Source organism: Stenotrophomonas sp. GW821-FHT09E08, from assembly GCF_059416125.1.
Window position 1 is genome coordinate 1 of sequence record NZ_JBWKOO010000009.1, and the last position, 56,800, is coordinate 56,800.

Genomic DNA, 56,800 nt, shown 5'->3' on the forward strand with positions numbered 1-56,800 from the left:
GACCTAGAGCCGAACGGTCGCCCGCGCCGGGCTCTCGGCACCTAAGGTGCCAGAGTCGCAAGAGATAAGAGCCGAGCGACGCATTGATGCCTGTCGGTCTAGGTAGTCGCCAACCTTGGTTGGCGTCGCTTTCACCGGTGCCCACCAAGGTGGGCATCTACCGATCCCGCCGCCCATGCGCCACCATCGCCACCACCACAACACCTGCGGCCACGCTGGTGTGCCCGGACAACGCGGCCAGACCGAAACCCACTCCCAGCCCGCGCATGGCGAACACGGCACTGAACACCAGCAGCGCCCAGCCGACCGCGCGCAGTTTCTCGGTCGCCTGCGCGCTCAACACACGGCGCAGCACATCGCGCTGATGGCGCTCCATCGCCAGCGCCAGACAACCGAACGCGGCCAGTGACAGCACGAACAGAATGACGTGGATCATGCGCTGGCCTCGGAAACCGCATTGCGTGACGCTGCAGACGGCCGTGTGCGCTTCACCTTCGGTGCATGCCGCCAGGTGCGCCAGGCCAGCAGCGTGTGCAGGGCGGCCAATGCCAGCAGGGTCAGGTCGGTCCCGGCAAAGGCCCAATCGCCTGCGGCCAGCGTGCGCCACAACGGATGTGCCGTAGTCATCGCCGTCAGCACCGGCAGCAGTGCAAGCAGCAACGCCGCCAGCAGGAACTGTTCGATCCACGCTCGCTTGGGTGTCCGCAGCGTGGCGTGCACGAACATGGCCGCCCAAGCCAGGAAGAACACATGCACCTCCCACGCCGCGCGACCGTCCATGGCAGTGGGCAACAGGCGGTTCGCCCACAGATAGGCCGCCATCGCCACCGACAGGCCGGCGACGGTGGCGATGTTGAGACGCTCGACCAGGCGGAAGCCGAAGTAGGGGCGCTGCGGATCGGGCAGCTGCGCACGGCGCTTGACCGTCCATAGCACCAGCCCGGTGCCGACCATGGCGGTGCCGGCCAGGCTGACGATGAAGTACAGCCAGCGCAGGGCGGCATCGGCGAAGCGGCCCAGGTGCAGACCATACAGCACGCCCTGTGTATCGGCGGCGACGCCCGAGTGCTCCTTGACCTGCAGCAACTGCCCGCCGCTGCCGTCGAACAGCAGATAGTTCGGTGTGGTGGAAACACGGCTGGACTGCGCACGCACCACGGCCACGAGCGCGTTCTGGTCGCCGGGGTTCTGCACCTGCACGCTGCCCACCGATCCGGTTCCCCAGCGCTGCTCGGCCTGTTGCACCAGTGCGCCGACGTCGGTGAGCGGGGCAGGCTGGCCCGCGGCTTTCTGCGGTGGCAGGAACAGGCGCATCTCGCTGACCACCTCGGCCTGCTGGCGCTTGTCCGGCAGCTTGGCCAGGCCCCACGGCATGTACAGCACCGCCAGCATCACCAACCCGCTCCAGGTGATCATGAAATGGAACGGCAGGCCGAGCACCGAGAGTGCCGCGTGACCATCCAGCCACGAGCGCTGGCCCTTGCCCCAGCGGAAGGTGAAGAAGTCAGCGAAGATCTTCTTGTGGGTGATCACGCCGCTGACGATGGCCACCAGCATGAACATCGCGCACAGGCCGACGATCCAGCGACCCCACATCGCAGGCATGTAATGCAGGTTGAAATGGAATGCATAGAAGAAGTCGCCGCCGCCGGTGTCGCGTGCCTGCAGCGGCGCGCCGGTGTTGGCATCGAACAGGCCCGAGTCGAAGCCATGCCGGCCACGCCCACCCGGGCTGGCCCACATCGCCGACACCCATGGCATGCGCGTGCTCGGCAGGCCGAGGTTGATCTGGCTGGCCGCTGGCGTGTCGGCCATGATCGTGGCGACGGTGCGCTTCGTGACGATAGCGGCATCCGGCAATATAGACGGCGTGGCGATTTCCGGGCGGGTATAGCGCGAGAGCTCGTCGCGGAAGTAGCTGGCGGTGCCGGTGAGGAACATCGCGTACAGGATCCAGCCGGCCAGCAGCCCGACCCAGATATGCAGGTCGGACATGGTCTGGCGGATGCCGCGTGGCTTCGGGATGCGATCGACCTTGCTCATGCAGTGCCTCCGTTGCCGACCGTCTGTGCAACCAGCCACAGTGGCAACGCGGCGACGATCAGGCCCAGCCATGCGCGCCAGGCCGAGCGCACCGCGAACACCCAGACTACGGCGCCCGCATACAACAGGAAGCTGGCCAGCATGCCGGTGAACACGGCCTGGCGGCCATCGATGGGCAGCGCCAGTGCGGCGATGCTGCACAGCGCGGCCAGCACATAGCCGCCGAACAACGCGGCGAGGATGCGTGAGGCCAGCGGCAGCCAGGCCAGCACGACGGTGGTACGGGAAACGCTCACATCACTTCTCCGGGGCGCCACGCGCGATGGCGTGGCGCCCGTGCATCAGGCATCAGAAATCGACGGTGGCCGACAGCACGGCGGTGCGCGGCGTGCCCAGCCCGGAGCCGAGGCTGCCTGCCCAGTACGCCTTGTTGGTGAGGTTCTGCACGGTGGCGCGCAGCACCAACGGGTGACCGGCGGCCTGCAGTGCATAGCGGGCACCGAGGTCCAACACGGTGCGGCCGGCCACCCATTGGCTGTTGTCGGCATTGATGTAGCCCTTGGACAGGCTGACTGCATTGCCGGTGAGGGTGAGGCCCGGCACGGCCTGCACATCCCATTCCAGGCCCAGCTTGCCCTGCCACTGCGGGGTGGCGGTGGCCAGGCGACCCTGGTTGATGCCGCCCTGGGTACGGGTCAGCTTCGGCTGCAGCCAGCCGATTCCGCCCAGCACGCGCAGCTGTCCGGTGGCCTGGCCGAACACGGTCCATTCCACGCCACGGTTGCGCTGCTGGCCGCCGAACGAGAACACGTTGGTGGCCGGGTCGGTGTAGGAGCCGGGCTTCTCGATCTCGTACACGCTCAGCGCACTGGCCAGGCGACCGAAGTCGAACTTGGCGCCGACCTCGCGCTGGCGGGTCTTGTACGGTGGGAACACTTCGCCGGCGTTGGCTGCGCTGACCGGTGCGGTGCTGCCCTGGCTGAGCCCTTCGATGTAGTTGGCGTACAGCGACAGGCGGTCACTGGCCTTGAACAGCAGCGCGCCGGCCGGAGTGTTGGCGCTGGTGTCGTAGCGCGACGTGCGCTTGCCAGTGCTGCCGTCGATGGTATCGCTGAGCACGGTCTGGCGGCGGATGCCAAGGGTCAGCTGCACGCGGTCATCGATGAAGGACAGCGTGTCGGCGATACCGAAACTGGTGGTGCGGACTTCGCCGATCTTCGGCAGCGACGCATTGCTGAAGCTGCGGTCGATGGCCGGGCCCCATTGCGGATTGTAGATATTGGTCACCCAGTCGCGGGCCAGCAGGTTGCGTTGGAAGCCGAACTTGTAATCGTGGTGGTACCAGGCGGCGCTGATGGCCAGTGCATGATCGACCGGGCCCGTGCGGAAGCGTGCCGACACCCCGGCTTCGGCGGTGTCCTTGCTGTAGATGAAACGCTGGTGGGCGAAGTTGTTGCGGAAGTCGCCGGCGGCATTGGTGATCAGCGTGGTGCCGCTGGCGACGGAATCGAAATCGGTATGGCCGTGGCCGTAGCTGGCGTGCGCCTGCAGGTGATCATTGATGTCGAACGACCAGCGCAGCGCGGCGGCCTGGTCTTTGACGGTGCTGAAGGTCCAGCCCGGTGCGAACAGCGTGCTGGCCTTCGGCGGGCGCGGCACGGCCAGGCCAGGTGCCAGCGAGACACCACGGTTGAGGCCATCCACGTGGTCGCGGCTGCTGAACAGGTCCAGCGATACCTGCGAGCGCTCGCCGCGCCAGTCCAGGCCGAGCGATGCCAGCTGCGCCTTGTGCTGCTGGTGGTCGGTGGCGGTGTCGCCATCGCGGTGCACGGCATTGAGGCGCATGCCGAACTGCTTGTCCGCGCCGAAGCGGCGGCCGATATCCAGATGGCCACCGAACTGTGCGTCGCTGCCGTAGCTGGCGGTGAAGCGGGTCAACGGCGTGTCGCCGGCACGCTTCGGTACAAGGTTGACGCTGCCGCCGACCGAGCCGCCCGGCGGCATGCCGTTGAGCAGCGCGGACGGACCCTTCAGCACCTCGATGTTCTCGGCCAGTTCCGGGGTGACCCGGTAGTAGGGAATCAGCCCGTACAGGCCGCCGAAGCCGATGTCCGAGGAGGCCACGCCGAAGCCACGGATGTTGAAGTAATCGGTGATGCCGCCACTGGAACCGCTGTTGTAGACGCTGGGGTCGGTCAGCGCGATCACCCGTACCAGATCCGGTGCCTGGATGTTCTCGATGAATTCGGCGATGTAGCGGGTGGTGTTGAACGGTGTGTCCATGAAATCGAGGTCGCCGAGCAGGCCGACACGGCTGCCGCGCGTCACCTGGCCACCGGCGTAGGCATCGGTAGGCGCGGTCTTGTCGGCGCGTACGTTCACCGTGGGCAGCTGGCGGGCGCCATCGGGCGCGTCGTTGGCGTGGGCGGCAGTGGCGATCAGCAGCGCAGGCAGCATTGCCGCGCGCGCGGCCAGGGACAGCGCGATACGGCGCGGGAGGGGCAGGGTTCGGGCGGGGAGGGACATGGCGGTTCTCGTCGTGGTGGGTCGTGCGATCGGCCAGCACGGCGCCGTCGATGACCTGCACGGGCAGGACGACGCGGGCTGTGGAGTGGCTGGCAGAGGGCACGGCGCTGCCGCTGGGGCAGTGCTGCACGCGAGGTGCGTGGGCGATCTGTGGCTGGGTGGAGCGAAGCGCGGAGCGCGGGTGCTGCGGGGTGGATCAGATATCGTCGGCGAGGTCGTCGAGGTCCTGCAGGCCACCGCCGCGGGCCAGCACGCGCTCGTAGTTGCGGCGGCGGCGCTGGTCGGTGTCGGTGGTGGTCTCGCCACGTTTCCAGTAGCCGGCAACGGCGACGTCGGTGCGTGCCAGGCCGACCGCTTCGATGAAGTGGCGGCGCAGGGCGCGCATTTCCTCGCGTTCGCCGGCCGCCCAGACGGTGTTGTTGGCGTCCGGGTGCAGTCTGCGTGCCTGCTGCAGCAAGGGCGCATCACCGGTGGCCAGGCGCTGCACGCAGACACCATTGATGCGGGGCAGCTCGTCTACCGGGAAGGGATCATTCGAGGCGATCCAGGCCTGCGCATGCAGACCGGCCGGCCATTGCTGCAGCAACGCAGACAGGGCTGGGATGGCGCTCTGATCAGCGAACAGGAGAGCGCTGGCACCTTCACGCTGCGGCACCTGCAGATGCGGGCGCGGGCCGGTCAGATCGAAGGCATCACCGGGGCGCAGCGCACGTACCCAGGCCAGCATCGGTCCTGGTGCTTCGTGCAGCACCACATCCAGCGTGAATCGGCGCGTGTGCGCGTCGACGCAGCGCACGGTGTAGATCCGTGACCCATCGCCGAAGGCGGCGCCGAGCTGGATGCGCACGGCAGTGTTTGCGCGCTGCCACGGCGCGAGGGCTGCCTGCTCCGGCAACTGGACCACGAGGCGCAGCAGGCTGGCGCATGGCTGTACAACCGCGACCACCTGGACCTGCAGCGCCTGCAGGCCGCGATCATGGTCGGCACTGCGTAGCGGACCGGGCGGGGTGATTGAAGTGGGGGACGCGGACATCGACAACGATCCTGGGCACTGCGAATGCGAATTAGTTACATCATAGTAAACTAAATTGATCAAGTCGCAACCCAGGCCTGTCCAGCGGCCACGGGATGCGTTGACCATCGCGTCGCTGCGGACCACCATGGCAGCCCTTGCCCGCGCATCGCGCAGGAGCCGTTACCGCATGGCTGCACCGAAAAAGACCGCCACCCGTGGGCGACCGCCCACCATCACCCGCGACCGCATCGCCGACGCCGGCATTGCAATGACGCTGCCGGGGCTGAGCTTCGTGGGCGTGGCGGCGGCGCTCGGGGTGAGCCACATCGCGCTGTACAAGCATGTGGCGAATCTGGCGGCGCTGCGCGAGCTGGTGGCCGAGGCGATCTTCGAGCGTTGGCAGGCGCCGGCGCTGGATGCCGCTGGCCGGCGCAGCATCGAGGAGGACCTGCGCGCATTCCAGCGTTCACTGCGGGCGCTGGTGGATGCCAATCCGGGCCTGGCGCCATTCCTGGTCAGCCACGGCGCGAAGACGCCGGAGATGCTGGCCCGCATCCAGCGCCATCATGCCGAGTTCAGTCGTGCACATGGCCTCCCGCTGGAGCAGGCAGCGTGGTTGCTGTCGACCGTGGCGTATCACGCCGTGGCGTTGGCCGACACCGTGTACTCGCGGAATGCGGTGGTCGATACGTCGCGGCGGCCACTGGATAGGAAGGCACAGCAGGCCGAGTTCGACCGCAGCATGGAGGCATTGATCATCGGAGCGTTGGCGATGTGCGGACGCACGGCAGCCTCTGGGTAACCCCCCAATCCTGGTTGGCACCGTTGCCCCGGTAGTCGCCAACCTTGGTTGGCGCCGCGATACATCGTTGCCCACCAAGGTGGGCATTTACCGGTCAAGCGGCATCTTTGCGCTCCGCATCGTTCATCCCCGGGCTGACGCGGCGGCCGATGTCCTTCAAGCGCGCCAGCTGATCCACCATCGACGGTGCATCGTCCAGGCTGCCGACGAACGTCCACAGGTAGGTCATCACCGCGTACACATGACCCGGCGTCACACCGTCGGTGGTGGCGAGTCGGCCGATGGTCACCGCGAACAACACCGCCGCCGCCGCGCCCACCACCACGAAGGCCCCAGCTTCGCGATCAGATAGCAGGATACGCAGCCGCGACAGCGTGGTGTAGTGGCGACGCAGCACCGAGGGGCTGACCCGGTCAACCAGTCGGATTTCATGTTCCAGCCGGTTGTTCAGGCGCCCATGCAGCTGCTCGTTGCGGCGTGCGAACGACGGCATCAGCAACACTGCGCCAAGCAGTGCGATCAGGCTCGCGGCGCCCACCAGCGGTTCGATCACCAGCAGCATCACCGCCGCACCGAACATCGATACCAGCGCGGTGGCGATGATCGGCACGTGCTTCTCGAAGAAGTCGACGAACTCGCGGGCCAGCACCACGCGTGCGGCCGAGGTGGAGGTGGCGTGGCCCAGCCTGCGCTGTGCCTGCACCACATTCACCGCCAGGTCGGCATAGATGCGGGTGAAGGTACGGGTATCGACCGCACGGCGGGCGGCACCGACCAGCCAGAACAACAGCACGACGCCGGCGTACGAGATGGCGTGGCCGATGTCGCCGCGGATGATCGCGTCCACCGCGAAGCCGGCAAACAGCGGATACGCCAGCAGCAGCGCGTTCTCCAGCGCCACCAGCGAGAACGTGCCGGTGAGCTGCCACGGGTAGGTGCGCAGGATGGCCTTGAGGGTGGCGGCCGCGTTCTGCTGGCCGATGCTACCGGCGGCCGCCGCCGGATCGTGAGGGTGTTTCATGGGGATGCCTGGGCAAGGTGGAGACAGGGCAGGGGGCTGGATACCTGCCGCCTCCCTGGTCACGCCCAGTATCGGCAGCCCTTTGGAGCGGGCATGGAGGGACGATGGAGATTGCGTGGAGAAATCGGCGCCGTTCAGCGATGCGAATGCCCACCAAGGTGGGCCGCTACCAGAGCAGCGTCTGCCGCAACGTTGCGCCCTCAACGACGTGCATGTACCGGCCAGCGGATCTCGAACGAACTGCCGCCACGTTCGGTAGCCCGGCACTGCGCGGTTCCGTGATGGGCCACGGCAATCGCACGTACTACCGCCAGGCCAAGCCCGGAGCCACCGCTCTGCCGCGAACGCGAGACATCGGTGCGCTGGAAGGCCTCGAAGATGCTGTCGCGCAGCTCGTCCGGCACGCCGGGGCCGCCATCCTCCACGGCCACGGTGCAATGGCCCTCGGCCAGGGTGACGGCCACCCGCAGCGGACACGGAATGGCATGCCGCCGCGCGTTCTCCAGCAGCGCCAGCACCGCCTGGCGGATGCGTGCGGGATCGCAGTCGGCCAGTGACGGGCGCGCATCCAGGGTTACCGAGAAGCCACTTTCGGTCAGCGCTTCGGACATCGCTTCCACCACTGCCGCCACCTGTACGCTGACATCGCTGCGCTGCAGACGAAGATCCAGATGACCACTCTCGGCCAGGCTGACCACGCGCAGGTCCTCAATGATCCGGGTCAGGCCTTCCAGCTGGGTGAGCATGCTGTTGAACTGTTCCGGGCCCGGCTCGAATACCCCTTCGGCAATGCCCTGCAGGCGGCCGCGCAGGATGGTCATCGGCGTGCGCAGTTCGTGCGCGATCGCGGCGTTCCAGAACACCCGGTTCTCGGACATCCGGCTGAGCCGCTCGGCCATGGAGTTGAAATCGCTGACCAGCGTGGCCGCTTCGGTCATCGAGGTGTCGCCGCCGCGTGCACGTGCCTCCAGATCACCGCTGGCGACCCGGCGCAGGCTTTCGGCCACCGAGTTCAATGGCGTGATGATGCGGCGGGTCAGGCGCGAGGCGACCAGCGTGGCGAAGATGACGACAACGGAGGCGGTCAAGCCGATCCACAGCCACTCCAGCCCCGATGGCATGATGGTTTCCGGCTCGTCGTACCAACGCGGATAGAACACTTCCATCAGGTAGTAGAACAGGTAGAAGCCGCTGATCGACAGCACCGTCGAGCACAGCGAGGCGACCGTGATGGACAGCGTGATCTGGCGGCCGATGCTCTTGCCTTTGGGGTTCATCATTCAGTCCAGGAAACGGTAGCCAACGCCACGGATGGTGGCCGGAATGCCGATGACGCCGACGTCTTCCAGCTTGCGGCGCAGTTTGCTGACGTGGCTGTCCACCGTCCGTTCCTGCGCATCGCCCTCGGGCAGGCAGTTGTGCAGCAGATCCAGCCGGCTGTGCACCTGGCGCGGTGCGCGCGCCAGGTGTACCAGCAGGCGGAACTCGGTGAGCGTGAAGGTCAGTGCGTGCAGTTGCTCATCTGTGCGCACGGTCACCTCATGGCTGCGCAGGTCGATCTCGAACGGTCCCTGGCGGATCACCCCGCTGGGCGCATCGCTGGGTTCTCTGGCACTCCGCCGCAGCACCGCCTGGATACGGGCGACGATCTCGGCCGGATTGAATGGCTTGGCTACATAGTCGTCGGCGCCGACGCGCAGGCCGGTCAACTTGTCCACGTCCTGGTCGAGTGCGGTGAGCATGATCACCGGCGTATTGCCACGCCTGCGCAGTTCGCTCAGCACCTGCCATCCATCCATTCTCGGCATCTGCACATCCAGCAGCACCAGATCCGGGCGTAGCTGGCGATGACTGGCCAGGGCTGCCTCGCCATCGACCGCGCGGACGCTGCGCAGGCCGGAACGCGCCAGGTACGCACCAAGGATGTCGGCGATCTCGCCTTCGTCTTCGGCAATCAGGACCAGGGGCGCCTGGCGCATGCGGGTATCGGGTTTCATTGCGTGATGCGGCTTTGGAAAGTGAGCAGGTGAGGGCGAGGGCGATGTCAGTGGAGAGGTCATCGTCGTCGTTCCATGGCCTGTGCTTCCTCGTTGGCGGCCCAGGCCAGCGTGGCCAGCACCAGCGTGCGACGCAGCGACGGCGCCAGCGGCCGCCCTTCGCGCAGATCCCGCGCAGCCAGGGCGGATACCGCTGCCGACAAACGGGCCCAGCGTGATGCCATGTCGGCCGCATCCACCCGTGCCTGCAGGCGGGTTGCCATGCGCAGGATGGCGCGCAGGCGGAGCGTCATCTGGGTGGCGACCAGCAGGGTGGCGAGGGCGAGCAGCAGATGCAGCGTGGCACCGGCGGCGGTTGGCTTCGGCTCCGACCAGATTGCCAGGCCGATCAGCGCCAGCGAAGCGGGCGATCCGAGGCGGCTCGCGTGGCCTGGCCCATCGCTGCGGAACCACAGCAGGGCGGTAGCACCGAAGCCTGCCAGCAGGGGCGCTAGCACATGGGGACTGGCCAGCATCCAGGCCGTGGTCGATGCCAGTACCAGGGCGAGCAGCCACGGCGAAGGTGCGCACCAGGCCAGGTAGGCGCGGCGCACATCGATCGACGGCAGGTCTGGATGGGGACGGAGCACGGTGGGCAGGCAGTCGGCAAGTTGCCGAGGCTAGCCGCCATTGATGGAGACTCGGTCGAGATTGTGTCGAGATTGCATGGACACGGATCGCCTGGTTCAGCCGCCGGCGGCGTGCCTGAACGGCTGCCGGATCTCCATGCAATCTCCACAGTGGCTCCAAGAAACGTCCACCCCTGGCTTGCAGACTGCGGCCTCAGCGGTCGCACTGGGTGGCCGCCCGTAGCCGGGCGTTTCGATGAACAACCGCAGGATCTGGACCATCGCCGCAGCCGTGGCTCTCATTGCGGGTGCCGCAGGCTGGTGGGCCTTCGCAGACAGCGATGATGCCGCGTTGATCACCGCGCCGGCAAGAGTGGCAGATCTGGAAAAGACCGTGCAGGCGGTGGGCCGGGTCAACCCGAAGGAGCTGGTGGCGGTGGGCGCGCAGGTGTCCGGCCAGGTCAAGCGCCTGCATGTGGTGCTGGGCCAGCGCGTACAGGCCGGCGACCTGATTGCCGAGGTCGACTCGCAGCCGCAGCGCATCGCCCTGCGCAGCGCTGAAGCGGCCACCAATACGTTGCGTGCCCAGCATGCGGCCAGCCAGGCCCGTTACGCCCAGTCCAGCCGTGTCTACGAGCGGCAGTCGCAGCTGGTGGCGTCGCGCCTGGTGTCACAGGAAGGTTTCGAGGCCGCGCGGGTGGTACGTGATACGGCGCGCTCGGAGATGGCCGCGCTGCAGGCGCAGATCGACCAGGCCGTGACCCAGGTCGAAACCGCACGTATCAACCTCGGCTATTCCCGCATCGTCTCGCCCAGCGACGGGTACATCGTCGCTATCGTGACCAAGGCCGGGCAGACGTTGAACTCGATGCAGACCACGCCGACCATCGTGATGCTGGCGCAGATGGATACGATGACCGTGCGCGCCGAGATCGCGGAGGCCGATGTGGAGCTGGTCGCGCCCGGCCAGCCGCTGTGGTTTTCGACACTGGGCCCGAGTGGCCGCCGCTACGAATCCCATCTGCAGCAGCTGGAGCCTGCGCCGTCGACGATTGCCGATATGGCCGGCAGCAGTGCGGGTGGCTCGGCGCAGACGCCCAAGGCGGTGTACTACGCCGGCCTGTTCGATGTGGCCAATCCGGGCCTGAAGCTGAAACCGTCGATGACGGTGAAGGTCACCCTGCAACTGGCACGCGCTGCCAACGCACTACAGGTGCCGTTGACCGCATTGACCGAATCCGAAGGCAAGGACAGCAACCGCGGCACGGTGCAGGTGGTCGATGCAAAGGGCCGCGTCACCGAGCGTGAGGTCAGCACGGGTTTGCGCACCGCGACGGCGGTGCAGATCCTGTCCGGGCTGAAGGCAGGCGAGAACGTGGTGGTCGGCCAGGCGCCAAGCGGCGCTGAGCCGGAAGCTGCCAGCCTGTTGGGGATCTGAGCATGGCCGATGCTCTGCTGGAACTGCATGGCGTATCGCGCGCCTATCGCTCGGCCGCCGGTGAAGTGGTGGTGCTGAAGGATGTATCGCTGCGTATCGACGCCGGTGAGTTCATCGCCATCATCGGCCCGTCCGGTTCGGGAAAATCAACGTTGATGAACATCCTCGGCTGCCTGGACCGGCCAACCGAAGGCAGCTATCGCGTGAACGGCGAGGCCACCGAGCAGATGGCGCCGGATGCGATGGCCCGGCTGCGCCGCGAGCACTTCGGCTTCATCTTCCAGCGCTACAACCTGATGGAGAACCTGAGTGCCACCGAGAACGTGGCATTGCCGGCGGTCTATGCGGGCGTGGATGCAGAGACGCGTACCGCGCGTGCCCGCGGGCTGCTGGAAACGCTGGGCCTGGGCGAACGCACCGCAAACCGGCCGAGCCAGCTGTCCGGCGGCCAGCAGCAGCGCGTGTCGATCGCGCGTTCGCTGATGAACGGCGGCGCCATCGTACTGGCCGACGAGCCGACCGGCGCGCTCGATCACGCCAGTGGCCAGCAGGTGATGGCCGAACTGAAGCGCCTGCATGGGCAAGGCCATACGGTGATCCTGGTGACCCATGACGCTGCAATTGCCGCGCATGCCGGCCGGGTGATCGAGATTGCCGACGGACGTGTGGTCGCCGATCGTGGTGACAGGGCGCCGGTGTTGACGCCCGCTGCGTCCATCGCCGAACGCGGTCCGTCCCTGACTGCCGAGCGCCGGGCGCGCCTGGACGCGGTACGCGAGGCCGCCCGGATGGCGGTGCGTTCGATGCTGGCCCATCGACTGCGGACCTTGTTGACGATGCTCGGCATCATCATCGGCGTGGCCGCCGTGGTGACCGTGGTCGCGCTAGGCAAGGGCGCGCAGGCGCAGGTGGAATCACAGATCAATGAACTGGGCGCCAGCACACTGGAGATATTCCCCGGCGCCGATTTCGGTGACCCGCGCTCGGCGGAGATCGAAACGCTGGTGGTGGGGGATGCCGACCATCTGGCCGCGCTCAGCTACGTGGACAGCGTCAGCCCCAATCTGACGGGTTCGGTGGCAGCACTGCAGGGCAGCCGTCGTGCCAACACCCAGGTGCAGGGCGTGGGCGCGGACTTGCCGCGCGTGCGCGGGCTGCAGCTGAAGGCTGGGCGCTTCTTCACCGATGCTGAAGTAGATGCGCATCGTGCCGTGGGCGTGGTCGATCAGAAGGCGGCCAAGGCGCTGTTCACCGGCAACCCGATCGGCAGTACGGTGCTGTTGGGCGGCATGCCGGTGGAGGTGATCGGTGTGGTCGGCGCCAGCGCCTTTGCCGGCGGTGCGACGCCCACGGTCTACGTGCCGTATACCTCGGCGGCCTCGCGGCTGCTGGGCAGCCAACGGCTGGAGAGCATCACCGTGCGGGTGCGCGATAACGTGCCGACCACCGCCGCCGAAGCCTCGCTGGCTGCCGAACTGCAACGGTTGCATGGGCGGCGGGATTTCTTCATCTACAACGCCGATCAGATCCGCAAGGCGGTGATGAAGTCCAGCCAGACCATGGCGGCCCTGGTCTCCGCCATTGCCGCGGTGGCGCTGGTGGTGGGTGGAGTTGGGGTGATGAACATCATGCTGGTGTCGGTGAAGGAGCGCGTGCGCGAGATCGGCGTGCGTCTGGCAGTGGGTGCGCGGCAGGGTGACATCCTGCGCCAGTTCCTGATCGAAGCGGTGCTGATCTGCCTGCTCGGTGGTGTGCTGGGCGTACTGTTCGCGTTCGGTGCGGGAGCGCTGTCCAGCCTGCTGTCGCTGGGCGTGCCGTTCCTGTTCACGCCGGGGCCGGTGCTGGCTGCATTGGCGTGTTCGTCGGCGATCGGGCTTGGCTTCGGCTACTTCCCGGCACGCAGCGCCGCGCAGCTGGACCCGATCCAGGCACTGGCAGCGGAGTAGGGCCGCACCCGCTGCAGGACATTGTAGAGCCGAGCCTACGCTCGGCTGTTCTCCGGCCAGACCAGGATGAACCCTGCGCTGCGCGCAGCAAGCCGAGCGTGGGCAGGAGCATTCCCGGCAGCAGAGTGGGTGTGTCAGCGCGGCGGAAAGGCAATGACGATGTCGTTCAGCGGCAACTGGTTGTCGCGCGGCACGGTCACGCCGGGTTTCCAGGCGTCACCTTGGCCGAACAGTTGTGCCTCGCTTTCAGGGCCGAAATCGTCGAAGGACTGGAAGACATAGGGAATGCCTTCGGACCCTTCGAACGTGGGCTTGTTGGAAAGCTGGAAATGCAGGTGTGGCGCAGCGGAATTGCCCGACTGTCCCAGCTGCGCCAGCACCTGTCCCCGTTGGATGCGTTGCCCGGGTCTGACCTTGACGCTGCCTGCGCGCAGGTGGGCGTAGCTGGCGAAGACATCCGGCGCGATTTCCACCACCACGTAGTTGCCGAACAAGCCGTCGGCGGTCAGTGACGATGGCTCCGGTTGTGCGGTCAATGGGGCATGCTCCGGCTGTCCGTCGCGGGTGGCGCGGACGATGCCATCGGCCACGGCCAGCACCGGTGCCGCATAGCCCACCCAGTCCGAGTGGCGGGTGTGCTGCAGATCCTTTGTACCGGGCCGCAACGCGCGGCCTTGTGCGTTCACGCCGACCAGATCGAGGGCGAAGCGCTGTGGAATGGTCAGCTCACCATTGACCGCAACCAGGCTGCCCCAATGGTGCGACTGCGCCGCGCCCGGTCCTTCATGCGCGAGCCAGCGGCCACCCTGCAGCGGCGGTCCCACGGCCAGCACTGGCGCGGGATTGACCTGCACGCTGGCGCCATCCAGCAGCACGTTGCCGTGGTGCTCGGTGCCCAGCAGCATGTGGTGACGGAGGGTGTGTGGAACGGGCGCGCCGGGTGGCAATGACAGCCACAGGAAAACCACCAGCCGCTTGCCGGGCGCAATGCTGAGGGCCACATCCTCGGCCGGCATCGGCCGAACCCAGCCGCGCAGGGCGTGGCCGTCCAGCGTCAGCAGCGATGTTGCAGCGTTGTCGGCGAACACCTGCAGCGACTGCGGCTGCAGCGCGCCGGTATCGCCGTAGAAATTGGTGATGTGCAGTTCATAGGCCAGATGGCGCAGGCCGTCGCTGCCGATGAAGGGCGCTGGCGCGAAGGGCACCCTCGCTTCGACCGGTGCAGGGGCTGGCGCCGCCAGTGCGTATGAAGGAAGCAGCAACAGCAGCAGGACGAAGCGGATGCTGCGGGTCATGCGGGTTCCCCAGGGGGCCGTTGGTGGCCGCTGCCGAGCATAGCGCTACACCGGGGCCACAGACATACGGGCAGGTTCGGCAAGCCGGCAGCTGCGGCCGATATCAGGCCGACGGCCGGGGATGCCTGCGCACACGTGCCCGCTCGCGGTACAGCCGGCTGTCGGCGCGCTGCAGGGTGTCGGCCACCGTCTCGCCAGGTGCATGGTGGGTCGCGCCCAGCGAGAAGGGTGTGGGTGACTGCCCGGCGTGCTCCGCATACCACTGTTCCAGTGCGGTCAGCCTCCCCGGTTCCGGGCCGGTCAGCACCACCATGAACTCGTCGCCCCCCATCCGCACCACGTTCTCCGCCGCACCCAGCGGAGAGCGCAGGAAGGCGGCGAACTCCACCAGCACCGTGTCACCCCGCGCATGGCCCTGGCTGTCGTTGATCTGCTTGAAATGATCAAGATCGAACATCAGGCAGGCCCATGGCCGTTCGCCCAGTTCGTCCAGACGGGGCAGGAAGCGGCGGTTGTAGCTCTGGGTGAGGGGATCCTTGAACGACATCTCGCGCAGCTGCTGCTCCTGCATCCGCAATGCGGTGACGTCCTGCGCATGGCCGAGCACATAGGGTGGATTGGCTTCGCTGTCGAGCACGTTGTGGTAGGCCCAATAGTGTCGGGTTCCATCGGCAGCGATCAGTTCGATGACGCCGGCATCGGTGTGGTTGATCGCGATGCGCTCGAGATAGGCCTTGAAGGCGGCGCGCTTCTCCGGCGGCATCAGGTCACACAGGCTGCGCCCGACCATCTGGCGCTCCTCGAAGCCCAACGACTGCACTGCCGCCGGGTTCACCGACGTCAGCGTGCCATCCAGCGTATGCGTGCAGATCAAGCCCAGGCTGTAGTGGAACAGGCGCCGGTAGCGGGTTTCGCTCGCTTCCAGCGCATCCAGTGCGGCACGCTCTTCGGTGATGTCCTGGATGGCGCCGACCAGCCGAGGGTGACCATCAACCTGCTGCCGGCCACCGACGACCCTCGTCCAGATGGCACGTCCATCGGCGGTCGTCATCGGCAGTTGAACCTCCCACGACGTGCCTTCCTCGATGCAGCGCTGTACCGCTGTGCGGATGATGCTGCGGCTGTCCTCGCGGTAGAACGAAAGCGCGGTGTCGAGCGTGGGCTCGAAGTTGCTGCGCACGCCATGGATCTGTTTGGTTTCGCGCGTCCAGCGCACTTCGTTATTGACCAGGTCCATCTCCCAGCCGCCTACCCGCGCTGCGCGGTTGGTGCGTTCCAGGAAATCCTCACTGCGTTTCAACTCGCGGTGCAGAGCCTTGGCCTGGCCGACCTGGGCCATCAAGGTGCTGCGCTGTTTCAGTACCTGGGTGGTGACCTGCGCCAGATGCACCATCAGTTCGCGCTGTGAGGGCGACAGTACGCCCGGCATCGGATCGAGCAGGCACAGTGTTCCAATGCGAGCGCCGTGCGCCGAGCCCAGCGAGATGCCGGCGTAGTGGCGGATGCGTGGGCCGCCGGTCACCAGCGGGTTGGTGGAGAATCGTGGATCCTGGCGCGCGTCCGGAACTTCGAACAGCTCATCCTGCCGGATCGCATGCGTGCAGAAAGAAATCTCGCGTGCGGTCTCGCTGACACCTTCCAGCCCAATGTTGGCCTTGAACCACTGGCGCTCGTCGGCTACCACCGAGATCAGTGCCATGGTCATGCCGGTGGCGGCACGCGCGGCGGCGACGATCGCATCGAAAACCGGCTCTGGCGGAGTGTCGAGCAGATGCAGACGGTCGAGTTCAAGCAGTCGTTCGGCTTCGTCCATGGCGCGTTTCAGGGCTGGGGTGGCGAGGGCGGCTTCGGCGGCTGTCAGGCACTACGCTAGTGCGTAGCGCGTTATGTATCGCCAGCGTCGGGTGATGCCGATGTGACGCGCCTCGGTCAGCGTTTGCGAAGCGCGCGCGAGGGGCGTACCGAAACGTGACGGTGGTCGCGAACGTGCCAGCGCCAGGGAAAGTCCACCGCACGTGTGATACCGATGCGGGGCCCGACGACCGGGTCGAGCGGCGGTGCGGTGCCGTCGCTGGCAATGATGGTCCCTTGGTTCCCGGTCACCAGATCCGCGCCATCGAAGCCGCGGTCCAGTCCGAAAGCCTGCGAGAGCTTGCCGGGGCCGCTGGCCAGATCGTGATCACGCCTGGCCGCCGGGCGCAGTTCGTGCATCCGCTCCAGCCCCGCCAATGGCTCGGCGGCGCGCAGCAGGACGGCGACACCTTCGCCGATTTCACCGCAGACAACGTTGCTGCCCCAGTGCATGCCGTAGGTGAAGTAGACATAGAGATGGCCGGCCTCACCAAACATGCTGGCCGTGCGTGGGGTCTGCCCACGATAGGAGTGCGCGGCTGGATCCACACTGCCGGCATAGGCCTCGACCTCGACGATGCGCGCCGCGCGGCCATCGTCGCGGACCAGCAGCTTGTTGAGCAGCTCAGGGGCAACGTCGGTGGACGGGCGCTGGTAGAAGCGGCGGGGAAGGATCTTCCAGTGATCGGGCAACCAGTCCAGCACGGCGGTGGCAAGCTCTGCAGGAGGAGTCTGCAGTGTGGCGGCGATCAGGTGAAGCCGTTGCGGACGCTGCGTCAATCCTGCCGGGGAGGTGCTGCCAACGCCGCACGACGGGCGGCATGGACCTCCGGTGTCTGCGGCTTGATGAACAGAGCTACCAGCTCCGGGTACTCGCGTTTCACGGCGGTCTCGATACGGGTGATGCAGGCCTCGATCTGCGGCGTACGGCGGTCATCCTCGAACTCTGCACTGAGCATGGCCACGACCTGCTCTGGTCCCATCTGCATGGTGGTCACGCCGTTGGCACGGCGCAGGTCCGGATCGGCTTCGGCCACGGCCATGATCCGCTCCGCGACCGCGGGATGGGCAGGCTCACCTACCAGCAGCCCTTTGGTTTCGCGTGCGAGTAGGAAGGCTGTAGCCGCCAGCACGCCAGCAATACACAGGGACGCCACACCATCGAGAACGGGCAGGTCCAGCAACTGGGCGGCGACCAGACCGATCAGCGCAAAGCCAAGGCCGAGCAGCGCGGCGCTGTCCTCCAGCAGCACGGTGAATGTGGAAGGATCCTTGCTGCGGCGGAAGGCTTCGAAGTACCCGAGCGTGCCCTTGGTCCGGCGGAACTCACGCAGCGCCACCCACCACGATGCACCTTCGAACAGCATGGAAATACCGAGAACGCTGTAGCTCAGCGCATGGTTGGTGGCGGGTTCCGGTCGGCGGATATGCTGGATGCCCTCGTAGGCGGAGACGCCAGCGCCGGCAGCGAACACCAGTAGGGCAACGATGAAGCTCCAGAAGTACAGTTCGCGCCCGTAGCCGAACGGGTGCACCGGGTCCGGCGACTTGCTGGCGCGATGCAGGCCGTAGAGCAGCAGCAGCTCATTGGCGGTGTCGACCAGCGAATGCACACCCTCGCTGAGCATGGCCGAGCTGCCGGAGATGCCCGCAGCGATGAACTTGGCTACAGCGATGGCCAGGTTGCCGGCCAGGGCGGCGTAGATGACGAGGCGGGAGCCGGTGGGAGCAGACATCGCGCGGGCGTGAAAAGACAGAGGGGATCATCTTCCGCGCGCGGCCGTGCCCACTGCGTGCAGGGCTGGCGCATCAGCGTCCTGTGGGGTGGAGATACAGCCGCGTGCCGTCCGATTTCAGCGCGCCCGACCAGCGGCCGCCACCTGTATGTGTGAAAGCGGCCGAACACAGTATTGCTGGAGTCGGTCAGCAGCAGCTCATCGCCGGACAGCACCCATCGATTGGCCGGGAAGAAGCCATCCGGACAGCCAGCCGGAACATAGGCGCTGTAGCCGCCGAACCATTCACTGTTCCGCAGTTCGATGGTACAGGTGCTGCCGTTTTCCTGGCCCAGGGTCCAGCGGCCGAACAGGTCGTCGTCGCGGACGTCGCGATTGCGATGGCGGCGGTTGTCGCGCCGCCACTGGTCGCTATCGTCGTGGGAACTGAACGAGACCTCGGTCTGCGAGCGTTGCCGACGAGGTGCGGGATCGTGTGAGGATCGGCGGTACGCCTCAGTCCGCCATCACCCGCCCGATGGCGTCGGCCAACAGGGTGCGAACCCGTGCCGCAGGCAAGTCCGGATCGCGCACGGCACGCATCGCCAGTCCTTCCACCAGAAGCCGCAGCAGCAGGGTTCGGCTGGCAATCCGCTCTTCGTCCACGACGCGGCCCAGGCTGACGTCGCGCTGCCGCAACCACGCGTGGATGGCAGCGCTGGTCTGCCTGTCATGGGTACGCAGTACCTCGGCCAGCATCGGGTCGCGATGCGCCTCGGCATTGATCTCCGCATACAGTGCCACGCTGGCGATGGCGTTGCCGTGGATCGGCAGCACTTCGCCGCGTGCCCATTGCTGGTAGCACTCCAGCAGGCCGTCCACCAGGTCCGATGCTGCCGGCATCTCGCTGATCGAGGCCTGGTCGTGGCGCAGCTGGCGCTCGATCAGCGCCAGGATCAAGGCCCGCTTGTTGGCGAAGTAGCGGTACATCAGCCCTTGGCTGATCTCAGCTTCGGCGGCGATGTCGCCGATCGAGCCGGCATGGAATCCGCGGGTGATGAAGCACTTCTGGGCGGCATCAAGGATGCGCCGGCGCTGGGCTTCGGCATGGGCGGCAGCAGGGTCGTTGGTGGATACGGCTACGGCGGTTTTCGGCGTCATTGCGAGAGGTAGGGGCGTCCAGAGGCGGGATAGTACGTCACAAAAGGGGTGAATGAACGGTCATTCATTTGTAATTCCCACCTCCCAGACTGCGCCGGCCTCCTCCTTCCGCGAATGAGTCCGATGCGCTACCTCCCGCTGCACCGCCCGTTGCTCACCCTCGCCATCGCCGCCGCTCTGCCGGCGCTGGCCCATGCAGAAGACAGTCCCAGCGCCGATGCTGCCGCCTCCGCCGAGGTCGCGCGCACTGTCGTCGCCCTCGACCAGGTGATGGTGACCGCGCAGAAACGCGCCACCAACCTGCAGGAGACGCCGATCTCGGTGTCGGTGGTCGATGCCGAAGCGCTGAAGGACCGCAGCGCGATCTCGCTGGGCAGCCTGTCTGATGGTTCCATTCCGTCGTTGCGGGTCACGCCGTTTGCCACCCGCAGTTCGGCGCTGAACATCGGTATCCGTGGCATTGGCGCCTCCGGTGACGCAAACCAGCCGGCCCGCGACGCCGGCGTCGGTATCTATGTCGATGGAGTGTTCATGGGCCGTGCGCAGGGCCTGGGCAGCATGCTCTACGACGTGGAGCGCATCGAAGTGCTGAAGGGGCCGCAGGGCACGCTGTTCGGCCGCAATACCGAAGGCGGCGCAGTGAGCATCGTGACCAAGCAACCGACCGGCGAATTCGGCGGCAGCGTCAGTGCCGGTGTGTCCAACTTCAGCGGCTACAACAGCGCGCTGCACCTGGACCTGCCCAAGGTGGGCGATGTCAGCTTCAAGATCGATGCAGTGCAGGCCAGGCGTGGCGGCACCACCGACAATCCGATGCGTGGCGAGCGTGACTTCAACAGCTACGACAAGCGTGGCGCGCGCTTGAGTGCGCTGTGGCAGCCGAGTGATGACTTCTCGCTGCTGTACGCGTTCGATCGTTCCTACGACGCGACCACGCCGTACCACACCCAGGTGCTGGTGCCGGGTGCCTACCTGAGCCCGCTGCAGAAGTCCGGCGCAAGCCAGGATCGCCGCGACAGCGCCATCCTCGGCGGCCCGCAGGAAGACAACATCGGGCGGACCAGTGGCCATCTGTTGAACCTGTCGTGGACGCTGAACGACAACCTGGAATTGAAGTCGATCAGTTCATACCGCGAACTCACCCAGGGCCAGTTCGACATGGGCCTGGTCGATGCGATCTCGGCCTATGGTGGCGCAGGCACACCCTTCGGGCGTTACAGCCTGGCGCAGGTCTACCAGCACCAGTACAGCCAGGAATTCCAGCTGATCGGCAATACCTCGCAGGTGCAGTTCCTCGGCGGTGCGTTCTACTACCACGAGACCGCCGGTGACAATGCGCAGACCCCGAACATGCTGGTCTGGGGCCCAGGTGGCAACAGCTACACGGTGAATCCGGCGACCAACCCGTTGGATCTCTCGCGGGTACGCATCGACCGCGCCAGCAAAGCGTGGACCGACAGTCTGGGTGTGTTCGGCCAAGCCACGTGGACCCCGGAGGCGCTGCAGCGCCTGCACCTGACCGCCGGTGGCCGCTATACCCGCGATGACAAGAAGGGCAGCCTGTACATCGTCAATGGTGCGGCGACCAACCTCGCGTTCAAGGACCGCTGGAGCCGCTTCGACCCGATGGTCAACATCGCCTACGACCTTGGCGAGCACGCGATGCTCTATGCCAAGTACAGCACGGGATTCAAGGCCGGCGGTGCCAACTCGCGCTCGACCAACTACAGCGCGTTCGGTCCTGAAGAAGTGACGGCCTATGAGCTGGGCTTCAAATCGCAGTTCTGGGACAACCGCGCCCGCCTGAACCTCGCCGTGTTCGATTCGACCATCGCCCACAAGCAGATGGACTTCTCGCTGCCGTTCGACCCGAACAGTGGCGAGACCCGCACCACCATGGTCACCACCAATGCACTGAGCGATGGCAAATCGCGCGGTGCGGAGCTGGAGTTCAATGTGATGCCGGTGGATAACCTCACGCTCGGCCTCAACTACGCCTATACGAAGATCGACGCGCAGACCGCGACGGACCCATTCGGTGCGGGGGTGCAGGTAACGGTCCAGCCGCTGCTGGCGCCGAAGAACGCCGGCAGCCTGTCGGTCGACTACCTGGTGCCGTTCGCCAATTTCTCGGCACTGAAGTTCCATGTGGACGGCAACTGGTCTGATGGCTACTACACCAGCGAGTACGACCAGATGCTCACCGACAGCTCGTTCGTGGTGAACGCTCGGGTGGCGCTGGTGGATGTACCGGTCAACAGCACCGGCACCACGATGTCGTTCTCGCTGTGGGCGCGCAATCTTCTGGATGAACAGCATCTGTTCTACAAGATCAACAGCGCAGCGCTGGGCCAGAGCGGCATCTTCAACGACCCGCGCACCTTCGGCCTGGATGTGGCCGTCAACTTCTGATTCGACTGGAGATTCCAATGAAGATCGCTCGTACCGAACTCGCTCTGGCCCTGATGCTGGCTCTACCGATGGCTGCCGCAGCGGTTGCCGCTGATACGCCGCAGGCCGTCGCTGCCAAACAGGTGGCTACCGCCAACACAAAGCCCGCCGCCGCCGATGCGCAGCGGGTGATCCCGCTGCAGGGTGCCTGGAATGTGCGTACCTTCGCTGGCCTGCAGGGCAGCAAAGGGCCGATTCCAGCCGATGCCTTCGTGCGCACCGCCGACCTTGGCCGCCTGACCGATGCCGACCGTGACGCCCTCGTTGCCGCCGGTGTGAAGCTCGACATCGATCTGCGCACCGCCGATGAGGAAGCACAGTCACCGGATCTGCTGGCCCGCGACGATCGCTTCGACTATCAGCGCATTTCGCTGATGGGCACGGAGAAGATGGACCTGCAGAAGATGATGACCAGCTTCCCGGATACGCTGGGCGAGGCCTATGTGCAGTGGTTGGGCCACAGCCAGCCGCAGTTCAAGCAGGTGTTCCAGCGTATCGCCGCGCAGCAGGATGGCGCGGTGCTGTTCCATTGCACCGCAGGCAAGGACCGCACCGGTATCATCGCCGGCCTGCTGCTGGACCTGGCGGGCGTGCCCAAGGCCGAGATCGTGCACAACTACGCGATCTCGGCGCACTACCTGGAAGGGCAGCCGAAGGACAGCGCGATGAACGCGCAGATCATGGCGTTGATCAAGCAGAATCCGGAGATCGGTCGCAGGATGGCCGGCATGTCCGGTACCGCGCCGGACAACATGGAGCAGTTCCTGGCGGCACTGCACAGCCAGTATGGTGGAGCAGAGGGTTACCTGAAGTCGATCGGGGTCAGCGAACAGGAGATCCAGCAGTTGAAGGTACGGCTGGGGCAGGCAGGCTGAAAACTGGATGCCCAAGGCAGGTGCCGGACAGTGCCGGCACCTGCAGTGCGTCATCACGGCTGCAGCGGCGCAACCAGAATGGCGGCGTCGAGCACCGGGAACGTCTGCGGTGCCTGGCCGGACGATGCAACCAGACGGATCTCCAGCGTGGTCGTTCCACCATCGGCTGCATTGAGTGCCTGCAGGGCCCCCAGTTTCTGAGGCAGCGGCACCGCGAACGTGGTGGGATGGCTGTGATCCATCCCGGCCATGGTGGGCCCGAAGAACGATACGGTGCCGGCGTAGTACGGGCTGTCGGCATCCACGGACGAGGTACCGGCGGGTGCGTTGATCAGCACGTCGAACTCGCGGGTGTTGTTCAAGCCGCGTGGTCGCTCCAGAGTCACTTCCGCAATCAACTGTCGTGGGCCCGATGCGGCCAGGTGCGCGCGCACCGCCTCATTGGGGACAGCCACGCGGACAGTGCCATCGGAACGTGTGCCGCGCACCACCCGCACCGCACCGGCAGCTGCGGGCAGTGCGGCCGCCGTCAGCAGGTCGTTGCGGCCCCCATAGACGTAGTCGTAGTCGAAGGCCGTGGTGGAGAAGAAGGCGCTGGCAGGACGCTCGCCAACGGGCTTGCCCTGTGAATTGACGAAGAACCGGAACGGTTCGTTCATGAACTGACGCCGCTGGTCGACGTTGATGGGCATGATCGGCTTGCCGCGGGATTGCTGCAGCTGGTTCCACACGTCCCACAGGCGGTCCATGTTGGCGTGGTGCAGGTAGAAGATCGGATCGAGCGGCGACAGGAAGTTGGTCATGTTGCCATAGGGGCCGGGATCGACCGCGCCGACGCCACCGATGCAGTTGTGCACCTTGTTGTGCGGGAAGCCTTCGAGTACCGAGAATTTCGTGGCGCCGTCGGGTTGCACCACGTGTGAGGCCGTACGCGAGCTGGTGAAGCTGCGACTCACATCATCGTTGTAGAACTCGACCGGCGAAAGCCCCGCGTGAATGGTATCGGGAGACACGGCCGAAGCGGTCTTTGCATCGAAGCCGGGATTCTCGCGCCAGAGATAACGGGCGCCGCAGGTGATCGCATAGGCCGCATTGCCCGAGATACCGGTCTTTTCCGCGGCGCTGTAGCCGGTCACATCGTTCCAAACATCGTCCGCGGTGAGATAGCCACGGAGCTTGAGCTGATCGCGTTGGCCTGCATCCAGCGTTTCCCAGTAACGCTGCAGGGCTGGCCGCATGAACCGGGTGAAGACCGCCAGGTTGCGTGTATACGGCGCATAGGCGCTGTCAGTGGGTGTCAGCACGCCGTCGAACATCGCCGGGGGAATCCGTGGCAGCTCGGTCCAGTCCCAGTAGGGCATGGCGAACTGCGGATCGCCGCTGAGCGTGCGGATGGTCTGCTCGAAGTAGCCGACATAGCCACGGTGCCAGACGTAGAACCACCAGTTGCCATGCGGGCAGTCCATCAGGTGCACGAAGGCGTTGCGGAACCAGTTGCGTGGATCATCCGCCGGCAATGCCAGCATGGCCTTGATGCCGCGTGCGTAGCTGGCCAGCATGCGCTGGCCTTCGGGGCTGGTGACGTTGTAGCGGTGGTAGCGTGCCTGCGCGGCCTTGTCGGCCGGTGCGGCGCCGCTGGCCCAGGCACCGGACGCGACCAGTGACGCCAATGAAGCGCTGGCGGTGGTGGCAAGAAAATCACGACGTGTGTAGCGCATAGCCTTCCCCCTGGTGATTGGTTGAACCGCATTGGGTTACAAATCACTGGCAGGACCGGCGGCAGCGTGGCGGCCGGTCCGACGGGGACATCCAGCCCCGCCGCTTCCACCGGCAGGTGCAACGATGGCCGGGGTGGAAGCGGCGGTAGTATAGGCATGGCAAACAGAGCTGATCTGCGAAGCAGGCCACAGTCGCAGGCGCGTACACATCTGCCCGGCTGAAGCTGTTCACCGTCGTCGTCGCTGCGTTGTCGATCAGCCAGGCATGGCCTGGCTCTACTGATCGGGCTTCACTCTTACCACCCGTTTCCGGTACTCGTACACGTTGTCACCGCGGATGCGCTTCTCCTCGGTGCCGGTGACCCGGCCCACCTGCTGGTCCGAGCCGGTCACCGGCTGGGCTTCGATCTCGGTTTCGTGTTCGAAGGAATGCGATTTGTCGGTGTTGCGGTAATAGCGGTACAGCGCCCAGTACAGCGCGGTTGCGCCGGCCGGGCCTGCCGCCAACAGCCAGAGACCACTGTCATCACTCATGTCGATGCCACCAGGAAGGCAATTGCGAGGGCTTCAATGACGGTGCCGGTGGCCAGTGCCGCCAACAGCATCTTCCACTGTTGCACGGGCACGCTGCCCATGGTTTCGCCGGTGCGGCCGTTCACTGCGATGTAGTGCAGCATGCCGCCGTTCTTGCCGGGCTGGTGGTACGAATACAGCCACACCGGCAGGTACATCGACACCCAGCGGGTGCCATGCACCTCCAGCTGCTCCTGCTCCCAGCGTACGCCGCGGTTGTAGCGCTTCACCGAGCCCTCCACCTGCGCGCGCGCGATCGACAGCAGCTGATCTTCCAGGCGTGGGCGTAGCTTCTCCACGTCCAGGTTGCGCTTCTCCGAGGTGAAGCCGGCCAGGTACGAGGCGTTCCACTTGACCGCGTTCTTGGTATCGAACGGCAGGATGGTGTTGATGATGTTGTTGGTGTTGGCGCGGGTGTCCAGGTTGCCGCGTTCGGCCGAGGATTCCAGCGGCAGGTCATCGACGGTGAAATCCACCTGGCGCTCGACCTGGTAGACGTCGGCGTCGTAGAGGGTGCGCTTGTTCTTCTCGCTGCCGACCGTGTATTCGCGGGTCTTGATCTCGCCCTTGCCGGTCACGGCAGCGCTGACATTGCTGTCGACGATCATGTACGGAAGGAACACGCCCACCACGTTCTCCGGGGTGAACTGATCCTTGAACGCCTTCAGCGCGAACATCCGGCGCTTGTCAACGAACTGGCGGATGCGTGCGACCGCATCGTCCTTCTTGATGTGGAAGGGCAGGACGGCATCGGGCACCGCGCCGTTGGCGATCTGCTCGTTGACACCGAACACATGGCGGCACCAGTGGCAGCGCGCCGTCATAGTACTCTCGGTGTTGACCGTGACTTCAGCGCCGCAGCCGGTGCACTTGAACGTCATCAACGCCGAGGTGTCGGCATCGATGTCACGGGCGCCTGAGGCGATGACGGTACCGCGCAGCTGGTCGATGGCTTCGCCCAGCCCGAATTCCTCCTCGACCCGCGCGCCATGCCATTCGTGACGGCAGTAGAGGCAGACCAGGATATCGGTACCGGCCTTGGGCCGGATGTCGGTGGCGCCGCACCTGGGGCAGCGGTTGAGGCCGTCCTTCAGCTCGCTGGCCGAGGTGTCGATGGCCACAGGATCGGGTGCTTCCACTTCATCACGGATGGCCTGCGGCAGTTTCGAGGTGTCCAGCGGGAAGCTGCCGGGCAGGGGAGGGACGTCCTGCGGCGAACCCGGCCCATCCAACGACGCCGCCGGCAAGGGCGGCGGCGTCGAGGGCGCGGATCCGGGCAGCGGCGGTGGGCCGTTTCGGGGATCGGACATGGTGGTTGTACGTCCTGCCGGTTACAGGCCCAGTGCCTTGGCCTTGAGCGCGTCGTAGTCGCTCTGGGTGATCAGGCCCAGGTCGAGCATTTCCTTGGCCTTCTTCAGCTTGGCCACCGGATCATCGGCGGCCGGGGTAACCGGCTGCTGCATGCCGCCGACACCGAACATGCCCGAGGCCATGCCGACGCCGACCAGGCCTGCCGCGCCGCCATTCTCGCCGGCGGACTGGATGCCCTGGGCAACGCTGGCCTGCAGGTTGGAATTGCCGCGCGAACCGGACAGCGCATCGGCGCGCTGCACGGTCTTCAGAAGCTCGCGGGTGTTGGCGTCGTACTCGATGGAGACGATGGCGGTCTTGACGATGGCCAGGCCGCGATCGGACTTCCACTGGTAACCCTGCTCAACTGCCGCCGACAGGCTCTGCGCGAAGCCCAGCGAATCCTGCTGCAGCTTGGTGATGCGGTTGCCCTTGCTCGGATCGTTCGTGTACAGGCTGAAGGCGGGAGCCAGCGAACCGACCACTTCATTGAACAGCTGGCTGGCGGCGGCGTTGTCCAGATCGGTGAAGTCGAACACCTGGCCCGGCTGCAGGTAGCTGGCCGGCACGAAGTTCTTCACGAACAGGATCGGATCGACGATCTTCAGCGTGTACGAACCACGCGTGACCGCACCCACCTGGGTGTTGAGGAAGCCGTCGTCCCAGTAGATTTCCGACTGGGTGCCGAAGCGGTTGTCCGGCAGTTCCTTCAGCGACACGAAGTAAGCCGCCTGCTGCGAGCCCGGCTGGCCGCCGAACTTGAAGCGCTCCCAGCTCTGCTTGATGAAGGTGCTGACCAGGCCGTCGCCGGCGAAGATCGACTGCGAGTTCAGATCGTCCGAGCGCCATTCGTAGCCACCCGGTTCGGCGACGAAGGCGGTGATCGCGCCGTCCTGGAACAGCAGCAGGCCGTAGCCTTCCGGCACGATGATCTTCGAGCCGTTGCTGATGATGTTGGACGAGCCGCTGGTGTTGGAGCCGCGGCCGGCATTGGTGCCCTGCGGCACCGCCGCGAACAGGGCCGCCGTGGACGGCAGGCCCGCCGGCACGGTGTAGAAGTCCTTCCACTGGTCGGCCAGCACACCGCCTACCGCACCCTTGACCGCCTGTATAAGACCCATGTCCAACTCCCTGTGATTCGAGGACAGGCACCATGCCTGCCGAGCTGGACTGAATATAGCAGCGGGCAGGGACTGCTGTGGTGCCGGAAGATGATTCCAGTTCAGGCTCCGCTGGTGGCCTGTGGGCCGCCCCGGATCGCCTGGAGTACCGCGGCCATGTCCAGCCCTCCCAGCCCCATCCGCTGCGCCCGCGCGAACAGTGCATCGCTGGCGTCGATCAGGGGCGCCTGCATGCCCGCCTCGTGCGCGGCACCGGCCACCAGGCCGCTGTTTTTCAGAACATCGGTGATCGAGGCCTGGACCGCGAAGTCCTCGCGGATCATCTTGTCCAGCTTGATCCTCGATACCTCGCTGGCCATCGGCCCGGCGTTGAGTACTTCGGCGAAGCGCTCCAGGGCAATGCCGTGGACCTCGGCGAAGTGGACGGCCTCGCCCAGTGCGGTGACCAGCGTGATCAGATACAGGTTCACTGCCAGCTTCATGCGTAACGCCGCTGGCACCTGACCGCACGCGACGCACTGCCGGCCGAGGGGCGCAAGCAGGTGCGAGGCTTCTGCCACGTCAGCTTCGTCGCCGGCCAGCATGATGACCAGTTGCGCGGCTTCCGCCTGCACCCGCGAGCCGGAGACCGGCGCTTCCACGTAGCGCCCGCCTGCCGCGCGGATCTGTTCGCCCAACGCTTGGGAATAGGCTGCCGAGCTGGTGCCCATGTTGATCACCAGGCGGCCTTTGACGCGGGCAGGGAAGGTCGGCGTGTTCCGATCCAGCACGCTGTCGATGGCCTCGTCGTTGGCCAGCATGAGCAGGATCGTCCCGCACGCGTCGTACACGTCCTGCCGTTGCGTGATGGGCTGCACGCCGGCGGTGCGTGCCGCCTCGTGGTTTCGGCCGGAGCGGGACCAGCCCAGCACGGCGTGCCCGGCCCGCGCGAGGTGGCCCGCCATCGGCGTGCCCATCACGCCCAGGCCGATGAATCCCAATGGCATGGAAGGCTCCCGATCATGGCAAGGCGTCGATCATGCCGCAGATCGGCAAAGGGCGCACAGGCCGTGCAGGTCGACATTCCCCCGCGTTGCATTGCTGGCAAAGATAATCACCGATATTCACGTGATTATCATCACGATTTTCTCGAAACTCACTTTCGATAATCCCGAGGCCGAATGCGCGTATCTGCGCTTGAGGCGCCGGGATCCGTCCGACGTCCGCATCGTCGACCTACCGACGGCAACCTCCTGGGGGCATGGGGGCGGACAGTGTGCAGGTTCACCTGCGTGTGCTGCGGCTGGCGCGAGGCGCGGCGGGGGCGTCGCAGCATCACGCAATGAAGCCGCACGGTACCCATTGCGCGATCACCCGCTGCAACGGCAGCGGGTTGCCATTCGAAAGGGGAGTTTCAATGCACAGGCAAGTCAGTGAGATGTTGCAGCGCGCCTATCGACCCCACCGGTCCTTGCCAGACCTGTTGGGCGCGTTCGTGAAGGAGTTCTCGCAACACCATGCATTGCGTGGCGGCAGCGTCCATCTGCGCGGTTCCAGTGCTGGCCATACGGACGTGACTGCGGTGGCGGTAACGGACGACAAGGCCGCTGCCCGCCAGCGCTTGCCGATCCGCTATGGCAGCGAGGTATTGGGTGAGCTGCATCTGGAAGGTGAAGAGGGCCGGCTGGACGGCAGTGCCCTGGCGCTGGGTGAACAGTTTGCCCAGCGCTGTGCACACCTGATCAAGCGTTACGAGGCCAAGGCCTGGGCCGAACAGGCGCTGAGCCGACCGCTGCTGCTGGTCGGCGCCGGTGAGGCGCTGAAGCAGATGGACGAGTTCGTCGAACGCGCGGCGGCCAGTCCGCTGCCGGTATTGCTGCGTGGCGAGTTCGGTACCGAGAAAATGGAACTGGCCGCAGCCCTGCACAGTGGTGGCCGATACCGGCAAGGCCCGTTTGTCGAGGTGAACTGTGTCCATCCACAGGGTGAAGCCTGCGACTGGTTCGCGCGCGCGCAGGGCGGAACGCTGTACTTCCATGAAGTCGACGAACTGCCGGTGTCGCTGCAGGGCCAGCTGTCACATCGCATGCGTGGGCTGCCCGCCGCGCATGCCGATACGCAGGCGACCGGTCCGACACGGGTGATCGCCTCGACCAGCGCGGACCTGGAACAACGGGTGAGGGAGAAGCAGTTCTCGCGCGCCCTGCTGGCCGGACTGGAGTTCCTGACCGTGGATATTCCGCCGCTGCGCGAACGGGTGGAGGACATCGCCGCGCTGGCGGCACGTTCACTGGAGCTGCATGGGTTCAATCCCCATGTGCTGGGTGACGATGTGCTGGAAGTACTGTGTGCGCATGACTGGCCCGGCAACCTGCTGGAGATGGAGCGGGTGGTGGTGCGGTTGGCGGTGATGACCGGTGGCCGCTGCATCCGTCGCGACGATCTGGCACGCCACGCGCCGGATCTGGCAGCGGGCAATGTCGCCATCGATGCCGGGCGCGCGCCGAAACTACCGCCCGGGATTGAGGAAGCTGCCGCTCCTGAGCCTGGGCAGCAGGATGCGCCGAGGGCTGCGCATGAAGGCCTGCACGATGGCCTGAAGCGTGCCCTGGCCTATCTGAAGGACCACGCCGCGGAGCCGCTCACACTGGGCGACCTCGCCCGCCAGGCCCATGTCAGCCAGTCTCACCTGGGATTCCTGTTTCGCAGCGAGCTGGGTACGACGTTCAAGCTGCTGCTGCAGCAACTGCGCATCGAGCATGCCAAGCAGCTGTTGCGGGATGGGCAACGCCTGCGCATTACCGATGTCGCACTGCAGGTTGGCTTCGGTGACCTGAGCCACTTCGAAAAGAGCTTCCGGCGCGCGGTGGGGGTCAGCCCGCGCAGCTACCGGCGAACGCCGGATCAGTAAAACAAACGCCCCGGTGCAGGCGCGGGCCTGCCCGGGGTGATGGGATGGCAAATCAGGCGTTACCGTGCGTTTGCTTCAGCAGCGCGCTGCACGGCCTGCTCGGCGGCTTCGTCCGCGCGGCGTGCCGCTTCGGCGGCGGCCTCGACCGCGCGTTGCGAAACCTCCATCGCGGCGCGGATGCCTTCTTCACTGGCAGCCATCGCGGCATCCGCCAGCTCCTGGGCGATTTCCATCGGGGTTTTGCCCGCCGGATGGGCGGGAGTAGGTTTACCGGGAAGCGGGGTCGGGAAGGTCATCGTCGGTGCTCCTGCTGGGGATGAGGGGGGAACACCGTCGCTGCGTTCCCCCAGGATGTGGCGCAATGCCGCCTGGGCATCGGCCAGGATCTTCTGCGCTTGTTGCCGGGCCGCCATGCGTCCGGCAGCAACGGCCGCGCCGGCCGCCGAAGCGAGGGCCTCCGTCGCTCCCTGCACGCCATCGCCACCCGGCGCCGGAGGCGGGTTCACACCGTATCCGCCTGATAGCCAACCTGTGCTTCATCGCCCAGGTAGCGGCGGGTTCGGCGGTAGTCCTGCAGGGTGATCACATTGTCCTCCACCTGCACCAGCGCCTGCGCCCTGGAGCCATCGATCGCGAACTGCACGCTGGCACCATCCTGGCCGAGCTGGCCACGGGAGACCGGATGCTCGTTGAGGAACTCCTGCGCATCGCGCAACTGCCAACGCGCGGCCTCGCGCAGCCGGCTGTCGTCCAGCAGCAAGTCGGGATCGTTGTCGAAGCATGCGGCCATCTGCTGGGCGGCCAGCGAGATGCGGGCGTAGCCGATCTGCCGGTTCGCGGCCAGGCTTGCGGCGATTGCCTCGCGCACCTGCTCCGGCGACGGCAGCTGTGGCAGCTGCGGCCCGTCCAGGAAGCCGAACAGGATCGGCAGCACCTGCTGCAACGCCCGGGTGGCACGCGTCAGCCGATGCTCGCGGCCGCCGCCACCTGCGCTCACCCGCTGGTAGAAGCGGAAGTAGTCGGCAAACTCGATGGGCCTGCGCGCGTGCAGCAGCGCGAAGCTGGCGGCGTCGGCCAGGTCCTCGCGCCCTGCGGCGGACATTCCCACTTCACCGGCGAGCTGGTGGAGCGCCACCGATTCACGAAAATCCAGTTGCTGCAGCAGCGGAGCATCGGCTGCGCCAAGCGAGGCCAGGAACGCACGCGAGGCGCCGAGTTCGGTATTGGTCAGCAGCCGATGTCTTGCCAGTACTCCCAGTGCCTCGCTGTGCGACAGGCGCGTCTCATCGCCAAACTCGATGTCGCGCAGGGCACCGAGTTCACTGGTACCCAGACTGAGCAGCTTGATCGGGCCGATCTGCAACCCGATGCGCGGCAACCATGTCATGCGCGAACCGTGCAGACCCTGCTGCACCCCATCGAGCATCGTACCCTCGTCGGAGAAGGCGTAACGGTGCTCATGCGATTCCATGGCCCACTTCAGCCAGTGCTCGCCGCCGTCGATGAACTGAAGGACATGCCTGCAGGATTGACTGATCTGGTTGGCCTGGGGGATGGAACGACCGGCAATGAAAACGCTCATGCGTGGCTCTCCTGGCGGCCTCACTGGGCCGGAAAATCCTTGAGGACGGTCGCAGCGGCACTGCCGACCCGGGTGAAGTCGTCGGTGGCCCCCTGCATCATGGTCTGCGCCTGCGTGAGCACCCTCGCATACTTTTCGTCCCCCGTCGCCAGGTACTGGGCCATTGCCACGCCGGCTGCGGTGGTCGCGATGGTTGAGACATTGCGCAGGGCGTCGGCGGCATCCTGCACGGCGATCGCCGCAGACTGGGCCACAGACTGGTAGGCCTTGCCGGCGCCACTGGTCTTCACCACGGTTGCGGACATGGTGGCCGTCTGCACCTGGTTGATCACATCGATGACCTGGGCGTTGACGTTGCTCGGGTCCATACGGGCTCCTTGGTGGGCGGGTGCGGCCGCAGGCGGCCTGTGTGATGTCAGGCCCCGGCGTCAGTGTTGCCTGTGGCCGGGGAAGAGGGGGAGTCTGGCGCGGAATCCTGGGCGGGACCTGCGTCCGGATCCGGACCGGACGAGGGGTCGGGCGCAGGACCGGGCGCGGGCGCTGCCGCATTGCCTGCGAGCGTTTCGAGTGCATGCAGGCTGCTGGTAGCGGCCGCAGCGTCGGCAGTGGCACCGTGGGTCTGTGCCTGCAGGACGCTGATGGCGGTCTTTCCTTCTGCGGTGGCCGCGGCGATCACTGCCGCAGGCGAAGGGGGCGCCGGCACCGGGCCGGGCAGGGGGATGACCTGCGGCGGTGGCGGCGGGGGAGGTTCCGGAGCGGGCGGTGGCACCGGCCAGGGGGCATTGATCATCTTCGCGCAGGTCGCGGTGACCGCTGCGTTGCTGACCATGCCCGCACCCTGCTGGCGCGCGACGGCGTTGTGCATGGCGGTGCCCAACGTCTCCAGCATCACCATGTCCAGCATGCTGAAGGACTGCGCCGGCCCCTGGGCCACCAGCAGGGTCGAGGCGGCGCTGACGCTGTCGACGATCTGGCTGTTGACGGTGTTCTCACTGCTCATGACGGAACGGCTCCCTTCTGGATGATCAGGGCCAGGACCTGGGCCAGGCTTGCCCCGGCGGTCACCTGGCCGCGTTGCTGGTTGGCCACCGCGTTCTGCATTGCCAGGCCAATACTGTCGGCCATCGCCAGGTACGTGGCGGACATCGCGAACGAGGGGGCGAGGGCGATCGCCATCCCGGAGCCAGTGCTGGTTGCAGCCAGCAGGTAGCCGGTGGCAGGCGATCCGGCCATCGATCAGGGGCCCGACGTGACGCCGCCCTGAGCGGGGGCGCGGCGGTTGGCGTCACGCCGGGCCGACACGTCAGCGCAGACCCAGGATTTCGCGGGTGGCCACGCCGTTGGAGGCGGTGTCGATCGCATACAGCGTGGACACCCCCTGGGTGGTCGACGCCTGCATGGTCACGTAGGACTGCTGCTGGTTGTTGGTGGCGTTGTGCGCCGCGTTGGACAGGGCCTGGCTGGTGGCCACGAACAGGTTGCCCATTGCGATGGCCGGCGCATCACCAAGCACCTTGGTGTTGACCTGCGAGACCGAATCGGTGATCTGGCTGTTGACGGCGGTGGGAAATGCCATGGTGGAAGCTCCTAGGGTGGACAGCACTACAGGAACGGAGATTGCCGGCACTCAATGGAATCAGCCGAGAATCTTCCGGGTGGCGGCGCCGGTGGCGCCGGTATCGACGGCGTAGAGCAGCGCGACGCCCATTGTGGTCGCGGCCTGTGCCGTGACATACATCTGCTGCTGGGCGAGCGTCGCGTTGTGGGCGGCATTGGCCAGCGCCTGCGCGGTGGCCTGGTACAGCGTGCCCATTGCCGTGGCAGGCGCCACGCCCAGCACCTGCAGGTTGGCCTGGCCGACCGAGTCGGTGATCTGGTCGTTGACGGCCGTGGGAAATGCCATGGCTCAGCTCCTTGCCTTTCGGCGCATCACGCGCCGAGGATCTGCTTGGTGGCCACGCCGGTGGTGGCAGTATCGATCGCGTACAGGGTGGCCACGCCCATGGTGGTGGCTGCCTGCGCCGTCACATAGGACTGCTGTTGGGCGTTGGTGGCGTTGTGGGCGGCGTTGGCCAGCGCCTGCGCGGTGGCCTGGTAGAGGTTGCCCATGGCCACGGCGGGGCCGTCGCCCAGCACTTTGGTATTGACCTGGGTGACTGAATCGGTGATCTGGTCGTTTACAGCGGTCGGGAATGCCATGTCTATCTCCTTGAGGTTGGCGGGTCAGCTACGGAACGACAGATCAGGAACCCAGGCCGCGGACGCGGGTGCTGAGGATTTCCTTGCTCGCTACCGCCGTGGTGGCGGTATCGATCGAGTACAGCGTGGCCACACCCATGGTGGTGGCCGACTGCGCGGTCACGTAGGACTGCTGCTGTGCGTTGGTGGCGTTGTGCGCGGCATTGGCCAGTGCCTGGGCGGTGGCCTGGTACAGATTGCCCACCGCCACGGCGGGCGCGTCGCCCAGCACCTTGGTGTTGGCCTGGGTGACCGAATCGGTGATCTGGTCGTTTACCGCGGTTGGAAATGCCATGTCCTGCTCCTGCGAAAAGGTGGAAGTGCGTGGTATCCAGTGTCACGGTGCGTTGCCTGCAGCGGCCTGGGCTTCACCGTGGGGCCAGAGTAGGAAATGGCGTCGCCGCCGGATTGGCGGAATCGACGGAGAATGCGGGCGGATCACCGTGAAGGTGCGGCGGGAATACGGCGGAATCGATGATCAACGCCGTCATCGCTAGCGCTGGCGCGTTGCCCGGGAGGACACACAGGGCAACGCACGCGGCTGCCGCGATTCGGCGGCGACGGGCAGCGGCCACGTCGTCGCCGAATCGGGCGGGTCAGAGCATGTACGGGATCTTGAACGCCAGGGTGAAGTCCGGCGCATCCGGGGTCAGGCCGATGCCGAGCAGGGTCACCAAGGTGGTGTGCTGGTTCAGCGCATAGGTCACGCCCAGATTCAGTGACGCTGCGTTGGCGTCACTGCCGATCACCTTCATCCACTTGCCGCCCTCGAAGCGGGTAGAGGCGCGGGCGCTGATGCGGTCACTGAAGGACAGGCTGAGGCTGGTGCGCTCGTTGAACGCGAACGCCACGCCCGCGCCGAAGTACACCGAGCCGCCCAGCTTCACGTCGCCGGGATTGACCGTGTCCGGATTGCTGTCGATGTCGTTGAACCCGCGCGGAATCGAGTGCACGTAGCCGATGTTGGCGAACAGGATCGCCGGATCGGCGGTCTTGACCATCGACAGGCCGACATTGGCCTGCCACACGCCATTGCCGGTGGGCTGCTCGCGTGGCACGGCGAAACGGATGTAGTCATCGTCGTCGCGCTCGATCACCTTCCAGTCCAGGCCGTAGGGCGCGCGCCCGGTCGGCGCGGTCACGCCGGCAGTGAGCACGGTTTCCGGGCGCCAGCCGCGCTCGCCGAACAGGCGGTAATTCGCACTCAGACCGATATCACCCAGGCCGTTGCCGTTGGTTTCCTCCTGCGCGATGGCCGCCGCTGCGCCACCGGCACCACCCTTCTGGTAGACCGTGCGTCGCGCCAGGTAAGGCACATCCAGATTCAGCGTCAGGTTGGGGCTGACGCCCCAGCGAGCCGCAACGTTGTAGGTCAACGAATCGGATTCGACGTTCTCGATGGCGATGTTGCCGAGGAAGATCGCGTCCAGGGCAAGGAAGCCGTTGAGGGTGAGCTGCTTGCGGTCGTAGCGGGCGTAGGTAAGGCTGTTCTCGATGGTGAAGCGCCGCGAGAACAGCGCGGATTGCTGCTGCTTGACATCATCCACGCTGCGCCTCGACTCCTGCTTGGCCTGCTGCGCCTCGGCGGCGGTGCTGGCGTAGCCTTCGCTGCTGGGTGGAACGGCTGCGGCGGCTGCCGCGGCCAGCGGCGCGGCGGGCGTCGCTGTGGCTGGGCCCACCCGGCCACTCAATCGTGCCTGCATCGCCTGCACCTGCATATCCAGTTCGCGCAGCCGCCGCACTTCCTCTGCGTAGTTGGCCTTCAGCTGTTCCAACTGGTTGGCCAGCGCCTGCACGTCGGCGCCGTCGTCCCCTGTGGGCGGGGCGGCGAGCGCGGTGCCCGCCAGCGCCGCCAGCGCCAGCGGGGTGATCCTCAGAAGGGTGTGCATGTTCGTGTCCTGCGTTGTGAAGCGCTTCCCCCGATGCCGCGCCGCGCTACTGGCCCGGCCCCATGCCGCGGTTCAACGCAATCGCCTGGGCCACGTTCTGGCTCAACGGCAGGTTGCCGCCCACGGTGTTGCGAACCAGCTCCAGCCGCAGTTGGTTGCTGGCGATCTGGCCATCACCGGCCAGGGCAATGCCCTGGCCGACGCTGCCATTGCGGATCCACTGTTGCACCAGGCCCTGGCCATCCACCTGCAGGAGCAGGCGGGCCTGGTTGCCATCGAGCACCGCGGTCGCGGTTGCGCCGGACTGCTGCGCGCTGACCGAACGCGCACCCTCGCTCGCTGCAGAAGGCACCTCGCCATCACGCACGCTCAGCGTGGTGACATTGCGGGCGACGTTGCCATCGCCGGCCACCTGTACGCTCTGCACCAGGCCGCTGGCGTTGGCCAGGCCGCTGCTGTCGATGCTGCGGCCGCGGGTGTCCGGCAGTGGCGCATCAGCAGCGGTCACATGCACGCTGGGCTGGAAGCTCAGCTTCGGCGCACCGCCGCCGCGGAAGTCCATGGCCAGGGTCAATGCGCCCTGCAGGGTGGCGCCGTTGCCGGCCTGCCACTGCGAAACCATGGTCACCCCGAACCAGGCCACGTTGTTGCCGCCCACGGTGTAGCGGCCTCGCATCAGGCTCAGTTCCGGGTCCGGAATTTCCTTCAGGCCGCGACCGGACGTGCCCTCTGCCGCCTGCAGGGGCAGGGCAGGGAAGGCCAGCAGCAGGGCCATCATCAGGGGTTGGCGGAACATGGTCGAACCTCCTTCAGAACAGGTCGGCATGGCTGAAGCCGAAGTCGACCAGTTCGGCATCGGTGATCGGCCCCTGCCGCGCATACAGCGCGCGCGCACTGGGCCGTTCGCTGGGTTGCAGCAGGGCGGTGTTGCGGTCGAAGTCGCTGCCGATCACCACGAACACTGCGCGTGATGGCCAGGCCGCAAGGAATTCAGGCAGCGCCAGGCTGCGGTTGCCAAGGATCGGGTCGGCCACCTCGACGATGCCGTTGCGGACCTGCTTGAGCACCACGAAATGGCGGAAGCCGCGCACGTCCATCAGCACCAGGCCGGGGACGCGCAGGGTGCGCAGACGGGATTCGTCGATACGGTAGCCGCGGCCGCGCATGCCCAGCGATTCCACGTAGCGCTTGATGTCGAGCAGCGAAAAACCGCGCTCGGCCACCAGTGCGGGATCGGAGACCCCCATCATCCCCTCGATCACCGTCGCCTCGTCGGTATCCAGGTGGTAGGCGTGGCGCAGGATGGTGGCCAGCGCGGCGGCCCCGCAGCTGTAGTCGGTGTGCTGGCGCACCACGTTGCGGTAGCGCCGCTCCTGCATGCTCTCCACCTTCTGCTGCAGCAACGCGCCATTGGGCAGTACGCCGCTGAAGCGCACCTCGCCCGCCCACGCGGAGGCGGTACCCAGCAGCAACAGCATCGCCAGCAGGCGCATCGAGAGGCGGCAACGGATCATCACGTTCTCCGGCAGCAAGGGGGAGCCCCTGTCCCAAGGGGGAGGAGGAACAGGGGCTCCCGGGAACCCGGCCATTGGCGGACGGCCGGGGTGTTGCGCTTACTCGCCGCTGCCACCACCGCCGCCGGTGCTGGGCTGGGCGACAGCCAGGGCCAGGCTGTTGGCCTGGAGGTTGCCGGTACCCGCCGCCACGTTCACGCCGATGTTGCCGGAGGCGCCAGAGAAAGCACTGCCGGACAACGCCGAGGTGTTGGTCGCGTTGACGTTCACCCAGCGCGTGGTGCTGACCGTGCCGCTGAGGCTGGCGTACAGATCGGCCACGCCCAGTTCGACGAACTGGCTGGTACCGCTCTCACGCGTATCGAAGCCCAGGCCGCCCACCCCCGGCCGGTTGGGGTTCATCGTGGCGTTCTGGATCTCGTTGTCCAGGTCGATGTGGCCGGTGCTGTTGCCACCCGGGTGCGGCAGCTCGCCATTCCACGTATCCAGGTAGTAGTTGGCCATCTGGTAGGCGTTGCCGGTGCCGCGGTAGGTGCCCGCGCCATAGGCCAGGGTCAGGCCGCTGACGCCGCCACGCATGCCGACCTGCACGGTGTCCGTGTAGGACTGCACGAAGCCGGCGTTGCTGACCGTGTTGCCGGTGGAGACCTGGTTGGAGCTGATGCTCGACTGCGCCACAGCGGTGGTCGCCACCGAGGCCGCGAGCGCGTTCTTCTGCTCGTTGTTGTTGCCCGAGGCGATGTTCACGCCGATGTTGCCCGAAGCACCACCGAAGGCGTTGCCGCCGAGGCCCGCGGCGCTGGTGACGCCGGAGTTCATGGTGGCGTTGCCGAAACCGGCCTGGTTCACGAAAACTTCGGCATCGGCCATGCCGAAGCTGAAGGATGCATCGGCCGCGGACAGCGACGCGGCGTTGTCCTGGGCGTTGTTGTCGCCGGACACCACGTTGAAGCCGAGGTTGCCCGAAGCGCCGGCACCGACACTGTCGCCGATGGAGGCACTATTGGTGACCAGGCTGTTGCTGGTGGCGTTGTTGCTGATCGACTGCCGGTTGTCGATCACCGCGATGGCGGCGGAGTCGAGATCGATGTCGCCGGTGATGTTCGGGTCACCGGAGAAGTTGATGTCGGTGCTCAGGCGCAGGTCCTTCTCCAGGTTCACGTCAACGCCGTGGTTGTTCTTTTCCTTGCGTTCGTCGGCCTGGATGTTGCTGTGCTTCTGCACATTGACGTTGACGGTGCGGTTGCGTACGTCGTTGTCGGTATGGTTGTGGGTGTCGTTGCGGGTTTCGCTGACGGTGTGGTTGTGGTTGATGTTCGCATTGGCGTTCTGGTTGTCCCAGCCATTGGCCGCAGCGGCGGTCGAGGCAGTGGCAATCGCCATGGCGAGCATGGTCTGTTTGACGGTCGCTTTCATGGTGCCCTCTCTCTCATCAGGTGGTGCATCGGTTGGGTGGTTGTCACGGGCGGTCCTGCACGACCAGGCCAAGCACGTTGGCTGTCTCGTTGCCGCTGCCCGCGATCTGATTGAGTTGCAGGACCCCGTCGAATCCCCGCAGTGCGGTGCTGGCTACACCGGCGCTGCGGGTCCCCGTCGCAACGCCGCGACCGGCGTCGTCCCGCCCCCCTGCCAACGCGGAACCTTCGGCGGCCAGGGCCGTGTCGTCGGATTCGCGTATGCCCTGTCGAGCCAGCGTCGCGCTGACGACGTTGAGCGTCGTGTTGGCGATGCCGCTGGCCTGGTTGATCGAAGCGATGCCGCTGGCACCGGCCAACGCGTTGCCGCCGATGAGCGCGGACGCCTCCATCGGCGCCGACAGCACCCGGTTGCCGCGCTGCAGCTGCTGGACGCTGATGGCTACGTCGGCGAGTCCGCCGTGGGCAATGCCGCGCAGATTGGCCTGCAGGTTGAGGTCGCCGGCGGCCTGGTTCACGGCGATGGCACCGCTGGCGCCGGCCAGTGCGTTGCCGTCGATGCGGGCGACGTTGAGGTAGGCGAGCATGCCGCTGTAGTCATCGGCCAGTGCGCCCAGCGGCGTCGCGCCGAGCAACAGCAGCAGCCAGCGCAGGCGTTTCATTTTCCACCTGCCGGGGCAGTGCCCTGCAGCGGGAACTGGGCCAGTGCGCCGCGCACGGTATCGGCGATACCGCGGGTACTGCTGCCGACCGCGCCGAGCGGCCCACTCATGGCCCCCCCCAGGTTGCTGCCGACCATGCCATCGCCGCCACGCCCCAGGGTGCCGCCCAGGGCCTGTTGGGTCACGCGCTCTACCGTTGTGCCGCCAGGCGCCGCGACCATGGCGGTGTGGCCTGCACCCATCCCGGCATAGTCGTCGTCGCTGAGCTCGTCCATGCCAGTCGAGGAGCCACCGCTGCCGAGCGCTGCGGCAATCTCGCGCTGCGGCTTCGGGTCGGCAATCAACGCCATCCCCGGTGGCGCCATGCGATAGGCCGGACGTGCCGATACGTCGCGCAACAGGACGATTTCGCCCGGTTGCGGCTTCACCCCTTGGCGGGCGCCCGATGCTGCCGCAACTCCCGGCAGCAGCAACAGCAGGACGGCCACTGAAGGGGCGAGTCTGCGAAGAACTGGGGTGACACCGTCCATGCCGATCTCCCTCGATGGGTGCGGCGGAACCACGCATCAACCGTGCCAACTGCAGAACGCCCACCAGGCAACACGGGGTGGACCCGGTGCCAGGCTTCGCTGCTGCCAGGGTGTTACAGGCACGTCGAAGAAATGTGGCGATCGCGCCGCGCCAAGCGCCGCAGGGCAAGGCGTCCGGTGGACTGTCGCATTGTTGTTACAGGTGTCGGTGCGGACTGCAACGGTGCGGCTTCAGCCGAGCATTCCTTGACGCGGCGCTCATTGCGCTGCCGTTTAGCGAAGCGCTAGGATCCGCCTAACAAAGGCCGCCGCGGTGGCCGTAGAGGTCTCGGCGGAGGGTGGCACGCCGGTGATTGGCTGACAGTCCGCCGACGGTGTCCGGATGCTGGGGGAAGCATGGCAGCGGTCCCGGAAGCTTCTACATCACGTTGCGTGCTGTGGTTTGGTGAGCCGTCGGCCAGCGAGCGCAGTGCGCTGGCTGCGGCAGGCTGGTATGTGCGCAGCATCCATCCTGATCCGGCCATGGCGATCGGCCTGCGTGGACGCGATCGTTTGCTCGCCGTGCTTGATCTACGGCACCTGGATGCAGCCGCGCTGCAACTGCTGCTGCCGTGGATCGAGCAACATCAGCACCTGCCGTGGCTGGCGGTAATGCCGCCGAGTCCAGGTGCCGTTCCGCCCGCGTGGTTGCCGTTGCTGCAGCGCTGCCTGGCACGTTTTACGTTGCCGTTCGGGTTGCAGGACATGGTCAGCGCAATGCGCCAGCAGTTCGATGCTGACGACCCGCCGCCAGATGAAGCGTGCAATGGCAGCACGCCACGTGCACTGATCGGCGAGAGCCCGGCACTGCACGCGGTGCGTACCGTCCTGCACAAGTTCGCACCGGTGGAGTTGCCGGTGCTGGTCACCGGCGAGACCGGCACCGGCAAGGAGCTGGCAGCGCATGCACTGCACGCGCTGTCAGGTCGCGCCGGCAAGCCGTTCATTGCGGTCAACTGCGGTGCGATCCCGGCCAACCTGGTGCAATCGGAACTGTTCGGGCACGAGCGCGGTTCCTTCACCGGTGCCGACAAGCGCCAGATTGGCGTGTTCGAGTCGGCCCATGGTGGCACCGTCTTCCTCGATGAGGTGGGCGACCTGCCCGCCGAAGCACAGACCAGCCTGCTGCGGGTGCTGCAGGAGGGCACCTTCGAGCGTGTCGGCAGCAGCCAGTCCCTGCGCGCCGATGTGCGGGTGCTTGCCGCGACCCATGTCGAGCTGGAGCAGGCGGTGGCGCAGGGGCGGTTCCGCAGTGATCTTTACTACCGGCTCAACGTGTTGCGGCTGCCGATGCCGCCGCTGCGCGAGCGCGGAGGCGACGTGCAGCTGTTGGCCGAGCACTTCCTGCGCTGCTTCCGCCTGCGCCATGCGGTGCGCGCACGTGGCTTCGCCCCGGCAGCGTTGCAGGCCCTGCGGCGCTTCGACTGGCCCGGCAACGTACGCGAACTGCTCAATCGCGTGCAGCGGGCGGCGATCATGGCCGAGGGCGAGCTGATCAGCGAGCGCGATCTGGAACTGGGCGCACCGGCCCCGAGCTTGCCGGGTGCAATGCTGCACGACGCACGCGGCCAGGCCGAGCGCGATGTGCTGCTGCAGACCCTGCGCCAGACCGGCTACAACGTCTCCGAGTGCGCGCGGCAGATGCAGATCTCGCGGGTCACGGTGTATCGGCTGTGCCGCAAGCACCGGCTGGAACTGCCTGCGCAGCGCTGAGCCGGTCGATTGACGTGGCGAGGGTGGCAGCACAGGCTGGGCACCCGGAACCCGCTTCGCAGGCGTGCGTGTGAAATGAACCAGAGCCCCGAACTACTGCGACGCCTGCTGCGTGCCAAGGACCGGATGGACCGCGCCAGCCACGAAGAGTGGTCGGTCGCGCGCCTGGCCGAGGTCAGTGCGGTATCGCCGGCGCACTTCGCGCGCTCGTTCAAGCAGGCCTTCGGGCTGCCGCCACACCGCTACCTGCTCAGCCGCCGGATCGAACGGGCGGTGGCCCTGCTGCGCGACACCAATCTGCCGGTGACCGAGATCGCCGCCCGGACCGGCTGGTCCAGCCTGGGTACGTTCGGCCGCATCTTCCGTGACATCACCGGCGATAGTCCGGGCAATGTGCGGGAGCGCGAGCGCGCCGGCCAATCGATACCCGCCACTGTGCCGGAATGCCACGCACGTGCCGCGCAGCGCCCGGACCTGAACATCGCGGTGCTGGAAAAGCGCCGTCGTGCCGAAGTTGCCGGCGAAGGGCCCGCGTGAGCGACCTCCCGCGATGCGCCTGCGGGAGTGCCCTCGCAGAGCATCAGGCTGGCACTGTGCCGGCCATCAGCAGGTCCGCCTTTGCCGCTGGCGTCTCCTCTGCCGGGTCCTCCAACCAGGAGACATCAGTATCCAGCAGGCAGCTGGCGAACAGGCAGAAGCGGTAGGCGTCGGCGAAATTGGATCCGAGCCCGAATGAAATCCTGACCGCACCGCAATCTCCCTTCTCGAGGATTTTCTCGTCGAAGGTCTTGCAGTCGAGGATCTTCCCGGTCTTGTCCAGTTCGCAGTGTTCGGCGCCTGCCGTCGCGTAGGTCGCCTGCTGCACGGCACCGAGGTTGCAGAAACAGCCGTTGCGCAGGGTTATGCCGAAACGCTCTGCGGCGCGCTTGATGCGTGCGTGCGGCATGATCGAGCCATAGCAGTCGAAGAAGTTCAGCATTAGTGTTGCGCCCTTGAGCGCGGGAGGCGGCCCATAGATCCGGCACAGCGGCAGGTCACCCTTGATGCGGTGGCGAAGTGATGACAATCGCGCGTCTGTCCACGCCGCCAGGGCGCTTGAGCGCTGGGCCAGCGCTTCTACGCCGCCCATCTCGGCGATGAACTCGAAGCCTCTGGCGATCGCCGGGAAGGCCGCATAGTTGGGCGTGCCCACTTCGAAACGCTGGCCGGCGTCGCGGTAGAGCAGGCGGTCAGTGGGCGACCACGGTCCCGAGTAGTAGCAGACGCCTCCGCCCGCGAAGGAGGGTGGCTTTAGCATGCCGAGGGCGGCCCGCCGGGCAAGCAGGCAACCTGCGCCGGTGGGGTAGCCGAAGATCTTGTAGAAGGAAGCTACGACAAAGTCGGGACGATGGATCGTGCAGTCCAGCCGTGATTGCGGAACCCAGGCAGCCGCATCACACAGCACCCACGCGCCCTGCTGCTGGGCCTTCCCGATCCACGCCAGATCGTGGCGGACGCCGGTCGCATTGGACTGCGCCGGGAATGCCAGCAGGTGCGGCGCACCGCGCTGGAGCCGTTGCAACGCACGCTCCATCAGCCCGTCATGCAGCAGCAGGTCATCGTCCAGGGGGATGTACTTCACCATCGCCCCCTTCGAGGTGGCGTACTCGCGCAAGCCATGCACCGATGTGTGGTTGTCCTTGGTCAGCAGTAGCTGCGAACCCTGCTGGAAGGGGAATGATTCGGCCACCAGCCGGATCGCACTGCTGGCATTGGCGGTAAAGATGATCTCGTACTCCTCCGACGTGCATCCGAAGAAGGCGTAGATCTCATCGCAGGCCTTCTGGTAGGCAGCATGGGACGCCTTCGATCCACTGTGCGGATTACCGAGAATGGTCTTCTTGAGCGCCTGGTAGTCCTGCTCAAGCAGGCTGTCAGGTGGCAGCGTTCCGCCCACATGATCCAGGTAGGTCACTTGTTGCTCATCTAGCCGCGCGTACTCCTGCTGGCGCATTGCCTCGACCTGGTGCTCGGGATAAGCGGGATGGTCGGCGAGGAACTGCACCTTGGCATCGTGGAAGGCCGCCGCGGCCTGCGCGCAGGATGGAGCTTGCGAGCCCGTGGGGCACGGCGACGTCGTCAGGCGCGAGAGGTTGCGGAACTCGAGCAAGGGCCGGAAATCAACGGGCGGAATGACCGTTGGCAGGGCCACGCCCCTCGGATCCACCCTGCCGCGTATCAGCCAGGCCTCCACCCGATAGCACTGGTCGGGGACCTGTACATGGATCGCCTCCATCATCGCATCGAGGTAGCGTTCCCGGCTGGGGGTATCGCACTGATTGAACTCCTCCAGCAGGATGCACGCGTTGAAGAGGAACTCGCGGGCATCAGCTTCGCCAAGCGAGAACGCGAGCGGGCGGAGAGCGGCGCATTCGCCGTCGCTGCGGTCCAGCCCCTCGATCGCGAAGGCGCGCGTGATGGGGGACGGATCGGTCAGGCTCAGGGCCGCATCCATCAGTCGCGATGGCATGCCGAAGTGCCTCTGCGACTGCTGGCGTGCCAGTTCAAACAACTGGTTGTAGTGGAACGCCGTAGCGTAGACCCTGCCTCCTGGGCGAAGTACGCGCCTGAACTCGCGGGCAACCCGGGCCTTGTCGGGAGGGAACATCAAGCCGAAACCACACACGATGATGTCGAAGCTGTTGTCCGCGAAGGGCAGCTCGGCCATGTCGACGTCGGAAAGTAGTGGGACGTCATGTTGAAGTTCGGCGCTCAATACATTCCGGGCCACGTCCACCGCGATCGCCGACAGGTCCGTGGCGACCAGGTTGAGGCCCAGCGGCTTGGCCAGGTTCTGGTACAGGTTGGCCGTTATTACCCCTGTTCCGCAGGCGACCTCCAGGATGTCGGTAGCACCCGGTGCGGCACGGATGTCCGCAGCGATCTCCTGCGCCAGCAGTTTTCCGTAAGGACGGAATATTCGTGGGCTCAGCACGCGCTCATAGAATTCCATGAAGGTGCTGAGCGACCAGTTTCGTTCGGATACCACCTTGCATTGGTGCGGCGAGACATCCTGCATGGCGCGCTCCAGGGAGGTGCAGACGTGCAGCGGGGTGGGGAGTCGCGGCCCTTATCGCACGTCTGCTGAAACGCTTTGAGTGATTGATATCACATAATGCGCACTTAATAATTCTGGAAAAAGAGCACTATCACGAATTCCCGCATTCATGGGGACGGTCGCCGGCCAATACCGCAGTTTTGGAGAAGCGCCGCCGGCAACGGGTTGCTAACGTGGACCGCACCTGAGGGAGGTCCCATGACAAACACTGTGAACACGGTCGGCCTGTATGTGCGCGACCAGGACGAAGCGCTTGCGTTCTACGTCGACACGCTTGGCTTTGAGGTGCACACCGACGTACGCAATGGCAGCTATCGCTGGCTTACCATACGCAGCCCCGGCCAGGACGGTTTCCAGCTGGGTCTGTTCGTGCCGGGTCCGCCCACCCATGACGCGGCCACGGCTCTGGCGCTGCAGCAGCTGGTGGCCAAGGGCGCGATGCCGCCGCTGGTGCTGGCGGTTGAGGACTGCCGGGCACGCCATGTGGAATGGCAGGCGAAGGGTGTCGAGTTCACCCAGGAGCCTATTGAACGCTATGGTGCGGTGGATGCGGGATTCCGTGATCCATCCGGCAATGGCTGGAAAATGATCGAAGCGCACTCCGAGGCGAGGCGCCAGCAATGAGCCGCGGCCACTGGGCACGGCCTGTGCACCGCTGGACATCGATCGTTTTCACGCTGGCGGTGATCGCCAATTTCGTGGCGCGCGCGATGGGGCAGGGCGAGCCACCGGCGTGGATTACCTATGCGCCGCTGCCACCCTTGTTCCTGCAGCTGTTGACCGGCCTGTATCTGTTTGCCCTGCATTACGCAGGCAAGAGCCGCAGCGCCTCGCTGGGCGCTGCGGGCTGAGAACGGATCAGGCGACTGCGTCGACCGCGTGGGTGGCAAGCAGGGCGGGCAGGTCTTCCATGCGTTGGAAGATCACCTGCGCACCCGCGGCACGCAGGGCCTCCGGCGTACTGTGGTGCGGACCGCCTTCGCTGAAGCCGAACACGGTGGCGCCGGCGGCCACACCGGCGGTTGCACCGGTAACGGTGTCCTCGATCACCGCGCAGCGTTTCGGGTCCACGCCCAGCGCAGCGGCGGCGGCCAGATAGACATCCGGATGGGGTTTGGTGTGCGGCATGTCCTGGCCGCTGAACACGTGGGCACCGAAGGCGTCGAGGATGCCAACCTTGCCCAGTTGCAGCTTCACCTTGTGCAGGTCCGCACCGGACGCACAGGCAATCCTTCCGCCGGTGGCGACGGCGATCGCACGCACCGCCTCGGGTGCACCCTGGATTGCAACCAGGTCGCGTTCCAGTGCCCGGTTGCGCTGCTGGCGGAATGCTTCCAGCCATTCTTCGGTGAATGGCTTGCCGGTGCGTTCTTCGATCAGTCCGGCCAGGTGGGCCACGGACTGGCCCAGGAACACCTCACCGGCCTGCGCCGGGGTCAGCGGCCAGCCGCGCTCGGTCAGCATCTCCGAGAGCACGCGGGCTACCAGCGGCTCGGAATCAACCAGTACGCCATCGCAGTCGAACAGCACGGCATCGAAGGGGAAACGGGACATCTACAACTCCTGGGGCAATGCAGCGGGGCAATCACCCGTCATTTTCCCACAGCCGCGCAAGCGGGGCACCCGTGGCCATGCCGAGCACCCCGCGTCCTTCCAACAGGATGATCAGCCCAGATCACAGCCCGTCGGCTGCGGCCAGGTGGTGGCCGGCAGCATGTTCTTGAGCGAAGCCGGCGCATTGATGGCCACGTAGCTGGCACCGAGCAGCTCTTCCAGGTCGGCGATGGTCACCAGATAGTTGTCCAGGCTGCCGAGGTTGGCCTCATTGGGGATGATCCAGCTGATCGCCTTGGCGGTACCGGTGTTCGGGTCACGGGTGATGACGGTCTTCCAGAAGAACTCCGGCGTGGGAATACCGTGGCTGGCCAGGAAGTAGTCATTGGAGGCATCGCCATAGACCACGCCGCCATAGACATCCACCGGCGCGATGTCGCGGTAGCATTCGGCCACGTTCTCGGCCTTCACCCAGATGCCCTGGTTGAAGCTGGACACCTGCGGAACGATGTTGGTCATGTAGTTGGCGCGACGGATGTAGGTCGCGTTGTAGTCCATGTGGTTGGAGGTCACCAGGTGACCGCGGTCATAGCCGCTGCGGATGCTGGCATACGACGCGGTGCTGTTCTGGCCGAGGCAACCGGCCGGCAGGTCCGGGTCCTTGTAGAAGCTGGACGGGCGAGCGGCGGAGCCGGTGTCGGCGGTGAGCGTGTACTCGTAGCGGGTTGCGCTGTGGATGCTGCAGTCGTACGTCAGCACGAAGCCGCCCTTGTTGAGAGTAACGACCTGGGCCTGGGCAGCGCCGGCGAAGGCGCTGAGGATGAACACGAAGAAGAAGCTTGCAAGGCGCATTGCGGTTCTCCAGCAGAAGTTCAGGGCGCAGCCGTCCGCCACGACCGTGCGGGGGCGAGGTCATGTGAGGACACTGCGGAGTCGGGTAGTGCGGAATGCGTGGGGCGTAACCGCGATGACAGGGCCGCGGAGGCCGTGCGGTGTCGTAAGCGTCACAAGCTGTCGCCTTTCGGTCAACGACGAAAGGGCGAAGCTGTGACCGCGCGCAACCACCGGACCTGTGTCAGATTTCGTGGCACGTGGATGAAACGCGCGCGTGCTAGGGCATTTCAGCGGTGCAGCGCCGCACTGCTGCTCATGGCATCACCCATACCAGTGCGTATCGAAGGGGCGTCATCGCCGTGTCATCAAAAACTGTGCACCACGTCAAATTTTAAGGTAGTGTCGATTCCGCTACCGGGGGGTAGCGGGGTGCACGGCGTCGGGGACTACGCGTCGCACCTGCAATTGAAGCACCAGACATCACAGCGCCGGCGCTGACGCCGGCGTGCATCTCGGGCTTTCAATGGAAGGGGTATTTGATGCGCAATGCATGGATCAAACGAAACAAGTGGATCGCACTAGGCCTGGTCGCAGGTGCGGCATTGGCTGCGGCGGCGGTGAGTGTAGGCGGAATGGCCCCGTCGACGCCGTCAAAGACGGGTAATCCCTCGCTGGATGCGCGCGCCGGTGGTCCTGCTGCGCCCGCTGCCGCCGGGCCAGGAAGCGGACTGGGCGAGCTCTCGCACCGCTACATCGTGGTGTACCGCGAAGAGCCATTGGCCACCTACAAGGGTGACATCCAGGGTCTTCCCGCACCGGAACGCAAACGTCCCTCCGCCAGTGCCGCGCGCGCAGCGGCAGCCACCGGCAGCGTTGCCACCGACCGTATCGCGGTGCAGGGTGCCCGCTCACGTGACTACGTACGGTTTCTGGCTGACCGCCAGAGCCAGCACGAAGCGCGCATCAACTCGGCACTCGGTCGCAGCGTGAAGGTGGAGCGCCGCATGCAGCACGCGATCAATGCATCGGTGCTGCAGATGAATCCGCAGGAAGCCGAGCGCGTACGTGCATTGCCGGACGTGCAGCTGGTGGAAGAGTACCGCGAGTATGAGCAGGACACCGACGTCGGACCGGGCCTGATCGGCGCGTCGGCACTGTGGAGCGCCTCACCCACACCATTCCGTGGCGAGGGCATCGTCATCGGCGTCATCGATTCGGGTATCAATTTCGGTAGTCCTGCGTTCACTGCCCGCGCCGAAGACGGCTACGAGCACATCAACCCGCTGGGCGCGGGCAATTACCTGGGCACCTGTGCGCCTGGTGGCGCCGATGAGGGCCGCTGCAACAGCAAGCTGATCGGCGGCTACGACTTTGTCTGCGCCGCACCGGGTAACCAGTGCGGCGTGGCCGATGTCCGCGAGGAACCCGGTTTCGGCGATACCAATGGTCATGGCAGCCACACCGCATCGACTGCGGCTGGCAATCCGCACATGGCGTCGTATCGCGGCAACCAGATCCATATTTCCGGTGTTGCGCCGCGCGCCAACATCATCGCCTACGACACCTGCTACACCGAGATCTCCACAGGCCGCGGCCTGTGCCCGAACACGTCGACACTGGCGGCGGTGAACCAGGCGCTGGCCGATGGCGTGGTCGATGTCATCAACTACTCCATTGCCGGCGGCACTGCACCGTGGGGTGAAGCGGTGTCGCTGGCGTTCCTCAACGCGTCGGACGCAGGGATCTACGTCGCGACCTCGGCCGGCAACTCCGGTCCGGGCCCGAACACGATGGGCCATCTGGAACCGTGGACCGGCAGCACGGCCGCCGCCACCCATGGCCGTGGTGACATCGAACTGTATGCGGCGGTCAGTGGCCCGGGCAGCGTACCGCCCGCACTGGGCGTCATTCTGCTGACCGAAGGTTCGGGTGGCGTGCCGTTCAGTACGCCGATTGCAGCGACCACGCCGCTACGCGTCAGTGCCGGCATCGACAGCGCCAACGATGGTTGTACGGCCTTCCCGGCCAGCACCTTCCAGGGTGCGATTGCGGTGATCCGTCGTGGCTCGTGCAACTTCAGCGACAAGGTCAACAATGCCGCCGCCGCGGGTGCGATCGCGGTACTGATCGGCAACAACCAGCCGACGCCGATCCTGCCGAACGTTGCCGGGGCCTCGATTCCGGCCTTCGCCATCGATCAGGCCGACGCCGACGCGCTGCGGGCCTTTGCCAGCAGCGTCGGCAACACCGCCACCGCTGGCATCGCCTATCCGGCGACCAAGGTCAGCAACACGCCGGACGTACTGGGCGATTTCAGCTCGCGTGGTCCCGCCGGCATCTTCGATCTGGTGAAGCCAGACGTCACTGCGCCGGGTGTGCGCGTGCTCGCCGTGGTCGCTGGCAATGAAGTGACCGGTTCGGAAAATGCCGTTGGCCTGATGGACGGAACCTCGATGGCCTCGCCGCACCATGCCGGCGCCGCTGCCCTGTTGCGCCAGGCCCGTCCGGACTGGACCGTGCAGGAAGTACGTTCGGCATTGATGATGACCGCACGCCAGGACGTGCTGAAGGAGGACGGCGTGACACCGGCCGATGCGTTTGCGATGGGTGCCGGTCGTATCCAGGTCGACCAGGCGCTGCGCGCGGGGTTGGTGCTGAATGAAACCAAGGCCAACTTCTTCGCTGCCGATCCAGGCAACGGTGGCAACGTGGCTTCGCTCAACATCGCCAGCATGGGCAAGCGCACCTGCACCGACAGTTGCACCTTCACCCGCGTGTTCCGCAACGTGCTGCCGACCCGGCAGACCTGGACGGCGAAGGTGCAGGGCTTGACCGCCGTTGTCTCGCCGTCGGTCTTCACCCTTGCGCCGGGCGAGAGCAAGGCGGTGCGGGTGATCGTCACCACCGGATCGGTACCCAACGATGGCAGCTGGCGTTTCGCCAGGCTGACTCTGGCACCGCAGGGCGGCGATACCAGCCAGCCGCTGCTGCGCTTGCCGATTGCGGTTTCGGTACCGCCGCCGCAGATCGCAGCCACGCCGCCGTCGAACACGCTGAGCCTGCCGGCCGGTGGCAACGGCCTGTTGAACCTGCAGATCGCCAACACGGGTGGCTCGCCGCTGGAATGGCAGATCGACAACACCGGCGTGGGTACGCGCACCCTGGTCGCACAGGCACCGAACAATGCCAATGGCCGCCGCTCCACGCGTTTCACCGACGCTGCCACGGTCGGCGCACGCGCGCAGCTGTCCGCAGATGACTTCACCCTCGGCGAGGCAACCGGCATCAGGCGCATCGTCGCCGATGGTTTCGTCAACGGTGGCAGCCTGGCCACTTCGACCAACATCAACTGGTCGATCTACCGCGATGTCGCCGGCAATCCGGAAGGCAATCCGGAATCCAGCCCGCAACTGGCGGTGTGGTCATACACCTCATCGGCAACCGGTGTTGGTGTAAGCACGTCCGGCTTTGCCAGCATCAACCTGGACCTGGCGGCAGCGGGACAGAACGTGAACCTGGCGGCAGGGCGCTACTGGTTGGTGGTTTCGGTGCGTGCGCCGCTGGCAACCAGCTGGTTCTGGTTCAATGCCACCAGCGGCGACAACGTCTACCGAAGCGCGATCATCAACCCTGATGGCAGCGGTGCGTGGTCGGCCACCAGTGGTGCACCTGGCCTGGCGTTCGGCCTCGGCGGCAGCAATTCCTGCGGTGCCACCTGGATCGGCGCACCGACCCGTGCCCTGGGCCGCATCGTGGCCGGTGGCAACCAGGCCACGCAGGTATCGATCAGCGCCGCCGGGCTTGCACTCGGCAGCTACTCCGGCTTCGTCTGCGTGGGCAGCAACGACCCGATCACGCCGAAGACCGCCGTACGCGTGGCGTTGACCGTGACGCCGTAGGGCGACGCGGGCACCCGGACCGGCCCTGCGCAGGGGCCGGCCCGGATCCAACTGTTTCCGGCGCTGGCCGGGAACCTTCCTTGATGGACCTTGGGGGTACCGTGAAGACGATGCACAAGCACATCCTTGCCGTGGCGCTGGCCATGGCAACCGCGCCGGCGTGGGCCGGCGATACCTGCCAGCTGGACGATGGTTTCGGCGGCGTGTCCAACGGCGGCGCCAGTGCCGGCGGTGCCGCCTCGATGGCCTGCGGCAATGGTGCCGATGCCAGCGGCGATCTCTCGGCCGCTGTGGGTACCGGTGCCAGTGCCAGCGGCACCGGAAGCACCGCCATCGGCGCTGCCAGCAGTGCCTCGGGCAACCAGAGCGCTGCCGTGGGCGTAGGCGCATCGGCCACGGGTGCCAACAGCAGTGCGATCGGCGACAGTTCGACCGCCAGCGGCGACTTCAGCAGCGCCAGCGGCTCGGGCAGCTCCGCCAGCGGCTCGTTCGCCACGGCATCGGGTGCCGGCAGCAATGCCACCGGCGAGAACAGCACGGCCGTGGGCAGCCTGTCCGAAGCCAGCGGCGCCAACAGCAGCGCCGTTGGCAACGGCGCGGTGGCCACCGCCAACGACAGCGTCGCACTCGGTAATGGATCAGTGGCTGACCGTGCCAATTCCGTATCCGTTGGCAGTGCCGGCAACGAACGCCAGTTGACCAACGTTGCTGCCGCCACCCAGGGCACCGATGCGGTCAACCTCAACCAGATGAACACCGCCAACGCCAGTACGCTGTCGTCGGCCAACAGCTATGCCGATGCGCGCGCCACAGCCACGGTCAATTCGGTCAACGCGTATACCGATGCGAGCAGCGCGGCAACGCTCTCTTCAGCCAATGGCTACGCAGATACGAAGGCTGCAGCCGCGGTGACCACCTCCAAGGCCTACACGGACGCCAGCAGCGCCAGCACGCTTTCATCGGCCAACACCTACACCGATACCAAGTCCGCGCAGGCGGTAACCACTGCCAATGCCTACACCGATCAGCGCCTGGCCCAGTTCTCGCTGGACAACAACGGCCTGCGGCAGGAGATGGAGCGTCGCCTGCGCCACCAGGACCAGCGCATCGATCGCATGGGTGCGATGAGTTCGGCGATGTTGAACATGGCCATCAACGCCGCTGGTTCGCAGAGTCCGCGCGGCCGCATCGCCGTCGGCGCCGGCTTCCAGGGCGGTGAGCAGGCGCTGTCGGTCGGTTACGGCAAGCGCATCGGCGAGCGCGCCTCGTTCTCCCTGGGCGGTGCCTTCAGCAACGGCGAGAAGTCGGCCGGCATGGGCTTCGGCGTGGATCTGTAAGCGCACGGTCGGGCAGGGGGCAGGTATCGCCCCCTGTTCAGCCAGCAACCGCGCGCAACATGCCGCGAACGTCATGCTGCGTCGCAAGTTGTCAGCCACCATTCGCACTGGTACGGTCCGACCCGTTGCACCACCAACGACGGGGACAGACGACGATGCGCAAGATATTGCTGCTGTTGATCCTGCTGACAGGGCTGGCGCCCACCGCCTGGGCGGCCACGGTCAAGACTACCCACCGCACCATTCCCAGCTGGGATGGAACGCCTCTCGGAGCCTTCGTCATCGAACCGCAGGACGCGGGCAGCGGCCGCTATCCGCTGCTGGTGATGCCCAGCAGCTGGGCAGTTCCGAGCGTGGAATATGTGGGCGTGGCACAGTCATTGGCGCGACGTGGCTACGTGGTCATCAGCTACAGTTCGCGCGGCTTCTGGGAATCGGGCGGCGCCATCGACATTGCCGGACCGGCCACGGTCGAAGATGTCAGCGCCCTGATCGACTGGGCGCTGGACAACACCCAGGCTGATCCGGCGCGGATCGGCGTCTCCGGCATCTCCTACGGCGCCGGCACCAGCCTGCTGGCGGCGGCGCGCGACCCGCGGATCAAGGCGGTAGCGGCCCTGAGCGGTTGGGCTGACCTGCAGGCGTCGCTGTACAGCAACGACACCCCCAGCGCACAGGGCATCGCCCTGCTGGTGGCGGCCGGGCTGGCTACGGGGCGCCCAGGTGCGGAGCTGGCCACCATCAACCGCAGCGTGCTGCTCGGCAACTACCAGGGCGCGGTGGATTCGCTGTTGCCGGTTGCGGCTCAGCGCAGCCCCGGCGCCAGCATCGACGAGATCAACGCCAACCAGCCAGCCATTTTCCTGGCCAACGCGTTCAACGACAGCCTGTTCCCGCCGGGCCAGCTGGTGGATTTCTTCAATCGCCTGAAGGGCCCCAAGCAGCTGCAGCTGCGCCACGGCGACCACGCACTCAACGAGGCCTTCGGTGCGCTGGGTGTTCCCAATGAGGTCTATGACCAGGTGGGGGCGTGGTTCGATCACTACCTGAAAGGCACGGCCAATGGGATCGAGCGCCAGGCGGCGGTGCAGCTGAAGTCGCAGAAGGGCAGCTGGAGCCGCTATCCGGACTGGCAGGCTACCAACAGTGGCGCCGTCAGCTACGGACTGACCGCACCGGGCGGGCTGCTGCTGCCCACCGGTGGCCTGGCAGAGAACGGGCGTACCACGGGCTGGAACTATCGCATCGGCAGTGGCCTGCTGACGGCCGCCAACTCCGGCATCGTGATGGCGTCTGGCGCGCTGCAGATGATCAATCTGCCACCGGGGGCCTACGTGCCGTTCGTGGGACGCAATGCCGCCGGTGTCTGGCAGGGGCCGATCTACTGGAGCGCACGGCGCCTGGATGGTGCCCCCGAAGTGCGCGTGACCGTCACCCCCAGCCGCGCCAACACCACACTGTATGCGTACCTGTACGCGGAAGATGTGCTGGGCAATGGCCAGCTGATCAGCCACAAGCCCTACACGCTACGCGGTGCCACGCCGGGCCAGCCGAAGACGCTCGACCTGCGCCTGGAGGCGAGCAGCTGGAACATTCCGGCCGGCAGCCGCCTGACCCTGGTGGTCGATACGGTGGATCTGCGCTATGCGGGCATCAGCCAGCTCGGTGGTGCGGTGACCTTCAGTTCGCCGGCCAATGCACCTTCGGTGCTGAAGGTGCCGTTGCATTGATGGGGTGCCGCGCCCGTTGCGGCGGGCTCGGCATCGCAGGCCGGAAAGCTGCCAGACTGCAGATTGATCCAGGGCAGGGTTGAATCGATGACGATCACGGGGCTGCTGATGGGTGCGCTGCTTGCCGCTCCGGGCGCGCAGGATGCACCGACCGACTGGTCGGCCACACTGATGAAGGATCTGGATGCCGCCGACGCGGCCATGCGCGGCAGTCATCCAGGCATGGTTGACCGGCAGAATCCCGGTTTCGTTGCACAGCTGGACGATGCGTTGGCGCTTGCACGCTCACGTACGGGCCGTGTCGGCAGTTTCGCCGGGTACTGGTGGGCGATGAAGGGCTATGCGGCGGCGTTCAATGATGGCCATGTCAGCCTCAATGCACTTGCCGGTGCACCCGAGCTGCCGACACGTTGGCCCGGCTTCCTGACCGGCTTCGACGGCGACAGGCAGGTGGTCATGACCGTGGAGGGTGGCCCGGGCCATCCGCCACTGGGCGCGCGATTGCTGTCGTGTGATGGCATTGATGCACAGACACTGGCTGCACGCCGGGTGGGTGACTTCAGCGGGCGCTGGAATCTGCAGGCCAGCCGCATCCTGACCGGCGGCGAAGTGATGCTGGACCAGGGCAATCCGTTCGTGACTACGCTGCACTCCTGCATTTTCGGAGCGGGTGGGCATGAGAAGGCCTATGCGCTGCAGTGGAAGCCGCTTGACCTGGAAACCCGCAAGCAGCGCCTGGCCGACACCCGCCGCAGTTTCCGCCCGGCCAATGATTGGCACACGATGCCCGATGACGGTTACTGGATCACTACCAGCAGCTTCAACGCCGACCCGACCGAGCAGAACTTCAGGGAACTGACCGGCCTGCTTGAGCAGCTTTCGCTGAAAACCGAAGCGCTTCAGCAGGCGCCGCTGGTGGTGCTCGACGTACGTGGCAACAGTGGCGGTGCTTCGCAATGGAGCATTGAACTGGCGCGATTGATCTGGGGGCGTACCGCCGTGGATGCGCTGCCTGACCACAGCTGGGTCGAATGGCGGACGTCCGATGCCAACATCGCCCAGCTCCGCGGGTTCCTGCAGAAGTTGAAGCAGGCGCCCGACGCATCGCCCGAGCTGCTGCGCATGCTGGAAACCGTGACGGCGGGAATGACACAGGCGGCTGAGAGAGGGGAGGCGCTGTGGCATGACCCTTCCAGCATCCCGGCGGGTGAGGCATCGAAGCCGGTCCGTGCCGGATCAGCGCGCAGCGGCAGGGTGGTGGTGCTGGCCGACGCCTCCTGTGGCTCGGCCTGCCTGGATGCACTGGACCTGTGGAAGCAGCTGGGTGCAGAGCAGGTAGGCGTGGAGACCTCGGCCGACAGCCTTTACATGGATGTACGGCCGGAACGGTTGCCCAGCGGGCTGGCCAGGATCTCGGTGCCGATGAAGGTTTTTCGGGGACGGGTGCGTGGTTCGAATCAACCGCATGTTCCCCATCGCCGGTATGAGGGCGATATGAGAGACACTGCGGCACTGGAAGCATGGATATCGGGCAAATGATCCGGGCCTGGCGGCTCGGTAATCAATTGCACCAGAGCGTTAAACCTTTTCATCGGCATCTGCATCCAAGTCGCGATGAGCACAGCGCCCGCTGCGCCACGCTTTGGGAAGGAGCCTTTCAATGCATGCAATTCCTCGCGCAGCATTCCGATGCATGGTGATGATCCTGCTGGGGCCGCTCACGGCCAGCGCTGCGGTCACCGAGATCCCCTTCGAGCTGGGCAAAGACCATCGGATCTACGTCGAAGGCGCAATCAACGGTTCGCGCCCGCTTCGCCTCCTCGTCGATACCGGCGCATCGGCGCTGGCGGTTGCCAGGCACGTTCAACAGGATGCAAAGCTGGTCATTGACGACCAGAGCGAGAATACCGGCTCCGACGGAGTGACTTTTCTCGACTACAGCACGCATAACTCCGTCCAGATCGGCGCCATGCGGCGACCGATGGGAGCCGTAGTGATCGACTACCAGGGGAGACCCTTCGATGCGGTGCTGGGCTGGACCTTCTTCCTGGGAAGGGTTCTGGAGATCGACTACGACCGCAGCGTGCTGCGCGTGCATGACGATCTACCCGAACTCGTCGGGTATGTCAGGGCCAACGTGCGCTGGATCGACAATACCCCGGCCATCCAGGTCGCGCTCAGCAACGGCAGTAGTACCTTCATGCCCTGGCTTGCACTGGACACGGGCAGCAATGGCAGCATCGATCTGGCCTATGCATTCGGTGCTACCCATGATCTGCAGGCGGCGTTCCCGGAGCGGTTGGGAACATCACAGTTCAGCGGCAGCGCGGGCCGCAAGATCAGGGCGGTGGACGTGCGCGTGCCTGTGGCG

Annotated in this window: 52 protein-coding genes and 2 pseudogenes (1 of these 54 cut by a window edge); 16 read left to right on the top strand and 38 right to left on the bottom strand. The window is 66.1% G+C overall.

The window, feature by feature from the left end:
- Positions 1-157 precede the first annotated feature (157 nt).
- The 5 genes from AC07M7_RS12700 to AC07M7_RS12720 all read right to left on the bottom strand — a co-directional run bounded on the left by AC07M7_RS12700 (position 158) and on the right by AC07M7_RS12720 (position 5,602).
- Positions 158-436 carry a DUF3325 domain-containing protein gene (locus tag AC07M7_RS12700; protein WP_046986480.1) on the bottom strand — a complete coding sequence of 93 codons (279 nt, stop codon included), beginning with the start codon at positions 434-436 and terminating at the stop codon, positions 158-160.
- Complete coding sequence (locus tag AC07M7_RS12705) at positions 433-2,043, bottom strand: PepSY-associated TM helix domain-containing protein (RefSeq protein WP_495207520.1); 1,611 nt, start codon at positions 2,041-2,043, stop codon at positions 433-435. Before AC07M7_RS12705 ends, AC07M7_RS12700 begins: the two co-directional genes overlap by 4 nt.
- Complete coding sequence (locus AC07M7_RS12710; RefSeq protein WP_208043484.1) at positions 2,040-2,339, bottom strand: DUF3649 domain-containing protein; 300 nt, start codon at positions 2,337-2,339, stop codon at positions 2,040-2,042. Before AC07M7_RS12710 ends, AC07M7_RS12705 begins: the two co-directional genes overlap by 4 nt.
- A gap of 52 nt (positions 2,340-2,391) precedes the next feature.
- Positions 2,392-4,569: a TonB-dependent receptor gene (locus AC07M7_RS12715; RefSeq protein WP_495207521.1), complete on the bottom strand. Its 2,178-nt coding sequence runs from the start codon at positions 4,567-4,569 to the stop codon at positions 2,392-2,394.
- Between the two features lie 196 nt (positions 4,570-4,765).
- The gene (locus AC07M7_RS12720) at positions 4,766-5,602 is read right to left on the bottom strand and encodes a siderophore-interacting protein (protein WP_495207522.1); all 837 of its coding nucleotides are present in this window, start codon (positions 5,600-5,602) and stop codon (positions 4,766-4,768) included.
- A 169-nt stretch (positions 5,603-5,771) separates the two neighbouring features.
- Between AC07M7_RS12720 and AC07M7_RS12725 the strand changes: the two genes are divergently transcribed.
- Positions 5,772-6,386, top strand: coding sequence for a TetR/AcrR family transcriptional regulator (locus tag AC07M7_RS12725; RefSeq protein ID WP_253078041.1), 615 nt, complete (start codon positions 5,772-5,774; stop codon positions 6,384-6,386).
- A 94-nt stretch (positions 6,387-6,480) separates the two neighbouring features.
- Here the strand turns inward: AC07M7_RS12725 and AC07M7_RS12730 are convergent, their stop codons facing one another.
- The 4 genes from AC07M7_RS12730 to AC07M7_RS12745 form a co-directional block, all read right to left on the bottom strand.
- A complete protein-coding gene (locus AC07M7_RS12730) occupies positions 6,481-7,407 on the bottom strand; it encodes an ABC transporter six-transmembrane domain-containing protein (protein WP_046983356.1) in 927 nt (308 codons plus the stop codon).
- Between the two features lie 200 nt (positions 7,408-7,607).
- The gene (locus tag AC07M7_RS12735; RefSeq protein ID WP_337302408.1) at positions 7,608-8,684 is read right to left on the bottom strand and encodes an ATP-binding protein; all 1,077 of its coding nucleotides are present in this window, start codon (positions 8,682-8,684) and stop codon (positions 7,608-7,610) included.
- A 3-nt stretch (positions 8,685-8,687) separates the two neighbouring features.
- Positions 8,688-9,404 (bottom strand): response regulator, encoded by a 717-nt coding sequence (locus tag AC07M7_RS12740; RefSeq protein WP_495207523.1) that lies wholly within the window; start codon positions 9,402-9,404, stop codon positions 8,688-8,690.
- A 59-nt stretch (positions 9,405-9,463) separates the two neighbouring features.
- Complete coding sequence (locus AC07M7_RS12745; protein WP_253078039.1) at positions 9,464-10,033, bottom strand: hypothetical protein; 570 nt, start codon at positions 10,031-10,033, stop codon at positions 9,464-9,466.
- A gap of 235 nt (positions 10,034-10,268) precedes the next feature.
- On the opposite strand from AC07M7_RS12745, the gene AC07M7_RS12750 reads away from it, so the two are divergent.
- Complete coding sequence (locus tag AC07M7_RS12750) at positions 10,269-11,450, top strand: efflux RND transporter periplasmic adaptor subunit (protein ID WP_495207524.1); 1,182 nt, start codon at positions 10,269-10,271, stop codon at positions 11,448-11,450.
- A gap of 2 nt (positions 11,451-11,452) precedes the next feature.
- Entirely contained in the window at positions 11,453-13,396 is a 1,944-nt protein-coding gene (locus tag AC07M7_RS12755; RefSeq protein ID WP_337302410.1) for a MacB family efflux pump subunit, read from the top strand.
- A gap of 134 nt (positions 13,397-13,530) precedes the next feature.
- On the opposite strand, the gene AC07M7_RS12760 is transcribed toward AC07M7_RS12755, so the two are convergent.
- The 6 genes from AC07M7_RS12760 to AC07M7_RS12785 form a co-directional block, all read right to left on the bottom strand.
- On the bottom strand, positions 13,531-14,691 hold the full coding sequence (locus tag AC07M7_RS12760) for a M23 family metallopeptidase (protein WP_495207525.1): 1,161 nt from the start codon (positions 14,689-14,691) through the stop codon (positions 13,531-13,533).
- A 103-nt stretch (positions 14,692-14,794) separates the two neighbouring features.
- Positions 14,795-16,504: a sensor domain-containing diguanylate cyclase gene (locus AC07M7_RS12765; protein WP_495207526.1), complete on the bottom strand. Its 1,710-nt coding sequence runs from the start codon at positions 16,502-16,504 to the stop codon at positions 14,795-14,797.
- A gap of 116 nt (positions 16,505-16,620) precedes the next feature.
- A complete protein-coding gene (locus AC07M7_RS12770; protein ID WP_495207604.1) occupies positions 16,621-17,247 on the bottom strand; it encodes a DNA-3-methyladenine glycosylase in 627 nt (208 codons plus the stop codon).
- Between the two features lie 71 nt (positions 17,248-17,318).
- Positions 17,319-18,278 (bottom strand): cation diffusion facilitator family transporter, encoded by a 960-nt coding sequence (locus AC07M7_RS12775; RefSeq protein WP_253078034.1) that lies wholly within the window; start codon positions 18,276-18,278, stop codon positions 17,319-17,321.
- Positions 18,209-18,631 (bottom strand): AprI/Inh family metalloprotease inhibitor, encoded by a 423-nt coding sequence (locus AC07M7_RS12780; protein ID WP_495207605.1) that lies wholly within the window; start codon positions 18,629-18,631, stop codon positions 18,209-18,211. Before AC07M7_RS12780 ends, AC07M7_RS12775 begins: the two co-directional genes overlap by 70 nt.
- Positions 18,632-18,773: 142 nt before the next feature.
- The gene (locus AC07M7_RS12785; protein ID WP_430766110.1) at positions 18,774-19,418 is read right to left on the bottom strand and encodes a TetR/AcrR family transcriptional regulator; all 645 of its coding nucleotides are present in this window, start codon (positions 19,416-19,418) and stop codon (positions 18,774-18,776) included.
- A gap of 123 nt (positions 19,419-19,541) precedes the next feature.
- Here AC07M7_RS12785 and AC07M7_RS12790 point away from each other — a divergent pair, with 123 nt between their 5' ends.
- Both AC07M7_RS12790 and AC07M7_RS12795 read left to right on the top strand, forming a co-directional pair.
- Positions 19,542-21,830: a TonB-dependent receptor gene (locus AC07M7_RS12790; RefSeq protein WP_430766111.1), complete on the top strand. Its 2,289-nt coding sequence runs from the start codon at positions 19,542-19,544 to the stop codon at positions 21,828-21,830.
- Between the two features lie 17 nt (positions 21,831-21,847).
- The gene (locus AC07M7_RS12795) at positions 21,848-22,744 is read left to right on the top strand and encodes a tyrosine-protein phosphatase (protein ID WP_495207527.1); all 897 of its coding nucleotides are present in this window, start codon (positions 21,848-21,850) and stop codon (positions 22,742-22,744) included.
- A gap of 53 nt (positions 22,745-22,797) precedes the next feature.
- On the opposite strand, the gene AC07M7_RS12800 is transcribed toward AC07M7_RS12795, so the two are convergent.
- The 5 genes from AC07M7_RS12800 to AC07M7_RS12820 form a co-directional block, all read right to left on the bottom strand.
- Positions 22,798-24,462 carry a tyrosinase family protein gene (locus AC07M7_RS12800; RefSeq protein WP_495207528.1) on the bottom strand — a complete coding sequence of 555 codons (1,665 nt, stop codon included), beginning with the start codon at positions 24,460-24,462 and terminating at the stop codon, positions 22,798-22,800.
- 276 nt (positions 24,463-24,738) lie between these two features.
- Positions 24,739-24,996, bottom strand: a complete 258-nt coding sequence (locus tag AC07M7_RS12805) for a hypothetical protein (RefSeq protein WP_046983345.1) — start codon at positions 24,994-24,996, stop codon at positions 24,739-24,741.
- Positions 24,993-26,345 carry a membrane protein gene (locus tag AC07M7_RS12810; RefSeq protein WP_046983344.1) on the bottom strand — a complete coding sequence of 451 codons (1,353 nt, stop codon included), beginning with the start codon at positions 26,343-26,345 and terminating at the stop codon, positions 24,993-24,995. The genes AC07M7_RS12805 and AC07M7_RS12810 overlap by 4 nt, the downstream gene beginning before the upstream one ends.
- Before the next feature lie 21 nt (positions 26,346-26,366).
- Positions 26,367-27,506 carry an SPFH domain-containing protein gene (locus tag AC07M7_RS12815; RefSeq protein WP_495207529.1) on the bottom strand — a complete coding sequence of 380 codons (1,140 nt, stop codon included), beginning with the start codon at positions 27,504-27,506 and terminating at the stop codon, positions 26,367-26,369.
- A gap of 101 nt (positions 27,507-27,607) precedes the next feature.
- The gene (locus AC07M7_RS12820; RefSeq protein WP_495207530.1) at positions 27,608-28,492 is read right to left on the bottom strand and encodes an NAD(P)-dependent oxidoreductase; all 885 of its coding nucleotides are present in this window, start codon (positions 28,490-28,492) and stop codon (positions 27,608-27,610) included.
- Positions 28,493-28,902: 410 nt separating this feature from the next.
- Here AC07M7_RS12820 and AC07M7_RS12825 point away from each other — a divergent pair, with 410 nt between their 5' ends.
- Positions 28,903-30,396, top strand: a complete 1,494-nt coding sequence (locus tag AC07M7_RS12825; RefSeq protein ID WP_495207531.1) for a helix-turn-helix domain-containing protein — start codon at positions 28,903-28,905, stop codon at positions 30,394-30,396.
- Between the two features lie 59 nt (positions 30,397-30,455).
- Here AC07M7_RS12825 and AC07M7_RS12830 read toward each other — a convergent pair whose 3' ends face one another.
- The 15 genes from AC07M7_RS12830 to AC07M7_RS12900 all read right to left on the bottom strand — a co-directional run bounded on the left by AC07M7_RS12830 (position 30,456) and on the right by AC07M7_RS12900 (position 40,226).
- Entirely contained in the window at positions 30,456-30,902 is a 447-nt protein-coding gene (locus tag AC07M7_RS12830; protein ID WP_253078026.1) for a hypothetical protein, read from the bottom strand.
- A complete protein-coding gene (locus AC07M7_RS12835) occupies positions 30,899-31,978 on the bottom strand; it encodes a hypothetical protein (RefSeq protein WP_253078025.1) in 1,080 nt (359 codons plus the stop codon). Before AC07M7_RS12835 ends, AC07M7_RS12830 begins: the two co-directional genes overlap by 4 nt.
- Positions 31,979-31,998: 20 nt before the next feature.
- On the bottom strand, positions 31,999-32,346 hold the full coding sequence (locus AC07M7_RS12840; RefSeq protein WP_014037265.1) for a hypothetical protein: 348 nt from the start codon (positions 32,344-32,346) through the stop codon (positions 31,999-32,001).
- Positions 32,347-32,393: 47 nt separating this feature from the next.
- A complete protein-coding gene (locus AC07M7_RS12845; protein ID WP_430766118.1) occupies positions 32,394-32,978 on the bottom strand; it encodes a RebB family R body protein in 585 nt (194 codons plus the stop codon).
- Positions 32,975-33,211, bottom strand: a complete 237-nt coding sequence (locus AC07M7_RS12850; protein WP_495207532.1) for a RebB family R body protein — start codon at positions 33,209-33,211, stop codon at positions 32,975-32,977. Before AC07M7_RS12850 ends, AC07M7_RS12845 begins: the two co-directional genes overlap by 4 nt.
- 70 nt (positions 33,212-33,281) lie before the next feature.
- Positions 33,282-33,554, bottom strand: coding sequence for a RebB family R body protein (locus AC07M7_RS12855; RefSeq protein WP_005416651.1), 273 nt, complete (start codon positions 33,552-33,554; stop codon positions 33,282-33,284).
- Positions 33,555-33,614: 60 nt separating this feature from the next.
- Positions 33,615-33,881 (bottom strand): RebB family R body protein, encoded by a 267-nt coding sequence (locus tag AC07M7_RS12860; RefSeq protein WP_495207533.1) that lies wholly within the window; start codon positions 33,879-33,881, stop codon positions 33,615-33,617.
- Between the two features lie 26 nt (positions 33,882-33,907).
- Entirely contained in the window at positions 33,908-34,177 is a 270-nt protein-coding gene (locus AC07M7_RS12865; RefSeq protein WP_046985582.1) for a RebB family R body protein, read from the bottom strand.
- 43 nt (positions 34,178-34,220) lie between these two features.
- Positions 34,221-34,511, bottom strand: coding sequence for a RebB family R body protein (locus AC07M7_RS12870; RefSeq protein ID WP_005416648.1), 291 nt, complete (start codon positions 34,509-34,511; stop codon positions 34,221-34,223).
- Positions 34,512-34,812: 301 nt separating this feature from the next.
- Entirely contained in the window at positions 34,813-36,105 is a 1,293-nt protein-coding gene (locus AC07M7_RS12875) for a transporter (RefSeq protein WP_495207534.1), read from the bottom strand.
- Between the two features lie 46 nt (positions 36,106-36,151).
- Positions 36,152-36,901 carry a hypothetical protein gene (locus AC07M7_RS12880; protein ID WP_495207535.1) on the bottom strand — a complete coding sequence of 250 codons (750 nt, stop codon included), beginning with the start codon at positions 36,899-36,901 and terminating at the stop codon, positions 36,152-36,154.
- 13 nt (positions 36,902-36,914) lie between these two features.
- Positions 36,915-37,619 carry a C39 family peptidase gene (locus tag AC07M7_RS12885; RefSeq protein WP_046985579.1) on the bottom strand — a complete coding sequence of 235 codons (705 nt, stop codon included), beginning with the start codon at positions 37,617-37,619 and terminating at the stop codon, positions 36,915-36,917.
- 99 nt (positions 37,620-37,718) lie between these two features.
- Positions 37,719-39,035 carry a FapB/FapC family functional amyloid domain-containing protein gene (locus AC07M7_RS12890; protein ID WP_495207536.1) on the bottom strand — a complete coding sequence of 439 codons (1,317 nt, stop codon included), beginning with the start codon at positions 39,033-39,035 and terminating at the stop codon, positions 37,719-37,721.
- 43 nt (positions 39,036-39,078) lie between these two features.
- Positions 39,079-39,696 (bottom strand): FapB/FapC family functional amyloid domain-containing protein, encoded by a 618-nt coding sequence (locus AC07M7_RS12895; RefSeq protein WP_495207537.1) that lies wholly within the window; start codon positions 39,694-39,696, stop codon positions 39,079-39,081.
- On the bottom strand, positions 39,693-40,226 hold the full coding sequence (locus AC07M7_RS12900) for a FapA family amyloid fibril periplasmic chaperone (protein ID WP_495207538.1): 534 nt from the start codon (positions 40,224-40,226) through the stop codon (positions 39,693-39,695). Before AC07M7_RS12900 ends, AC07M7_RS12895 begins: the two co-directional genes overlap by 4 nt.
- Positions 40,227-40,622: 396 nt before the next feature.
- Between AC07M7_RS12900 and AC07M7_RS12905 the strand changes: the two genes are divergently transcribed.
- Positions 40,623-41,978: a sigma-54 interaction domain-containing protein gene (locus AC07M7_RS12905; RefSeq protein WP_495207539.1), complete on the top strand. Its 1,356-nt coding sequence runs from the start codon at positions 40,623-40,625 to the stop codon at positions 41,976-41,978.
- A gap of 75 nt (positions 41,979-42,053) precedes the next feature.
- Entirely contained in the window at positions 42,054-42,515 is a 462-nt protein-coding gene (locus AC07M7_RS12910; RefSeq protein ID WP_046985575.1) for a helix-turn-helix domain-containing protein, read from the top strand.
- Positions 42,516-42,558: 43 nt separating this feature from the next.
- Here AC07M7_RS12910 and AC07M7_RS12915 read toward each other — a convergent pair whose 3' ends face one another.
- Positions 42,559-45,036, bottom strand: a complete 2,478-nt coding sequence (locus AC07M7_RS12915) for an aminotransferase class V-fold PLP-dependent enzyme (RefSeq protein WP_495207540.1) — start codon at positions 45,034-45,036, stop codon at positions 42,559-42,561.
- A 237-nt stretch (positions 45,037-45,273) separates the two neighbouring features.
- Between AC07M7_RS12915 and AC07M7_RS12920 the strand changes: the two genes are divergently transcribed.
- Positions 45,274-45,699 carry a VOC family protein gene (locus AC07M7_RS12920; protein WP_046985573.1) on the top strand — a complete coding sequence of 142 codons (426 nt, stop codon included), beginning with the start codon at positions 45,274-45,276 and terminating at the stop codon, positions 45,697-45,699.
- Positions 45,696-45,926, top strand: a complete 231-nt coding sequence (locus AC07M7_RS12925) for a hypothetical protein (RefSeq protein WP_495207541.1) — start codon at positions 45,696-45,698, stop codon at positions 45,924-45,926. Before AC07M7_RS12920 ends, AC07M7_RS12925 begins: the two co-directional genes overlap by 4 nt.
- Positions 45,927-45,933: 7 nt before the next feature.
- On the opposite strand, the gene AC07M7_RS12930 is transcribed toward AC07M7_RS12925, so the two are convergent.
- Positions 45,934-46,629 carry an HAD family hydrolase gene (locus AC07M7_RS12930; protein WP_495207542.1) on the bottom strand — a complete coding sequence of 232 codons (696 nt, stop codon included), beginning with the start codon at positions 46,627-46,629 and terminating at the stop codon, positions 45,934-45,936.
- 111 nt (positions 46,630-46,740) lie between these two features.
- The gene (locus tag AC07M7_RS12935) at positions 46,741-47,481 is read right to left on the bottom strand and encodes a DNA/RNA non-specific endonuclease (protein ID WP_495207543.1); all 741 of its coding nucleotides are present in this window, start codon (positions 47,479-47,481) and stop codon (positions 46,741-46,743) included.
- 521 nt (positions 47,482-48,002) lie between these two features.
- On the opposite strand from AC07M7_RS12935, the gene AC07M7_RS12940 reads away from it, so the two are divergent.
- From AC07M7_RS12940 to AC07M7_RS12965, 6 genes and pseudogenes are all read left to right on the top strand, one after another.
- Positions 48,003-51,362, top strand: a complete 3,360-nt coding sequence (locus tag AC07M7_RS12940) for a S8 family serine peptidase (RefSeq protein WP_495207544.1) — start codon at positions 48,003-48,005, stop codon at positions 51,360-51,362.
- A gap of 242 nt (positions 51,363-51,604) precedes the next feature.
- Positions 51,605-52,006 (top strand): annotated as a pseudogene (locus tag AC07M7_RS12945) (YadA-like family protein); the annotation flags it as partial.
- 453 nt (positions 52,007-52,459) lie between these two features.
- Positions 52,460-52,699: pseudogene (locus tag AC07M7_RS12950) on the top strand (YadA-like family protein); the annotation flags it as partial.
- A gap of 155 nt (positions 52,700-52,854) precedes the next feature.
- Complete coding sequence (locus AC07M7_RS12955) at positions 52,855-54,429, top strand: S15 peptidase family protein (protein WP_253078010.1); 1,575 nt, start codon at positions 52,855-52,857, stop codon at positions 54,427-54,429.
- 87 nt (positions 54,430-54,516) lie between these two features.
- The gene (locus AC07M7_RS12960; protein WP_495207545.1) at positions 54,517-55,968 is read left to right on the top strand and encodes a S41 family peptidase; all 1,452 of its coding nucleotides are present in this window, start codon (positions 54,517-54,519) and stop codon (positions 55,966-55,968) included.
- A gap of 154 nt (positions 55,969-56,122) precedes the next feature.
- Positions 56,123-56,800, top strand: the 5' portion of a protein-coding gene (locus tag AC07M7_RS12965) for a retropepsin-like aspartic protease (protein ID WP_495207546.1). The gene runs 183 nt beyond the window's last position; the window shows 678 of its 861 coding nt (coding positions 1-678); the start codon lies at positions 56,123-56,125; its stop codon lies beyond the right edge, outside the window.

Coding starts and splice junctions, on each gene's coding strand:
- AC07M7_RS12820 (WP_495207530.1), bottom strand. CDS start 28,492: ATGCCATTGGGATTCATCGGCCTGGGCGTGATGGGCACGCCGATGGCG.
- AC07M7_RS12890 (WP_495207536.1), bottom strand. CDS start 39,035: ATGAAAGCGACCGTCAAACAGACCATGCTCGCCATGGCGATTGCCACT.
- AC07M7_RS12810 (WP_046983344.1), bottom strand. CDS start 26,345: ATGTCCGATCCCCGAAACGGCCCACCGCCGCTGCCCGGATCCGCGCCC.
- AC07M7_RS12705 (WP_495207520.1), bottom strand. CDS start 2,043: ATGAGCAAGGTCGATCGCATCCCGAAGCCACGCGGCATCCGCCAGACC.
- AC07M7_RS12935 (WP_495207543.1), bottom strand. CDS start 47,481: ATGCGCCTTGCAAGCTTCTTCTTCGTGTTCATCCTCAGCGCCTTCGCC.
- AC07M7_RS12760 (WP_495207525.1), bottom strand. CDS start 14,691: ATGACCCGCAGCATCCGCTTCGTCCTGCTGCTGTTGCTGCTTCCTTCA.
- AC07M7_RS12715 (WP_495207521.1), bottom strand. CDS start 4,569: ATGTCCCTCCCCGCCCGAACCCTGCCCCTCCCGCGCCGTATCGCGCTG.
- AC07M7_RS12845 (WP_430766118.1), bottom strand. CDS start 32,978: ATGAGCAGTGAGAACACCGTCAACAGCCAGATCGTCGACAGCGTCAGC.
- AC07M7_RS12815 (WP_495207529.1), bottom strand. CDS start 27,506: ATGGGTCTTATACAGGCGGTCAAGGGTGCGGTAGGCGGTGTGCTGGCC.
- AC07M7_RS12735 (WP_337302408.1), bottom strand. CDS start 8,684: ATGAACCCCAAAGGCAAGAGCATCGGCCGCCAGATCACGCTGTCCATC.
- AC07M7_RS12915 (WP_495207540.1), bottom strand. CDS start 45,036: ATGCAGGATGTCTCGCCGCACCAATGCAAGGTGGTATCCGAACGAAAC.
- AC07M7_RS12955 (WP_253078010.1), top strand. CDS start 52,855: ATGCGCAAGATATTGCTGCTGTTGATCCTGCTGACAGGGCTGGCGCCC.
- AC07M7_RS12765 (WP_495207526.1), bottom strand. CDS start 16,504: ATGGACGAAGCCGAACGACTGCTTGAACTCGACCGTCTGCATCTGCTC.
- AC07M7_RS12850 (WP_495207532.1), bottom strand. CDS start 33,211: ATGGCCGGATCGCCTGCCACCGGCTACCTGCTGGCTGCAACCAGCACT.
- AC07M7_RS12755 (WP_337302410.1), top strand. CDS start 11,453: ATGGCCGATGCTCTGCTGGAACTGCATGGCGTATCGCGCGCCTATCGC.
- AC07M7_RS12855 (WP_005416651.1), bottom strand. CDS start 33,554: ATGGCATTTCCCACCGCCGTCAACAGCCAGATCACCGATTCGGTCTCG.
- AC07M7_RS12895 (WP_495207537.1), bottom strand. CDS start 39,696: ATGAAACGCCTGCGCTGGCTGCTGCTGTTGCTCGGCGCGACGCCGCTG.
- AC07M7_RS12785 (WP_430766110.1), bottom strand. CDS start 19,418: ATGACGCCGAAAACCGCCGTAGCCGTATCCACCAACGACCCTGCTGCC.
- AC07M7_RS12720 (WP_495207522.1), bottom strand. CDS start 5,602: ATGTCCGCGTCCCCCACTTCAATCACCCCGCCCGGTCCGCTACGCAGT.
- AC07M7_RS12925 (WP_495207541.1), top strand. CDS start 45,696: ATGAGCCGCGGCCACTGGGCACGGCCTGTGCACCGCTGGACATCGATC.
- AC07M7_RS12960 (WP_495207545.1), top strand. CDS start 54,517: ATGACGATCACGGGGCTGCTGATGGGTGCGCTGCTTGCCGCTCCGGGC.
- AC07M7_RS12920 (WP_046985573.1), top strand. CDS start 45,274: ATGACAAACACTGTGAACACGGTCGGCCTGTATGTGCGCGACCAGGAC.
- AC07M7_RS12875 (WP_495207534.1), bottom strand. CDS start 36,105: ATGCACACCCTTCTGAGGATCACCCCGCTGGCGCTGGCGGCGCTGGCG.
- AC07M7_RS12730 (WP_046983356.1), bottom strand. CDS start 7,407: ATGAAACACCCTCACGATCCGGCGGCGGCCGCCGGTAGCATCGGCCAG.
- AC07M7_RS12740 (WP_495207523.1), bottom strand. CDS start 9,404: ATGAAACCCGATACCCGCATGCGCCAGGCGCCCCTGGTCCTGATTGCC.
- AC07M7_RS12840 (WP_014037265.1), bottom strand. CDS start 32,346: ATGGACCCGAGCAACGTCAACGCCCAGGTCATCGATGTGATCAACCAG.
- AC07M7_RS12775 (WP_253078034.1), bottom strand. CDS start 18,278: ATGTCTGCTCCCACCGGCTCCCGCCTCGTCATCTACGCCGCCCTGGCC.
- AC07M7_RS12800 (WP_495207528.1), bottom strand. CDS start 24,462: ATGCGCTACACACGTCGTGATTTTCTTGCCACCACCGCCAGCGCTTCA.
- AC07M7_RS12835 (WP_253078025.1), bottom strand. CDS start 31,978: ATGAGCGTTTTCATTGCCGGTCGTTCCATCCCCCAGGCCAACCAGATC.
- AC07M7_RS12865 (WP_046985582.1), bottom strand. CDS start 34,177: ATGGCATTCCCGACCGCTGTAAACGACCAGATCACCGATTCAGTCACC.
- AC07M7_RS12860 (WP_495207533.1), bottom strand. CDS start 33,881: ATGGCATTTCCCACGGCCGTCAACGACCAGATCACCGACTCGGTCGGC.
- AC07M7_RS12825 (WP_495207531.1), top strand. CDS start 28,903: ATGCACAGGCAAGTCAGTGAGATGTTGCAGCGCGCCTATCGACCCCAC.
- AC07M7_RS12900 (WP_495207538.1), bottom strand. CDS start 40,226: ATGGACGGTGTCACCCCAGTTCTTCGCAGACTCGCCCCTTCAGTGGCC.
- AC07M7_RS12940 (WP_495207544.1), top strand. CDS start 48,003: ATGCGCAATGCATGGATCAAACGAAACAAGTGGATCGCACTAGGCCTG.
- AC07M7_RS12725 (WP_253078041.1), top strand. CDS start 5,772: ATGGCTGCACCGAAAAAGACCGCCACCCGTGGGCGACCGCCCACCATC.
- AC07M7_RS12910 (WP_046985575.1), top strand. CDS start 42,054: ATGAACCAGAGCCCCGAACTACTGCGACGCCTGCTGCGTGCCAAGGAC.
- AC07M7_RS12805 (WP_046983345.1), bottom strand. CDS start 24,996: ATGAGTGATGACAGTGGTCTCTGGCTGTTGGCGGCAGGCCCGGCCGGC.
- AC07M7_RS12870 (WP_005416648.1), bottom strand. CDS start 34,511: ATGGCATTTCCAACCGCGGTAAACGACCAGATCACCGATTCGGTCACC.
- AC07M7_RS12700 (WP_046986480.1), bottom strand. CDS start 436: ATGATCCACGTCATTCTGTTCGTGCTGTCACTGGCCGCGTTCGGTTGT.
- AC07M7_RS12790 (WP_430766111.1), top strand. CDS start 19,542: ATGCGCTACCTCCCGCTGCACCGCCCGTTGCTCACCCTCGCCATCGCC.
- AC07M7_RS12880 (WP_495207535.1), bottom strand. CDS start 36,901: ATGTTCCGCCAACCCCTGATGATGGCCCTGCTGCTGGCCTTCCCTGCC.
- AC07M7_RS12795 (WP_495207527.1), top strand. CDS start 21,848: ATGAAGATCGCTCGTACCGAACTCGCTCTGGCCCTGATGCTGGCTCTA.
- AC07M7_RS12905 (WP_495207539.1), top strand. CDS start 40,623: ATGGCAGCGGTCCCGGAAGCTTCTACATCACGTTGCGTGCTGTGGTTT.
- AC07M7_RS12930 (WP_495207542.1), bottom strand. CDS start 46,629: ATGTCCCGTTTCCCCTTCGATGCCGTGCTGTTCGACTGCGATGGCGTA.
- AC07M7_RS12885 (WP_046985579.1), bottom strand. CDS start 37,619: ATGATCCGTTGCCGCCTCTCGATGCGCCTGCTGGCGATGCTGTTGCTG.
- AC07M7_RS12750 (WP_495207524.1), top strand. CDS start 10,269: ATGAACAACCGCAGGATCTGGACCATCGCCGCAGCCGTGGCTCTCATT.